Origin of the sequence: Campylobacter sp. (assembly GCF_030528245.1) — a bacterium.
Lineage (GTDB): Bacteria > Campylobacterota > Campylobacteria > Campylobacterales > Campylobacteraceae > Campylobacter_D.
In genome coordinates this window covers 1-56,615 of sequence record NZ_JAUMZG010000002.1, presented here as the reverse complement: position 1 = coordinate 56,615, position 56,615 = coordinate 1, and the positions used below count along the sequence as shown (strand labels likewise).

Sequence of the window (56,615 nt, the reverse complement as noted above, 5' to 3'; positions counted from 1 at the left end):
AATGTGAATTTCTAAACGGGGGATTATAAAAATGAAACGCTAATCAAAATAAAACAATGATTTAAATTTGTGTTGTAGCATGTGCGTTTGATTTTTTCGTTTGATAAGGGGGATGCGATGTTGAGGCATGTTTTGTTTTTTTTGTGTTGTGCTTTATTTTTGGGAGCTTGCTCGAGTCAAATCAGCGATGGGGTGGTTAAAAAATACGAAAATGGACTCAACGCGGAGTTTAAAAAGACGCTTTTGCAGATCGTGGATAATAAAAATGTTAGGGTGGAAGCGGATGATTTTGTCTGCAGGGCGGATGGGAAATTTGTGATTTGTGAGAATTTTACCTTCGCTTTGCTTGAGAAAAATCCTAGGGATGGTGCAAAGTTGGAGGAAATCGTGCGATCGCAGGGCTTTGTATTGCGCAGTAATCAGCTTTACTTAGGTGATAGGGAGGGTAATGTTAGTCTCAAGGATGCGGTGGATAATATGTTTGAAAACAACGAAAAAATACAGGTTAGCATCCGGATGAAATCGTTTAAAATCGGCGAAAAGCTGACAAGGGAAATCAAGGCAGCGCAGCGCTTTTTTGTCAAGGATGTGAAAATTGCTGAGCTTGTGCAGGAGTGGGTCAAGGATAGCTATGATTTGGAACTAAACTATGATGTCGCTCAAAACGAAAAAAATTACGATTGGACGATGAATTTTACATTCGGTAATGCCAAGGATAATCACATCAAGATCTCAAAAAGGGCCAGCGTGAGTAAGGATTTGTGGGCTATAGCCGGAGATGAGCTGCTTTTTGATACTGCTGTGCAAAATGTGTCGGAGCAAGGCCTTAAAAAATTTGTAGAGGATGATGATGAACGTGCGCTGAAAATTTTGCAGTTGATAAAACCTCAAAATCTTCAAATCGATACAAGCTTACAAACCAATGATGTTTTCAAGCCCTATCTTACGATGGCTAAGGGCTATCTGCAAACCCTCAAAAATAGACAAGAGATCGATGAGAAGCGAATTGTCCTCTTTGATAAGGTCGCCAATTTGATGGACAAAATGGATAAGAGTTCGATTTATAGGTCAAATTTGGAGCTTCTTTTTAAGGATGATTTTTCAGTGGCTGATTTTTCGGGAGTTGCCCCGGAAAATCCCATCAAAAAAATCATCCTCAATGGCGAGGATTTCAGCGAGATCTTACAAATGTCCTCCGAGCTTTGGTGACTGGAGTTGTTGAGCTATTTCTTTAAGAGTTGCCTATTGATTTATTATTTAAGAAATACAAAACATTAGCCCCCGCCACGCATGAAAACATCACCAAAGAGAGGGCTAGGGGGGTGTTGGCCTCAAGGGCGCCGACGAGGATGGCGCTTAGGCCTGCGAGGGCAAACTGTGCCGTGCCAAGCACCGCAGAGGCCGTGCCGCTGTGCTTTTGGAAACGTGCCATGGCAAGGGTGGTGGCGTTGGGCGCGATGAAGGCTAGCATGGCGATGCTGGTGAAAATTCCAAGCTCAAAAAGCCAGAAATTGGGATAAACAAGGGCACTGCAAAGCAGGATGGAGACTGACAATAGCATCAAAATCAGGGCACGGGAGAGGATTTTTTCGCTTGCGAAGTGGCGCACAAGGCGGGCGTTGATGTTAGCGCAGAAAATGAAGCCTAGGGCATTGATGCCAAAGAGTAGACCAAAGTGCTGCCCGCTCAGGCCAAAAAATTCTACAAAAACAAAGCTAGAGCCCGTGATATAGGCAAACATCGCCGCCAAAACCAAGGACATAGAAGAGACATAAATGAGGAATTTTTTGTCGCTAAGGATGAAAGCGTAGGCTTGCTTTGTCTTTTGGAGGGAGAATTTTTGACGACCGAGATGGGGAGCGGATTCTTTAAGCGCAAAAAGAATGAGCAAAAAAAGCAAAATTCCAAGTGCGAAGAGTGTGGCAAAAATGCTATGCCAAGAAAAATATTCTAGCAAAAGGCCTCCAAATGAAGGAGAAAGCATGGGGGCAAGGGCGCTAAAAACCATCATCAGGGCAAAAACGCCAGCCGCTTCTTTAAGCTCGAATAAATCATTGACAATAGCCCTAGCGATAACCACTCCAGCGCATCCCCCCAAAGCCTCAAAAAAACGCAGAGCGATGAAGGCGTAAATGCTATCAATTATCACGCAAAAAAGGCTTGAAACGATGAAGATAAAAATCCCCACAAGGGCGGGAATTTTACGCCCAAAAACATCGCTCAATGGTCCATAAATAAGCTGTCCTAAAGCAAAAGCTACAAAAAAACTTGCTAAAGAAAGTTGGGTTAAAAACTCGCTTGTTTCAAAGCTTTGTTTGACCTGTGAAAGAGCGGGGAGATACATATCGGTAGAAAGCGGGGCTATGCTCGACATTAAAGCTAAGATGAAAATAAGTCTAAATTTGGCAAAACCCTTAATTTTGGTGTGTTTTTGCATTAAAAGATCTCGCTAAAAAATTCACCAAATTCGGCATAAATTTGCTTATTTCTTTCCTCAATGTCCTTAAAACTCCAGTCCTTTTTAGAGCTTTTTGAAAGGGCTTTTACTTCGGCACAAAATGAAGCGGCATAATGCTCTTTTTTCTTAGTAAAAAATTCATTTGAAGCGACTATGTTAAGCTTTTTTTCTATAAGAATTTTATTGCCTATTTGTTCAACCAAGCCTTTAACCTCATCTTCTTCAAGCTTGTAGTAATTATCCTGCCATTTTTTAGGGAGTATATGCTCTATCTCTAAAAGATTAAAACTGAAATTTTTATTTGCACTATTCCACCAAAAAATTTGCTTTTCATCATAAATTAAGGCATAAAAAGCAAGAACATAACGCATATTTTTAGGGATAGTTTTTTGGGAAAAATCGATGAAATTTTCCAAACTTGGCATTTTTAAAACGGGTAAATTTAAAGATTTTTCAAAAATTTTCTCTCTTTTTTTGTTTTTTAAATTGATATTAGCCTTCATAAAGCCCCAAAAAAGCCCAGCTCCACCGCCCTTACCCCAAAATAAACCAAGCGCACAATAAGATGCAATTTGCGGTAAAATCATATCTAAAAGCTCTTTTAAGCTCTCTTTATTTTTATGTGCTTCGTAAAAACACATCGAAACAACCATACGCCATAATTTATTAGGAAATAGATTTAAAATCGCAAAATATTTTTTACCCTGCTCGTCTAAAAAATCATAAGGATTCGCCCAAAAATCGCCCAGTTTTTTGATAAATTCAAAGCTTTCTTTTTGGGTGAGTAAGTCCTCATTTGCTGCAAAATTGACATTTTTCTTTTTAGAATTTAATTTATCTTTTTTAGTCCAAAAATCAAGCACAGTAGGGATAACGGTGTCTAATTCCTCGTGTAAAGCTCTAATAATATGCTCATATTGCTCAAATAAAAAGCCTACATCTTCTTTTTTAAGATAATTTGAATCTTGAAGCAAACTTTCTAAATTCTGCCACTCTTTCGCAAAAAGGGGCTTTTCATCTTCTTTTTTATTTGCGTAAATAATGCCTTTTAAAATATCTGCCGTGCTAAGCGAAATGCCTCTATTATTAAGAGTATTAAAAATCCTTAAAGCCTTGTCCCTTTCGCTGCATTCTATGGGTAAAATTACGCAATCATCAAGCAAACATTCACAAAAGCCAAACCACTCCACAGGCTCATTAAGTGCCAAATCATCAATTTTTCTTTTAAAATAAAGATAATTTTTTTCGTATAAAGAAAGTTTTTTATCTTTTTCGTCTATTTTTATATCCTCTTTAAAAAGATTTTCTAATTTTTCATTATCCTTAGCTGTGGCAACCTCGCTTTTTAAATGCGTTTTATCGTAAAAAATTTCTCCGGTTCTTCTGTGCGTATCCCATAAGCAATCCGCCAAACTATCCTTTAATTTATCGACATTTTCTTTCTTTTGCCCTTTTGCCTTTTCATAAAAGGGCGCGAATGAGTAATAAAAGCGTGGTAGTGCGTTGCTGTCCGTCTATGATGTTTTGCACCTTATTTTCTGCGTAAATGACCATAGAGCCTAAAAAATACTCATCATCGTCTGTTTTATTTTTATAAAAATGATAAATATCGTCCCAAAGCTGCCCACACTCATCTTCTCCCCAAACATAATTTCTTTGATACATAGGGATAAGAAAGTGATTTTTAGAAAGATAATTCGCGATAGTATTTGCCTCTGCTCTTAATTCTGCCATTTTAGTCTCCTGTAATTTATATTATAAATTTTAGCAAAATAAAATTAAAATTATTTATGATACATTGCGTTTAAAAAGTTTAAATTTGCTTTATTTTTTAACACAAATTAGCTAAATTTTAAAAAATAAAATCAAGGTTAAAACATGCTGCCCTTTAGCGATGAAGAGCTTATAAATCCCGTGAAAAAAAGCTTGGATAAAAATTTACACATTTTAGAAAAAGATGGTGGTGGGCTTGAATTTTTAGGCGTTAAAAACGGCGTGGTTTATGTGCATTTGATCGGCGCTTGCAAGGGCTGTGCTTCCAGTGGGACGACTCTAAAATACGGGCTTGAAAAACAGCTTAAAATCGACATACATCCCGAAATCAGCTTGGTGAATTTAAACGGCGGGGCCGATGAGTTTGCAAAATTATAAAAAAATCGGCATTGAGCATTTTTATAAGGGCGATTTTCAAACCGCGAAGATGTATTTTTCTCTAGCCTATGAAAAGCGTAAAAATAAGCGTTTGCTCAATTTCATCAGCCTTTGCGATTTGGCGCTTAAAAATCCCCGAGAGGCCTCCTTGCTTTTTGAATTTTATTTGGACAATTACAAAATGCCCGATGTGGATAAAGATTTTGAGGGGATTTTAAATTCCTTTGAAAGCGAAAGCATCAGGGAGGAATTTGAGGGCGTTTTTGCGCTGAATTATCGCGATTTTTTAAAAAGCGAGGAAAATTTAGGTTTTCAAAAAAGCTTTGAAAATGTGATTTTAGGAACCAAACTCATCATTGACGATAGGGAAGATTTTTTGGATTTTTTAGAAAAACTACTCGAAAATGGCTACAAAGAAATGATTTTAAGCTACATAGAAAGTCTCTCGCCACATTTTTGGGACAATGACAGGTTCATCAAATTGCAAGAAAAACTCATGGGGTTTAAAAGTGAAGCTAAGGCTTAGCAACACTTTCATCACGGATGATTCTAGCGAGTGCGTGCAGGATTGCCTTTTTCTCAGCAGTGCGCAAAACGCTAAATTTGAAGCCGATGCCCTCAAAAATGGCGCAAAAATTATCAAGGCCCATACGGCCAAAAAGCTTTTAAACATTGATGAGGGCATTAAAATCATCGGCATCACAGGCACAAACGGCAAGACCACAACCGCCGCCGCGCTTTATTCCATCCTGCTAGATTTGGGCTTTAAATGCGCCCTTTGTGGCACTCGCGGCGCCTTCATCAACGACACGCAAATCGCAGCCAAGGGCCTCACCACCGAGCCCCTTTTGAGGACCCTGTCCTATTTGCAAAAGGCCAGCGAGGCAAAATGTGAATTTTTCGTGATGGAGGTCAGCTCTCACGCCCTCGTGCAAAATCGCATCGAGGGACTTAGTTTTGCGGCGAAAATTTTCACCAACCTCACCCAGGATCATTTGGATTTTCACGGCTCTTTTGAGAATTACCGCGCGGCCAAAGAAAGCTTTTTTGCCGATGATGCCATAAAATTCATCAATAAAGACGCCGCAGCTTTAAAATTCAATGTCAAAAATTCCTTCTCCTACGGCTTAGAAAATCCCGCCTTTTATCACGCCAAGGCCTATGCTTTGGAGGGGGGCATTGAGGCTTTGATCGCGGCGGGTGGGCAGAGCTTTCACATCTCTTCGCCGCTTTTAGGACTTTTCAATCTCTACAACCTCCTAGCCGCCGCGGCCTGTGTTTGTGAGCTGGTAAGACCGAATTTAAAGGATTTGGAGCGAGCGATTAGCGGTTTTGCTGGGGTTTGCGGCAGGGTTGAGAGGGTGGCTGAGGGGGTGATTGTTGACTTTGCGCACACTCCCGATGGCATAGAAAAAATTTTGGATGGCTTCAAGGCGAAAAAACTCATCGTGGTTTTTGGCGCGGGTGGGGACAGGGACAAAAGCAAAAGGGCCTTGATGGGTAGGGTGGTGGAGCATTATGCGAAACTTGCTATCATCACAAGCGATAATCCTCGCAGTGAGGATCCGGGCGCGATCATGAAAGAAATTCTAAGCGGTTTTGTCAAAAAGGATGCGCCCCTGCTGATAGAGGATAGAAAAATGGCTATTTTTAGGGCTTTAGAGATGAAAGAGAGGGACGATTTGGTGTTGATTTTGGGTAAGGGCGATGAGGATACTCAAGAAATTCAAGGTGTGAAGCATCCCTTCAGTGATAGGGAGGTCGTTTTGCAGTTTTACAAAGGAAGCGTTGATGTTTGAAAATATAGATTTTTCCAAGATGGGAGAGCTTTTAAATCAGGTGCAAGAAAAGGCAAAAAGCCTAGAGCTTGAGCTTGAGGGTAAGGAGTTTAGCGCCAAAAGTGGCGGGGGGCTTGTGAGTGTGAGTGCGAACGGCAAGGGCGAAATCATCGATGTTAGCATTGATGATTCTTTGCTTGAGGATAAGGAAAGTTTGCAAATTTTACTCATCGCAGCGATCAATGACGCGCTGGCCATGGTCGCGCAAAATAAAACCAGCTTAGCGGGTAATATTTTAAGCGGTTTGGGAGGTATGAAGTGAAAATTTTGGTCTTAATGGGCGCTTTTTTTTCCTTGCTTGTGGCGATTGAAAGGCCTAAATTTGAGGATTTTGCCGCAGGGTATGAGAGGAATAAGGCTAGCATTTTAAATTACGAGGGCATGCAGGCCTTTGCCTTGAGTGAGAATTTGCTAGCCGTTTTGAAAGAGCCCAACGCAAAGCTTAACAAATATGTCAAATACGACCCTTTTTTGAATTTATATTTGGTGCGGACGGATTTTTCCCTCATCCCCACGCCTATGGCCGATGAGGAGCAGCTCACGCGCAATGACTGGGTGGGCATTTGGGATCCTGAAAAACCCTACATCGGGCACATCAAATACCTAGCGCAAAATATCGACGAAAAGGATCAGCTTGATTTTAAAAGCAAGGTGGGGCTTTTGGGTGAGCCCTGCTGCGACATGCTAGGCATCGCCCTAAGCGATGGCTCCTTCATCGGCAATCGCTACCTCAAGCATTTTATGAAATACAACGATGTCTATTGGGGGGATATTGGCGTGGATTTTGTAGAGCGGGAGGGTAAAATTTATGTGAAGGCGGTGCGTAAAAATCCGCAATTTCTCATCAACGACGAGGTTACAAGCCTTGATGGCCAGCCCGTGCGCGACATTAGAAGGCTCAATGAAAGGGTGCTTTTCGCCGATAGGGGCAGCACGATTTACTTCAATGTCCTAAGGGACAATCAGGATGTCAATATCTCAAGCATCGTTTTTGAAAAAGACATCGGCCATTTCAATCTACCGAGCAATAAGCCCAAACCCGCCCCGACAAGCTTTAAAAGCAACCTAGGCCTGAGTGTGAATGCCGCCCTCTTGGTCACGCGCGTGGATGCGGGCTCCAGAGCCGGTGCGGCGGGCTTTATGGTGGGGGATAAAATTTTACGCGTCAATAACGAAGTGGTCAAAAATTTCAAGCAGCTTCAAGATCTTTTAGCCAAGGGCAATGACTTTCACATCCTCATCGAAAGAGCTGAAAACAAACTGCCCCTGCATAATTTTGGCAGCGGCCTAGACCTTCGCACCAGAGGCGATGGGAAATTCCACTTTTTTGTGAGGCTTACTAAGTGAGCCTGGCCCAGCTTTTTGCCACGCATTTGAGGCAAAATTTGCCCCAAGTCCAAAGCTTCCATCCCTTTTTCAACGAGGCCCTAGCTGCGATGCTTGAGGCGGGGGGGAAGCATTTTAGAGCGAGACTCTTCCTCACCCTCGTGCGATCCTACAAAAACCAAGCCCTAAGCGAGGCGCTGGATGCGGCTTTGGCTTTGGAATTCATCCACAGCTACTCCTTGATACACGATGATTTGCCCGCTATGGATGATGCGGATTTCAGGCGCGCAAGGCCCACGCTTCACAAGCGCTACGACGAGGCTACGGCGATTTTGGTCGGGGACGCTCTCAATACGGAGGCCTTTTTGCTCCTAAGCCGCATGAGGGTAAGCCCAGAGGTCAGGCTCAAGCTCATCGAAAGCCTAGCCTTCAACGCAGGGCTCAATGGCATGGTGCTGGGGCAGGCTTTGGATTGTCATTTTGAGGATCAAAAGCTCTCCTTGCAGGAGCTTGAATTTTTACACACGCATAAGACCGCTAGGCTCATCGCTGCCGCCCTAAAAATGGGTGCGCAATTTTGCGAGCTTGAGGAGGTGGAGAAATTTTACACGCTTGGCTTAAAGTTGGGGCTTGTTTTTCAAATCAATGACGATATCATTGATGCCACAAGCACCACAGAAGAAAGCGGCAAGCCGACAAAGGCCGATGCGCACAAGAATTCTTTTGTGAATTTGCTGGGGCTTGAGGGCGCAATGAAGAGCAAGGAAGAGCTTTTGAAAACTTGCGATTTTACGGGCTTTAAGGCCGATTTTGCGAAAGAGCTACAAATTTTGATTCAAGCACATTTATAGGGGTGAAAATGGACACGAAGATGCTACAAAAACAGGCCGATACCTTGAGATTTCTCAGCGCGGATATGGTGCAAAGAGCTCATTCAGGCCATCCCGGCGCACCCTTGGGTCTGGCTGATGTGATGGCGGTGCTCAGTTTGCATCTTGTGCATAATCCCAAAAATCCCACTTGGCTAAACCGCGATCGCCTTATTTTTTCAGGCGGGCACGCTTCAGCCCTGCTTTATAGCTTTTTGCATCTGAGCGGCTATGATTTGAGCTTGGAGGACTTGAAAAATTTCAGGCAGCTTCACTCCAAAACCCCAGGCCACCCCGAAATCACCACTCCCGGCGTGGAAATCGCCACCGGCCCTCTAGGACAAGGCGTGGCTAATGCGGTCGGCTTTGCGATGGCGGCAAAAAAGGCGCAAGATTTACTGGGTGAGGATGTGATTGGACACAAAATTTACTGCCTTTGCGGGGATGGGGATCTGCAGGAGGGCCTAAGTTATGAGGCCTGCTCTTTGGCAGGACTCCACGCTCTTAAAAATTTAATCCTCATTTACGATAGCAATGCGATTTCTATTGAGGGGGCGGTGAGCCTCGCTTTTAATGAGGATGTGGGGCAGCGTTTTGAGGCGCAGGGCTTTTTTGTCCAAAGCATTAACGGGCACGATTTTGAGGCGATTGACGCGGCCTTAAAGCAAGCACGCGCTAGCGCAAAGCCCAGCCTCATCATCGCTAAAACCATCATCGCCAAGGGTGCGGGTGCGCTCGAGGGCTCTCATCATAGCCACGGTGCGCCCTTGGGCGAGGATGTGATCGCAGGTGCGAAGGCGGCGGCGGGCTTTGATGCGAGCGAGTGCTTTGCCGTGCCAGAGGATGTGAGGCTGCGTTTTGGCGCGGCGGTGGAGCTTGGGGACTTGGAAGAGGCAAAATGGCGCAAGAGTCTGGAAAATTCCACCAAAAAGGAGCTTTTGGAGAGACTTTTGAGGCCTGATTTTTCTCAAATTCCCTTTCCAGATTTTAGCGGCAAGGACCTGGCCACACGGGATAGCAATGGCGAAATTTTAAATGTCCTAGCCCAAAATTTGGAGGGCTTTTTGGGAGGCAGCGCGGATTTAGCGCCCTCAAATAAGACCGAGCTTAAGGGACTTGGCGACTTTGCGGAGGGCAAGAACATCCATTTTGGCATCAGGGAGCATGCGATGGCAGCGATCAATAACGCCTTTGCGCGATACGGGCTTTTCCTGCCCTTTTCGGCGACTTTTTTCGTTTTTAGCGATTATTTAAAACCCGCCGCCAGACTGGCCGCGTTGATGAAGCTTAGGCATTTTTTCATCTTCACTCACGATAGCATAGGCGTGGGCGAGGATGGCCCGACCCACCAGCCCATCGAGCAGCTTAGTATGTTTAGAGCGATGCCCAATTTTTTAACTTTCCGCCCAGCGGACGGACGGGAAAATGTGGAGGCTTGGAAGCTGGCTTTGAATTCTGGTTGCCCTTGCGCCTTCGTGCTTTCAAGGCAAAAGCTCAAGGCCCTGAGTGCGCCCGTTTTTGGGAGTGTGAGCGAGGGCGCCTACCTGCTAAGGGAGGCAGAAAATCCTCAATTCACCCTTTTATCTAGCGGCAGCGAGGTGGCGCTTTGCTTGGAGGTGGCTTTAGAGCTAGCACGGCGCGGCATGGAGGCTAATGTCGTTTCCATGCCCTGCTTTGAGCTTTTTGAGGCACAAAGCACGGCGTATCAAAAAAGGCTTCTAAGGGGCGAGGTTATCGGCGTGGAGGCGGCCTGCTCCAAGGAGCTTTATCGATTTTGTCATAGGGTTTATGGCATGAGAAATTTTGGCGAAAGCGGCAAGGATGCGGCGGTGTTTGAGCATTTTGGCTTCAGCACTGAGGCCCTTTTAACCCTCATCCTCAATCCCCAATGAGTGCCGATTTTAGCTTTCAAAACGACACCTTTTTCATCGCGGGGGTTTGGGACAGGAGCAGCGTGGCGGGGCTTGATTTTAAGGGCTTTTTGCGACACGGCCGCGGGGTGAGTGGGGAGCTTGTTTTTGACTTTCGTGCCTTGAAATTCATCGACATGGCGGGAGTTGTCTTCTTTTTAGCCCTGCAAAACGACCTCGCCCTAGGATCCGTAAAGAGCAAGCGGATCAATTTGCCTGCCAATTTCCAAAAGCTTTTTGAACTTTGCGAAAAGCACTACCAACGGACCCAAAAGGAGATTCCAAAGCGTCTTAGTTTTTTTGAATTTTTTGAAAAATTTGGAGCCCTTGGTTTTGAATTTTTAAAAATTCTAAAACGCTTCATTAATTTTTCTGGCTTTTTTTTCCTCACCCTTTTTTTCACGCTCAAGCGCCCCCAAACCTTCCGCTTCGTCAGTTTTTTATACCACATAGAAAATTCCGCCCTCAAAGCCCTGCCCATCATCATTCTAACCGCCTTGCTTGTGGGCGTGGTGCTAGCCTATCAGGCGGCCTTTCAGCTTGCGCAATTTGGCGCGAATATCTTCATCGTGGATTTGGTGGGAATTTCAGCCACGAGAGAGCTGGCCCCCCTCATCGCCGCCATCGTCATCGCGGGGCGCAGTGCGAGCGCTTACACGGCGCAAATTGGCGTAATGAAGCTCACTGACGAAATCGCCGCGATGAATACCATGGGCTTTTCGACCTTCAATTTCATCATCATTCCCCGCGTTTTGGCCCTGATGATCGCGATGCCCCTCATCGTCGCGGTGAGTGATTTTGTCAGTATTTTGGGCGGGATGATTGTGGCGCAGGTGAGCTTGGATATTAATTTTGCTGAATTCATCCGGCGTTTTAAGGAATCGGTGGAGCTCAAGCACATTCTCATAGGGCTTGCGAAAGCGCCAGCTTTTGGCTTTTTAATTGCGATGATTGCGTGTTTTAGGGGGCTTGAGGCGAAAAACACCACGCAGAGTATCGGAACTTACACGACCAAAAGCGTTGTGAATGCGATCTTTTGGGTGATAGCCTTTGATGCGCTTTTTTCCGTCATTTTGACGCAGGCGGGGCTTTAGATGATCATCCGTGCGGAAAATATCGTGACCAAATTTGGCGACAAAGTCATTCACAACGGCGTGAGTTTTTCGGTGGGGGAAAATGAAATTTTCGGCATCCTAGGCGGCAGCGGCAGCGGCAAATCCGTGCTTTTGAAGCAGATGTTGCTTTTGGAGCATTTTGACGGGGGGGAGTATGAAATTTTGGGCTTCAAACTAAGAAACATCAGCGAGGAGGACGCTAGGCGGCTTCGTTTGCAGTGGGGGGTGGTTTTTCAGTTTGCGGCCCTGTTTAGTTTTTTTACCGTGTATGAAAATATCGCCATCGTTTTAAGGGAATACACGCGCCTTAGTGAAAATTCCATCAAGGAGCTCGTGATGATGAAGCTTAAAATGGCCGGGCTTGGTGAGGGCGTTTTGCGTCAGTATCCCAGTGAGCTAAGCGGGGGGATGCAAAAGAGAGTGGCGATCGCTAGGGCTCTGGCTTTGGATAGCAAGCTGCTTTTTTTGGACGAGCCGACCTCAGGGCTTGATCCGCACAGCAGCCGTGAATTTGACGAGCTGGTTTTGAGCCTCAAGCAGGTTTTTGACCTCAATGTCATTTTGGTCACGCACGATAAGGAAAGCATGAAAAATATTTTGGATCGCTTCATCATTTTGGAGGACAAAAGGGTGGGATTTAGCGGCACTTATGAGGAGCTGCGGGCGCAAAATGAGAGGCTTTTTAGGCGATTTATGGAGTGAGAATGGAAAATAGGGCGAGTTATTTTTTTGTGGGGGTTTTTGTTTTTGGTGTGTTTTTTGCGAGTCTGGGCTTTTTGCTTTGGCTTGGGGGCTGGTCTAAGGACGAAAGCTTTGATTATTATGAAATTCACACACAAGAGTCCGTTGCGGGACTGGGGCCCAAGGCGCCGGTGCGGCTTTTGGGTGTGGAGGTGGGCAGCGTGGAGGACATCAGCATCGATACGAAGGATGAACTTGAGGTTCGCATACGCATCAAGGTCAAAAAAGACACGCCCATACGGGAGGATACCTTTGCGACCTTGGAGCTTCAGGGCATCACGGGGCTTAAATTCATCCAGCTTCAGGGCGGTAGCGGGGAGTTAGAGCCGCTAGAAAGCGATGGGAGGGCTTATCCTGTGATCCAGTTTAGGGAGGGCTTTCTCGCCTCCATCGACAAGCAGAGCGAGAGGATTTTTTCTCTCATTGAAACGGCTGATGCAAAGAGCAAGGTCATTTTGAGCGATGAGAATTTACGAAATTTTGGGCTCTTGCTAGAAAATTTAGCCCAGCTGAGTCAAAATCTCAACGCGCATTCTAAGGATCTGAGTAAAAATTTGAACGAAGCGAGCAAGAACATCGCTTTGGCGGCGAAGAATTTGCAAGGAACTTTGCGCAGCATCGATGAGAGCAGCCTAGCCTTTAGGGAGCTTATGCAGGGGGTTTCAAAAAAACTCGAGGCTTATGAGGCGCTTAGGGAGGGCGCTTTGGAGAATTTGGAGCTTTTGAGGGGTCTACTTTTGGAGGGCAATAAGGCACTAAAGGATCTGCGAAAAAGTCCTTCGGATTTGATTTTTAAGGAGGGCAAACCCCAGCTTGGACCAGGAGAGGAATGATGCGAAAAATTTTGTGGATTGTGGTTTTTTTGATGGCAGGATGCAGCACGACTGTGGTGGATAGGGAGCAGTATCTCATTTTAAAATCGTTCAAAAATGATACGCCGCACGGCGAGGGGACGGGAAAGAGCATCAAAATCGCTAGGGCCACCCTGCCGCTTTATTTGAATTCTAGGGAGATCGTTTATGTGAGGGATGGGATTGCCAGGGCCTATGCGCATAGCTTTTGGGGAGATTTGCCGAGCGATTTTTACCGCCTTGTGCTTTTGGATAAATTGGAGCGCAGTGGGCTTTTTACGGCGGTGATAGAGCAGGGTGGTGTGGTGGATGCGGATTTGATTTTGTGCAAAGCAGGGTGGAGGAATTTGAGCAGGTTATTGGAGAGGATGGCGGGGCCTATGCGAAGATATCTGTGAATTTAACCCTACTGGATGCCAAGGGGGCAAAAGAGCTGGCGCATACGAGGCTTAGCGCGCAAAAACTGCTTGCAGATTGGGAAATCCACTCCCTGCAGGCCGCCTTTGAAAACGCCCTAAATGACATAGGATCGCAGGCGGTGCTCTGGCTGGATGAAAATTTAAATGCAAAGTAGGAACGCTTTTTGCTTTCTTTTTTCGTAGCAATACTGAAAGGAAGGCCATGAAAAACGAATTGGATGTGCTAAAACAGCATCTGGGTCAGGTGCAGGGCGTGAGCGAATTTAAGGCGAAGCAAATTGGCTCTCAAATCAACGATGCGAACGATTTTATCGGCGCCTTGCAGGTTTTGGACCTTGCGCTCAAAAAAATTCACAGGCATCTTAGCGAGAGGATGGATGATGATGGGGTGCAAAGGCGCGCTTTGGATGCTGGCTTGGTGCAGCTTATCAACAACTGCTCCTTCATGGGGACAGCGCTTTTTGATAATGTTTTTAATGTTCATGCGGGGGAGAGGCTTTTTGAATTTGAGATCATGAATCCGCTCTGGGTGCTGGAAAATGGCGGCTATGAGGGCGTTTTGGCCTATATCGAGGACAAAAGGGAAGAGATAAAGGCAAATTTGAGTGAGCTCAGCGGCGCGCTTTTGATGGAGGCGGATGCGGGCGCTCTCATGCTGGATTTGACGGTGGATTTTGCAAAATTTCTCCGGTAAATTTTGTTGCGATTTTTTCAAGGTGAAGGATGCTAGATGGCTATTTTTTTAACCCTCATTGCTGTGATGATCGTGGGGTATTATATTCTTAAAAAATACAATCCCATTTTTACTTTTTTGTTTTCGGGCCTGATGCTCTTGATCTTTGCATTTTATTTTTTCGGTGTGCCCATCCCAAAAGCTCCAGCGAGGGAGGCTTCAAGCCTTTTGGATGTGATCCTTGACAGCTTTGCCCTCATTACGGCAACCTTTAAAGCCCAACTTGCCGGCGTGGGGCTTATCATCATGAGTGTGGCGGGTTTTGCGGCCTATATGAAGCACATCAATGCCTCGGCAAAACTTGCCTTTTTGGCCAACAAACCGCTTGGCAAAGTGAAAAACAAATACCTCATTTTAAGCGGCACTTTTGTGGTGGGCATGGCTCTTAAAATGGTCATTTCAAGCTACGCGGGGCTTTTGCTTTTGCTTTTGGCCTGCATTTACCCGGTGCTGATCGCGCTTAAAATTCGCCCCATCACGGCCGTTAGCGTGCTTTCTTTGATCGCTCTTGATTATGGTCCTAAAGATGGAAATTCCATCAATATGGCCGACATGGTGGGGCAAAAAGATAATGTCGTGGGCCTGTTTTTAAATTATCAGCTTTGGGTCGTTTTGGCCTATGTGGCGGTGATCGCGGCTTTGATCCCCTTTTATTTTGCGTGGGTGGATAAAAAAGATGAGGCTAGGGGCGTGTTGATGGATGCGGCAGAAACTCCCAAGATCATCAACCCACAATGCCCGACCTTCTACATTCTTTTCCCTTGGCTGCCTTTGGTGTTTTTGTTTGCGGCGTATTTTCTGGGGATAAAGCTCGATGTGATTACGGCAAATTTTGCGAGCATCGCTTTGGTTTTTTGCGTGGAATTTGCAAGGCACAGGGACGCTAAGAGGCTTGGCGAGGACACGATCGTTATCTTAAGGGCTATGAGTGAAATTTTTGTAAGCGTGGTGAGCATCATCATCGCCGCTAGCGTTTTTGCCGAGGGCATCAAGGCCTTGGGCGGGGTTGGGATTTTGGCCGGTAGCGTGAGTGCCTTGGGTGAAGGAAAATTCGCCAGCCTCGCCGTGCTAGTTAGCATGGTGGTTTTAAGCTTCTTGGTCTATGGCTTTGCGATGATCATGGGAAGTGGCATAGCTGCCTTCAACGCCTTTGGCCGTTTGGCCCCCGACATCGCCACAAGGCTAGGCATCGCGCCCATCACGCTCGTTTTGCCCATTGAGATCGCTTCATGCTTGGGGCGTGCCGCCTCGCCTATTGCCGGCGGGATCATCGCTTTGGCGGGCTTTGCTAAGGTTTCTCCCATGGATATTATCAAACGCACCACGCCGCTTTTACTCATCGCCATGCTTGTGAATATCTTTGTGTCGTTTTATTTGTCGCGTCTTTAAATTCAGCCGCTCGTTTGTCAATTTATTGATCGTCTAGGGCTATTTTTGCGGCGTTTTTGGAGTGGATGATGCAGGTGTCAAAAAGCGGAATTTTCGTGTCGCTTGATTTGAGCAAAAGGCCGATTTCTGTACATCCTAGCACGATGGCCTCCGCGCCGATGAGCTGGAGTTTTTGGATGATTTGCAGGTATTTTTCCTTGGATTTTTCTTTGATTTGACCCTTGCAAAGCTCGCTGAAAATAATACCACTCACCTCCTGCATGTCCGCCTCGCTTGGAGTGAGTGTTTCTATGCCCTGCTCGCTCAAAATTTTGATGTAAAAATCCTCACTCATCGTAAATTTCGTGCCCAGCAGTCCTATTTTTTTAATCCCCGCCTCCTTTAGGGCAGCGGCCGTGCTGAGCGCGATGTGGAGGATGGGGATTTTGACCTGAGCTTGAATGGAGTCGTAAATTTTGTGCATCGTGTTGGTGGCGATGAGGAGGAAGTGCGCCCCCGCCGCCTCAAGCTTCCTTGCCGCCTCGCCCAAAATTCGCGCCGCCCCGTCCCAGTCCCCTCGCTCTTGCAGGGCGGCGATTTCTTCAAAATTTAGGCTATAAAGCACGATTTTAGCACTATTGAGTCCCCCGAGCTTTTTGGCGACCTCTTCGTTGATGCTCTTATAGTAGGTCGCTGTGCTCTCAAAGCTCATGCCGCCTATGATTCCTATGGTTTTCACGGCCATCCTTTGTAAATTTTTGCGCCATTTTATCCAAGCTTTTTAAATTGTGGCGTTTGAATTCCATTTGATTTCTCCCTTGCCGAGTTTTTTCAGCAGGGCATTGCTTTTAGAAAAATGCCCACAGCCCAAAAAACCCTTGCGCGCTAGGGGGCTTGGATGGGCGGCTTCTAGGACGAAATGTTTTTGCGTGTCGATGAGGGCTTTTTTACTCCTTGCGTGATTGCCCCACAGGAGGAAGATCAAACCCTCTTTCTCCAAACTGAGCCTTTTGATGATGGCATCGCTAAATTCCTGCCAACCCCAGTCGCTATGACTTGCGGGCTTGTTGGCTTCGACGCTGAGTGTGGAATTTAAGAGCAATATCCCCTGTTTTGCCCAGCTGCTAAGATCGCCATTTTTGTGTATTTCTATCCCCAAATCCTCGCGCAATTCTTTGTAAATATTCAAAAGACTGGGTGGGATTTTCACGCCACTTGGCACGGAAAAACTAAGGCCCATAGCCTGATGCGGCCCGTGGTAGGGGTCCTGACCCAAAAGGACGATTTTGAGCTCGTTGAGGGGGGTGAGATTGAAGGCATGGAAGGTGAGCTTGGCGGGGGGGTAGATGGTTTTGCCCTGTCTTAAAGCTTCAATATAGCGCTTTTTTATGCCCAAAAAATAGGGCTTTGTAAATTCTTCTTTCAAAAATTCTCGCCAATCGCTGTTGATTTTGATGCTTTGAGGATCGATGGTGATTTCTTGCATATCGTTTCCATAAAAATTAAATTCACGCATTCATTTTAGCATTTTGGGGGGAGAAAATTTCAACCATATTTATAATTTTTGCAATGAAGCTTATTATTTTCATGTTCGTATGAATGTTTAACTGTATGTAATTAACATAATCATGTTAATTGAATGGAAGAATTTTCAAATTTTTAATTGCCAAAGAAGTTAGAGCTATTTTTATGTCCAAATATCAAACATCTTTTGGGTGATATTTATCTCAAATCAAAATGGGAAGAATATTGAGAATCGCTTAAATTTTGATAAAAAATTAAAACAAATAGCGTTCGAGAAATTGCGATAATTTGGATGAGTAAAAATAACGAAAACTATACTTTTTGATCGAATAAACTTAACGAAATTAGAGCAAGTTATATTTATTTTGCCGATAATCTTAAAGGGCATTACTTTCCCCAGCATAGAAAGCTTTTTTACACATTACCTTACAAATCAATAGAAAATTTTAAGGCTAAAATCGATAATTTTAAATGATAAAATTTTCTAAGTTAGTTTATGTGTTTTGATGATATTTTAGAAGAGTTTGGGGCAAGATGGGTTGAAGTGGGTAAATTATGTTGCCCTATTAAAATCACTCATAAAAGAGTCCTTTAAGTTTATTTTATGGTATGAAAATTTGTTGTAAAATTTTTTGAGTTTTAATTTGAAAATCAACACATAAATCCCAACATCAATATTTGCACAACAATATGTTTAAATTTGAATTCATTTTAGTCGCTTAAGCTCAAGCACCTTTCAAAATCAACCTGTTGATTTTGTGGATACTATTTTTATTGACCACTTTTACTAACCACAATAGCACAGTTTAAAATAGTCTATATTTTTTCAGTCTTTGTAGCCTAATGAGACATTTTCGAATCATCATTAGCAATTGGGTGGTTTGCAACTACTTATCTATAGCTGTGGTTTGATCTGGATTGCTAGGAGAAGACATTCATTTTTCAGCCATGAGAAAAGTACTTTTTTATGTCCATCTTCGCACTTGTTCTATCTTTTGAAGGCCTAGTTTTTCATATTCTGTACCATTAAAAGCACATTCACTCATTTTAGTTCTAGTCAAAATCATCAGCAAGGATAAGGTTTTATAAAACAATGGGGATATTCAACAAAAATGCTTTTTAAGCATTTTTGTTGAGTGAAGAATACTATGGAGTTGGGCAGCCATCGTCTTTTAATTTTGAGATATTTTTAAATTTATTAAAGCTTATCGTTGAGGATATAGAGTTTGATTCATTTTTATAGCATAAAAACTTCTTTCTTAACAAAATCAAGTTTTTTAATTTCATAATGCACCTCGGTAATTTTTAAATTTTCTATTTTTTACCTATATTTTTGCCACAGCTTTAATTTCTCCAAAATGGTATTCATTATTTTTGGTATATCAAAATCCGTAAGTTCCGTAATTTTAGCTTATTTGTTATTTTAAGTTCAAAAATTGCTACTTTTTTGTTATTGTACCTAATAAATTTTAAGCGCTTGAGTCGCCGATTGTCATCCTAATTTATATTCTAGAGTACGCTATAATCAGTTCTTACAAATTCTCCATTGAATTGTTTTTGTATTTTTATATTGTAAAACGATCAAACATTATATATCTTCAATTTAGGTTAAAAATCAATACCAGAACACAAACTGTCGCTACTAAAAATTCGGAATTTTTGTTTATTTCAAGCAATATAATTTATTATTTTGAAGTTATCTAACCAAAGGCTCCGCTTAGATAGGCCTGGGTTTTTTCTTGCTTGGGGTTTTCAAAAAATTCCTTACTTTCGCCAAATTCCACAAGCTCGCCCAAGTGAAAAAACGCCGTGAAATCCGCCACTCTCTTGCCCTGTTGCATATTATGCGTAACCATAATCATAGAAAGATCATGCGAAAGCTCCTTCAAAAGCTCCTCAATAACGCTAGAAGAAATAGGATCAAGTGCCGAAGTGGGCTCATCAAGAAGCAAAAGCTTGGGACTGATGGCTAGGGCTCTTGCGATACAAAGGCGCTGCTGCTGTCCACCTGAGAGGGCGAGGGCGTTTTGCCTGAGCTTATCCTTCACCTCTTCAAAAAGCCCCACTTTTTGCAAACAATCCACAACCAAAGCCTCCTCTTCATCCTTAGAATTTATCATCCCGTGAAGCTTAGGGGCGTAGGAGATGTTATCATAAATGCTTTTGACAAAGACATTGGGTTGCTGGAAAACCATGCCAACATCCTTGCGCAGGGCGACCACATCTTGATTTTTCACATCCCTGCCCTCAATCTCCACAAGTCCGTCAATCTTTGCGATCTTGTCATTCATCCTATTAAAACAACGCAAAAAAGTCGACTTCCCGCATCCTGAAGCGCCAATGAGGGCGGTAATTTTATTTTTCTCCACAGGCATATTGATGTCAAAAAGGGCCTGCTTTTTGCCGTAGAATAAATTTAAATTTGTCGTTTTTGCTATCATCTGAGTTTTCCTTGAAAATATTTTCTCAAAAGCACGGCGGTAAGATTGAGCACCACTAAAAGCGCCAAAAGCACGATAATGCCAGCTGCCGTCCTCTCCAAAAAAGCCCGCTCTGGCATAGCCGACCAAGAATAAATTTGCGCAGGCAAAACGCTAGTCGGGGTGAAAATGCTGTTTGCCACATCGGGGATGAAGGCTATCATGCCAATAATCATCAAGGGCGCGGTCTCACCAATGGCCTGAGCTAGGGTCAAAATAGAGCCCGTGAGTATCATCGGCAGAGCGAGGGGGAGCATGATACCCCTTACCATTTGCACCTTCGTCATGCCCAGGGCGTAGGCGGCGTTTTTCATATTGATATCCACGCTTTTGAGGGCGGCCTTCGTGGAGACGATGATGATGGGTAGGCTCATGATCGCTAGGGTCAGTCCACCCACGAGGGCTGAAGAGCGGGGCATGCCGAAGAGATTGATAAAAACGCCAAGCCCCAAAAGTCCAAAGAGGATGCTGGGGATGCTAGCGAGGTTGTTGATGCACACTTCTATGAAATGCGTGAATAAATTTTGCGGGGCGAATTCCTCCAAATAAATCGCCGCGCAAACACCCACAGGCACACTCACTGCCATACACACAAGCATCACGAGCAAGGTGCCAACCACCGAGGCAAAGATGCCTGAATTTTCGGGCGATTTAGAGTCTCCATTGAGGAAGAAATTGACATTAAACTGCAATCTTATCTCATCGGTTTGGATGAGGCTATCCACCAAAGCCTTTTCGTCATCGCTGAGTCGGTTGTATTTTTTCTTCATATACTGATCCACTTCAGAATTTGCCAAAAGCCAAGTTTTTTCGGTGATCTGTCCCGTTCTAATCTTCCTCTGCTCCGCTCTTGAAAGGAGTGAAAAAGCAAGGACATTTCTATCCGCATCGGCCAAAATATAAGTTTGCTGAAAGGCCCCCAAACCAAGATAAGCCACACTTCCCAAGAAAATGCACAAAAAGGTGAGATTGATATAAAGTCCCATTTTGCAAAGTCTCATAAAGGATTTTGAGGCTTTTTTTCGCTGTTTGAAAAGCTTTTTCATAAATTTTTCCTTTTATGGAAGCGGTTGATGAGATAAACGCTAAACATATTAATGATGAGGGTGATGATGAATAAAACAAGCCCCAAAGAAAAGGCGCTCAGGGTCAGCGAGCTGTCAAAGGCCTGATCGCCGCTTAGAGCTTCTACGATTTTCACGGTTACGGTGGTCATGTCTTCAAGGAAATTCAGCGTCAAATTCGGCCTCAAGGAAGCCGCCATCACCACGATCATCGTCTCTCCTAGGGCCCTTGAAAGTCCAAGCAAACAAGCCGCCACTATGCCAGGTACCGCCTCGGGTAAGATCACGGCAAAAACGACCTCTCGCTTCGTCATGCCTAGGGCGTAGGCGCCATTGATGCGCTTTTCACTCACCGCCTCGATGCAATCTTGCGATAAGGACGCCACTATCGGCACTATCATAATGCCCATGATAAAGCCCGCCCCCAAGGCGCTTTGAAAGCTAGCCTCAATGCCAAAAAGGGCAAAAAACCACACGATGAAAGGCGCGACCACAATCGCAGCAAAAAATCCAAAAACCACGGTGGGAATTCCAGCGATGATTTCCAAGATAGGCTTGAGGTAGTTTTTAGATTTTTTACCGGCAAAAACGCCCAAATACACAGCACACATCACGCCCAAAGGCAGGGCCGTGAGCATGGCGATGAGAGAAATGTAAAAGGTCCCCCAAAACAAAGAGAGCGCACCAAAAACACCTTCTTTACTCGTGCCATCGGCATTTCTAAAGGCCGCATCCGCCGCCCACTGGGACGAAAACAAAAATGTGCTCAGGCTTTCTTTTTGAAAAAATCTCAAAGCCTCGACCAAAATGGTAAGCATAATGGCAAAGCTCACCACTACGCTTACGAAGGCACACAGAAAGAGTATAAATTTGATAATTTTTTCTCTAAACAAAATGCGTCCTTAAAAAACCTTACCCGCTTTAACCAACTCATCGGTTAGAATTTTCTTATTTTTGATGTGTTTTTGAAAATCTTTCAAGGTCTTATCATCCAAAGGAACAAGTCCTATTTTTTGAAGCTCGCCGCCATTTTTAGCCAAATCGTTACTCATGTAAAGCTCGGCAAATTCAAAGGCCTCTTTAGGATTTTTCTTGGCATTGATGTAGATGTAAAGGCTTCTAGCAAGCTCATATTTGCCCGCAGCGATGTTTTCTTCATTAGCCTTGATGCCATCGATATCTGCAGCCGTGATTTTATCGGCATTGCTTACCAAAAAACTATAGCCAAATAAACCAAAGGCATCTTTATCCACCGTCAATTTTGAAACGATAAGGTTGTCATTTTCACCACTTGGGATGTAGTTTCCATCTTGACGAATGGTCTTATAACCCTTATCGCCATATATTTTTAGTTTTTTAGACACATCGACCATCACAAGTTCCTCCACAGTATCTCGCGTACCTGAGCTAGCAGGGGGTCCATAAATAGAAATTTTGCGATTTGGGAGATTTTTGTTGATCTGATTCCAGTTTGTGTAAGGATTAGGCACGAGTTTGCCATCTTGAGGAATTTCCTTAGCTAGGGCTAAAAAAAGCTCTTCTTTGCTAATGTTAAGAGGAGTATTGGTTTTATTTTGCGCCAAAACGATACCATCATAGCCTATCATAACGCCCACGATGTCCGTTACGCCATTTTTTTTGCAAGTGTCAAATTCGCTAGATTTTATCGGTCTTGAAGCGTTAGAAATATCTGTAGCGCCCTCGCAAAAAACCTTAAAGCCCCCGCCCGTTCCCAAACTTTCAACGATAGGCGTTTTGATGTTTTTCACCGTAGCATACTCCTCAGCCACAAAAGAGCTAAACGGATAAACCGTAGATGAGCCAGCAAGTCTAAGATCCGCCGCGCTTAAAGCACCTGCTAGAGCCAAGCTCACGATGCTAGAAACTAAAATTTTTTTCATTGTTTTCTCCTTAAGAACTAAAATATCTGCGAAATTTAAAAAAAAATGGAAACATTTTAGAAACAAGGCATGGTTCAAAATTGAGTTTTGTGGGAGAAAATTTACGGATAAAGCCACGAAAATTCGCCTTTCGTAGCTTTAGAATTTGTTAATTTTTGACGAAATTCAAAGAAATGGAATTGACGCAGTGGCGCGTATTTTTGGGGGTAAAGCCCTCTCCCAAAAAAACATGCCCCAAATGCCCATCACAACTTGCGCATAAAATTTCAGTGCGAACCCCGTCCTTATCCGGAGCCCTTTTGACCGCATCCTCGATCGCATCATCAAAGCTAGGCCATCCACAGCCTGATTTGAATTTGTCCTCCGAGCGGTAAAGCGCGGCGGAGCATTGTTTGCAGCAGTAAATGCCCTCTTCGTAAAAATCGTTATATTCCCCACTGAATGCAGGCTCCGTGCCCTTGTGTAAAATCACCCTTTTTTCTTCTTCATTGAGCGCTTTCATGGTTTCTCCTTAAAATTCTAAAATCACATTATAACGCAATCAGGCTATAATCTTAAAAATCTTGGAGTTCCTCATGCGATGCGAATTTTTCAGCAGCCTAGAATGCGTTTTGTATGAAAAAACAATGGAGGCTAAGTTTGAAAAATTTGAGCATTTTTACGAGAATTTCAAGGGGGGAGGGTTCTTTTTCAATGCCGATCATCCCAGCATTTTCAGGCCAAATTCCCATGAAAAAATCCGCCTCCTGCACCCCACGCGGCTTAGGCGCCCTAAATTTGCAAACAGCCACAAGGCTCTAGCCAAGCTCATCCACTCCATAGCCCACATTGAATTTAGCGCCATCAATCTCGCCCTTGATGCCTGCTACCGCTTTAAAAATCTGCCCCTTGCCTTTTACGAGGACTGGCTGGAGGTGGCCTGTGATGAGATGCGGCATTTCAAGCTTTTGAATTTGGCCCTGAAAGAATTGGGCTTTGAGTATGGCTCCTTCCCTGCGCACGATAATTTCGAGGAGGCTTTGAGGGCGACTAAGGATTCGTTGAAATTTAGAATGGGCGTGGTGCATAGGGGTCTGGAAGCTAAGGGGCTGGATGCGAATCCTTTCATCGTAAAAAAGCTTCAAAGCTCCCCCCATCCCATCAGGCCACTTTTGGAGGAAATTTTAGGCACCATACTCAGGGATGAAATCAGGCATGTTCAAAAGGGCGATTTGTGGTGGAAATTTGCCAAAGATGAGCGGGAGGATTTCATAACCCTGTGCGAAAAGTTCAAAAAATTCAACCTTGCAGGAAAAAAACTCAACACAAAGGCAAGGCTCGCGGCGGGTTTTGAGGCGGGGGAATTGGAGCAAATTGCTAAATTTTATTCTTTTTGCGCGGGAGAAAAAGGGTGAAAAGGAAGCGCAAAATCCCATACAAAACGTAAAAACTAGCCGACAAAACCACGCTTTCTAAGGGGTAGAGATACAAAAATGAAAAGGCTATCATCAAAAATATCAAGACCTTTAAAACACTGGAGCGGTTGAAATTTATCTTTTTGAAGCTTGGATAGCGGATGTTACTCACCATCAAAATTCCCAAGATGGCCTGCAAAATCACGATGGCAAGGCCATAGGGCTTTAAAAAATCGTAGCTAAGATAAGCGTAAGTGTAAATCGCACTCACCACCGCTGCTGTGGGTATGGGAAGCCCGATAAAAACGGAGGGCTCGTAAGTGCCTGTGGTTACATTAAAGCGTGCCAAGCGGATCGCGCCAAAGACGACAAAAAAAGCCGCAATCAAAGAACCCAATTTCCCAAAATACACTCCCAAACTCGCATAAAAAAGCATGGCAGGGGCCACGCCAAAGGCCACCAAGTCCGCTAGTGAGTCAAATTCCACGCCGAATTTGGAAGTGGTGTTGGTCAGTCTTGCCACCCGTCCATCAAGCCCATCGCAAAGCAAAGAGAGGATGATGTAGAGCAGTGCCTTTTCGTAGTCGCTGTTGAGGGATGCGATGATGGAAATCACGCCCAAAAAAGCCGAGGCGGCGGTGAAAAGATTAGGCAGAATGTAGATGAGCTGAGGCTTGTTTGTCATCCCAAATCCTACGCAAAATATCCTAGCAAAGAGCCTGCCTTGATCGTATCGTTGAGACCAACATGCACTCTAGCATCCCTTGGCAAAAACAAACTCACCGAGCCGTTGAGCGAAAAGCCCAGCTCATCACCGCAGCTTAGGGCTTGGTTTAGCGGGGCGAATTTGAGCTTTCTGTCCATGGAGCCAGCGTGAATTTGCAGGATGAATTTTTGACCCGAGGCGGAGGATTGGAGCGTGATTTTTTCATTCATTGTTTTGGCCGCTTCTAGCCGATCGCATAGAAAAAGTCCGTGCGTGAGCTGTGAATTTTCGATCCGCATCTTGGTGGGTGCTATCAAAACCCCACAATCGTAAAGAGCGTTTTTGATACGCAGCACGACACAGGCGCCTAAATCCTTGTGGGTGGTGTTTTCTATTTGAGTGATCTTGCCGCTAAGGGGCGATAAAATCGCTTTTTCATCGCTGCAGGGCGGGGCGTTTTTTGTTTTTCTAAAAAGGAAGGCGAGGAGTAAAAATAGGATGAAAAGCATCCAAGAAAATTCTGCAAAGAACCAAAATGCGAGAAACACAAAGAGGCTCAAAAAAACGACAAAATAGCCCTCTTTTGCTAAAAATTTACTCATTGGCCCTCTTTTTTGACCTCAGGCAAGGCTTGCAGTCGGCTTGGCATTTGATTTTCCTCCTCGTAATGCTGGATGATCTCCCTCACCCTAGCCCCCTCAATCGTCTCCTCCTCATACAGGGCGCTCACCATCGTTTCTATCGCGCCCCTATACTCGCTCAAGGTAGCCTTCACCTCCTTATAGCGCTCGTCTAAGGTTTCTTTCACATAATTGTCCAAAGACTCCGCCATTTTTTCGGAATAATCCTTAATACTCTGCCCCCCTGTCAAAAAGGTATTTCTCTGCTTTTCAAGCACCATAAGTCCGGCAATTTCGCTCATACCATACATCGAAATCATCGCCTTAATGATGTCCGTGGCGCGCTCAAGATCATTACTAGCACCCGTTGAAATTTCACCGATGAAAACCTCCTCTGCCGCGCGACCTCCCAAAAGCACATCTACTTCTGCGATGAGCTCGTGCTTTTGCATCAAAAATTTATTTTCCTCAGGTGTATTTAAGGTATAGCCCAAAGCTGCAAGCCCTCTGGGTATCACAGAAACCTTACTCACGCGTTTGGCACCCTTTGTGGTTTCGGCTATCAAAGCGTGTCCGCACTCGTGGTAGGTAACGATTTTTTTCTCCTTATCGTTGATGCGGCGCGATTTTTTCTCAAGCCCCGCAATAGCCCTCTCAACCGCCTCCACGAGGTCGTTTTGCTCGACATATTTTTTAGAATCACGCCCGGCTAAAAGCGCTGCCTCGTTGATGATATTAGCCAAATCCGCCCCCGCCAAGCCTGCCGTGAGCCTTGCGATGTCCTCAACCTTCACCTTTGGCGAAATTTTAACATCCTTCATATGCACTTTTAAAATATCACATCTGCCCTTAAAATCGGGCTTATCCACCAGAACCTGCCTGTCAAATCTACCCGGTCGCAAAAGGGCCGCATCCAAAACCTCAGGCCTATTCGTAGCTGCTAAAACGATGACGGGAGAGCTCTCTGTGCCAAAACCGTCCATCTCGGCTAGGAGCTGGTTGAGCGTCTGCTCCCTCTCATCATTCCCTCCCATAATGCCATTGGCCGCGCGGCTTTTTCCAATCGCATCAATCTCATCGATGAAAACGATGGCTGGGGCTTCTTTTTTAGCATTTTCAAACAGGTCCCTAACGCGCGAGGCGCCCACACCAACGAACATTTCAATGAAGGACGAACCCGAAACGCTAAAAAAAGGCACATCGGCCTCACCCGCCACGGCCTTAGCCAAAAGCGTTTTCCCCGTGCCCGGAGGTCCCACGAGCAGGAGTCCTTTTGGAATTTTTGCGCCCAGCTTGATGTAACGCTCGGGAAACTTAAGAAAATCGACAAGCTCCTTAACCTCCTCTTTAGCCTCCTCAACCCCTGCCACATCGCCAAATTTAATTTTTGGTTTTTCGGAATTTACAAGCTTTTTGGAGCTGCCTATACCCAAAATAGAACTTCCCATATTTTTTTGCATACGACTGGCTAAAAACATCCAAATTCCAAAAAAAATAAAAACGGGCAAAACCCAAGAAAATAGCAAATCGGTGAGCCAGTTGCCCTCTGTGTAAGCACCGTAGGCGATATTTTTGCTATCAAGCAAGGCGATCAAATCGGGATCATTGACCTTTTTGGCACTATAAACGGTATTGTGAGAAGTGGAAACGGCTTTGATGGTGCTTTGCCCTATGCTGACTTGGTTGATTTGACCGCTTTCGATGAGCTTTTTAAGCTCAGAATAAGCGATAGTTTTACTCGACTCACTGCCGTTCAAATTCCCAGTAAAAGAGCTACCTCCGTCAAAAAAGCTTTTAAAAATGACCACCATAACAACAGCAAAAATAGCAAAAATCAAAATAGGATTTTTGTTGAAAAAATTATTATTTTGTGGATTTCCTGTGGGTTTATTATTGGGGTTATTCATCATTTTCCTTTCTTATAAACTAAGCTACACCACTCGTTCATCTTCATCGCATCAACAAGCTGCATATCTTTGAATTTATCTTTCACTCTAATTTCGTATTTATTTAAAATCCCAGAAAGGATGAGTATAGCATTTTCGTTTAAATGATTTTTTATGTCCCCTTCCAAAACCAAAATCACATCGGCGATAATATTAGCAACCAAAAAATCATATTTTCGCGTCGCCCCATCCAAAGACCCAAGCCAAGAGGCTTCAAAGGATACGGCATTGATTTTTGCATTGGATCTTGCGCTTTGAAGAGCAAGCTCATCGGTATCACAAATGTCGACCTTAGCGCCCAATTTCGCCAAAACGATGGCTAAAATTCCACTCCCACAGCCCAAATCTAAAGCCCTAACGCCCTTTTTGGCAAATTTTTGCAAAAAGCGGATGCAAGAATGAGTCGTCTCGTGATGGCCTGAGCCAAAAGCCAGGGCGGGATCGATTTGGACATTAATGCGACCTTCCTTTTTTTCCTGCCAAGCTGTGTGGATATAAATTTGATCGATCGCGATGGGCTGGATGGATTTTTCATACTCCTGTATCCAATTTTTGTTTTCTTTTTTATCGAGGATGATATTTAGATTGAAATTTTGTTTCGTTATTTTTGAGAGTTTGTCGCAAAAAATTTCCAAAGCCCAAGCCACATCGTCCAATTTCTCACTAGAGCGGATGTAAAGCCCACCGTCCCTTTCTTCAACGGCACAAATCCCCAAATCAAAAATAAGCTCAAGAAGCGGTTGTTTATATGGCTCCTGCACTTTAAAAAACAATTCATAATAGAATTTTTTCATATCAAATGCCAGCTTATTCAGCTGGAACATCACTGCCTACGCCCAAAACATCCTCGAGTTTTTCTTTTAAAACCTGCGGCGTGAAAGGCTTGACGATATAATTATTCACTCCCGCCTTGAGTGCTGTGATGACTTCGGCCTTTCCGCCCTCTGTGGTTACCATGATAATGGGCATATCCTCATACTTTTTCTCAGCTCTAACTTTTTTCACAAGGTCAAGTCCGTTCATTTCAGGCATATTCCAGTCGGTGATCAAAATCTTCACATCCTCATTTTTTTCAAGCAGATCCCAGGCCTCGACCCCATGCTCAGCCTCCAAGACATCATTATGTCCCAGCCTTGTCAAAGTGTTTTTAATAATCCTTCTCATCGTAGAGCTATCATCAACAACCAGTAATTTCACAGCATTTCCTTTCAAAATTTCTAAATTTTTGGCGTTTTGCCTTCATGTGCCCCAACATCGAGCTAAAAATTTAAAGCCAGATTTTAGCACATTTAACTTTCATTTTTGTTTAATCTGCCTCCAAAATATTATTATTTTTATATTTTACAGCAAACAAATAGATACTAAGCCCCACGAGCAGCAAATTCACTCCGCCAATCAAATAAATCACGTACACCATTTGCGATAAATCCCCCACAGTGAGCTTGAAAACAAGCATCAAGGCCTCAATCGCCAAAGCGATAATGATGCTTCCCAAAAACCTCACCATAGTCCTTTGCAGCCCATTGGTTTCTTTTTTCGTCCTTCCCAGAACCTCCTCCTCGACGATGGTTTTGGCCAAATCAAAAATGGACAAGGCTAAGGTGATGGCTATCGTGCTTTCAAAAATTTTATGGATGTCAAAGGCATTGTCGTGAAGTAGCCCCAAAATCCCTCTATGCAGCAAAAAGCAGGTTATAACAAAAAGCACCAAGGCAAAACAAAAATAAACCAAACGACCAAATTGCAAGAAGGCGAATTCAAATTTCCCCGCCTGTATGAGCTTTAAAATATCCTTAAGCTTGACATCGACGCAAACCACAAAAAGCAGGTTGTTTTTATCATCATAAATGGGCATGGAAGCCGTAACGCACAATTCGTTGTTAAAAGAAGAAGGATAAGGATCGCTCAAAATGCAGCGCTTGAGCTTCACAGCCCTGTAAAAATAGGCCTTAGAGCTTCTATCCTCACCCGCGCCTTGCTCATATTTTTTATCCAAAGTGATGGCATTTTCCACCTGCATGCCCGAAGGATCAAGGATATACAAAGCATCAAAAACTGAAACATCGTGAGCGATTTTATCTAAAGCCTCCTTGATGCTCTCAATGTGAATATCGGGCAATTTGTCGGGCAAATTTTTGAGCAAAATATAGCTCATATAGGCCCTAGCCTTGTAGCGATTGTCCTCAAAAATTTGTATATCTTTAATAAACATTAAACTCCCTCCTTGTTGTGCTTAAATTCAGGCACTAGCTCCTGCAAAATCACAGCGATCTCCTCCGCATCATCGCACATTCTAAGCCTTTGAATTTGAGCCTCTAGCCCAGCCAGGTCCAAGCCCTCGCTCCTTCCAGCGACAAAGATGCTCTCATATTGCGTTTTCGCATCACTTTCATCGATTAAAAGCTCCTCAAAAAGCTTCTCCCCGCGCCGCAAACCCGTGATCTTGATCTCCAAATCCTCCCGCCCAGAAAGCAGGAGCATTTTCTTAGCCAAATCCACAATCCTCACAGGCTCACCCATATCCAAAACAAAAAGCTCCCCGCCCCTTGCGATGGCTCCCGCTTGTAAAACAAGCTGCACCGCCTCATCCACAAGCATAAAATAGCGCACAATATCAGGATGCGTCAGCGTGAGGGGCATCCCAGCCTCAATCTGAGCCTTAAATTTAGGTATCACGCTCCCGCTAGAGCCTAGCACATTGCCAAAACGCACGCAGGCGACCTCAAATTCCTCGCTAGAAATTCCCAAGGTATAAAGCTCACAAACCCGCTTCGTGCATCCCATAATGCTTGTAGGGCGCACCGCCTTATCCGTGCTGATCATCACAAATTTCCTAACCCCATTTTCCTTCGCGCAGTCGCTCAAAACCTTCGTGCCCACTATGTTATTCAGCACCGCGGCGTGTGGATTTTGCTCACAAAGTGGCACATGCTTATAGGCCGCGGCGTGTAAAATCAAATCGGGCTTGAATTTTTTCAAAAGCTCATCAAGTCCCTTAGCGTCCAAAATGCTCATCAAAACGGGGGTAATTTTTTCTTGATGTGAGCTTAAAGCCTCGTTGATTTTGTAAAGATTAAATTCGCTGTGATCGACCATGATAAGATGCTTCGCGCCAAATTTCACGCACTGCTTGCAAAGCTCCCCACCTATGCTCCCACCCGCGCCACTGACAAGGACGACCCTGTCCTTGAGAAAATCCACCACCGCCGCACTATCCAAATCCTTAGGCTTTCGGGCTAGCAGATCCTCGATGCTGATGTTTCGCGTCTCATTGTGGGTGAAGGAAAAAAGCTTCACATCGCTGATGCCATAGCCCACAAGCTCGTCAAAAAGGGCTTTTAGCTCATCTTGCTCAAGCTTTAAGGCGATGATGGCCGTTTTGACACCCTCGCTCACATAGCTTGGGATTTTAGCCTTCTCTCCCACGATAAATTTATCGCAATATGTCCCGATGAGCTCGTGCCTATTATCCACCACCGCGACAGGAAAAAGCCCCAAACTGCCCTCCTTGGCGCCCTTTAGCAGGTGCAGGGCCTTAGAGGTCGCGCCCACGACTATGCAGGGCTTTTCTTCGTCCTTGAGCTTGGAGGGTCTGAAATCGACAAGCATTCTTTTAGAAATTCTAAGAGAACCGATGAAAAGGTAAGAAAGCACGAAATCAATGCCCACCACGCTTCTTGGAAAGGGGTTGAAAAAATGCGGATAAAAATAAAAAATTCCTAAAAAAATGAGCGCCGAAAGGGCCAGGGCTAAGAAAATCTTCCGCGCCTCATTGAGGGAGAAAAAGCGCCACGCCACCTTATAAATGCGGAACAAAAACAAAAGAAAAATTTTCAAAAGCAAAAGGATCGCGCCCGCCTTCACCATACCCTGATAGAATTCTTTAGGAATTTCTCCGCTAAATCTCAAAGAAAAGGCCAAAAAAATACAAAGGCCAAACAAAAGGCTATCGCAAAGGAGGAAAAAAACCAACCTCCTACTTTTGGATAAATTCAAACCCATCTCTCAACCCTCTAGGCTCTTTGAGATCAGCCTTGAAATTTCTCCCACATCCTCGCGCGTCATAGCCGTGCCGCTTGGCAGACAAATGCCCTTTTGGAAAAAAAGCTCACTGTTGCCGTTGAGATAGACCCTCTCACCCTCAAAAACCCCCTGCAAATGCATGGCCTTCCACAGAGGGCGCGTTTCGATCCGCTCCCTTTGTAAATCCTCAATGAGCTTTGAAATTTTAGGATGCAGGGCTAAATTTTTCCGCCCACAGCTCGCGCGCTCTTTTTTGCCAGAAAGCTCCCCCGCCTCAAAATCTACCAGCGCAGTGCTAAGCCACCTATTACTCCTAGAATTTTCAAGCTCGTCCAAAAAGGTCAATTTCCCCGCCAAAAATTCCCTATACCAAGCGTAAATTTCACGCTTTTTAAGCACCCTCTGCTCCAAAACCTCCATCTGCGCCACGCCGATAGCGCCCAAAACATTACTCAAGCGGTAGTTGTAGCCATAATCCAAATGCTCATAATGCAGGCAGTCCTCCCGCGCTTGCGTGCTGTAAAAACGCGCCCTATCCATCAGCGCCTTGTCCCTCCCCACGAGCATCCCCCCGCCTGAGGTGGTGATGATTTTGTTGCCGTTGAAAGAATACACGCCAAAGTCCCCAAAGCTCCCCAGCGCCCTCCCCCCATAAAGGCTGCCCAGCGCCTCTGCCGCATCCTCGATCAAAACAACGCCCCTCTCCTTGCAAAGCCTAGCGATTGCCTCAATCCTAGCCGCATTGCCATAAAGATGCGTCAAAACCAAGGCCTTGGGCTTGTTTTCTTCAAGAGCCCATTCCAGCAGAGACACATCGATATTAAAGGTCTCATCGCAGTCGATGAAAACGGGCCTCGCGCCCAAGTAATAAATCGGCGCCACGCTAGCGATGAAGGTGAAAGAAGAGGCCAAAACCACATCCCCTCGTCCCACTCCAGCCACTCTCAAGGCTAGGTGCAGGGCCGCCGAGCCAGAATTCAGGGCCAAAACATGCTCACAGCCGCTATAATCCCTCACACTCTGCTCGAAGCGATTGACAAATTCGCCCAAGGGCGCGATGTAGTTGCTCTCAAAGACTTGCTCGATGTATTGGAGCTCATTGCCGCTCATGTGCGGAGGGGAGAGAAAAAACCTCATTTTCGATCCTTTTTTGAAACTATCGCCTTGAAAATTCTAGCCAAAATAACTTACCAAAAACCAAACGCACGCCCTCACACCCTCACAGCAGGCACTCCCACGAAAACGCCGCCACTTTGCACGCTTTTGGTCAAAACCCCCCCCGCTCCCAAGGTGCTCCCATCCGCTAGGCTTAAATTCGGCAGGACGCTGGAATTCATCCCCAAAAAGCACCCCCGTCCCAGCCTGACATTGCCCGCGCATTTTGCCCCCACGCTGATGTGACTAAACTCTCCCACCACGCACTCATGCTCCACCACGCAAGCTGTGTTTAAGATCACCCCCCGCTCTATCAGGGCCGCGGCATTGACCACCACATAGGGCAGGGCGAGAATTCCCGCATCCTCGGCCAAAATCACAGAGGGCGCGATCATCGCACTGGGATGGATGAGATTGACCACGCGCCAGCCCTCCGCCCTCACCCGCTCATAGACCCTCGCACGAGCCGCATTTGCGCCGATGCTGATGAAGATATCCGCCCGCTCAAGCGCGGGGCTAAATTCCAAGCCCTTCCCCTCCGCATCATCGATAAAAAGGCACTCCTCATAACCCACAGCCCTAGCCACATCCGCGCACACAAGCCCATGCCCGCTAAAACCGTAGAGATAAATTTTTTTAGTTCTTGCCATTGAATTTCTCCGTGGTCGCCTGTCCATCCTTGCTCACGCCGCTTCGTTTGAGGACTTTGAGGGCGGTTAAAAGCATGATTTTCACATCCAAAGCGAAGGAAAGATTTTCCACATAAAACAAGTCCAGCTCAAATTTCCTCTCCCAAGAAATCGCATTGCGCCCATTAACCTGCGCCCAGCCCGTGATGCCCGGCCGCACCTCGTGGCGGCGCTTTTGGCGCGCGTTGTAGAGGCTTAGATACTCCACCAAAAGCGGCCTGGGTCCCACAAAGCTCATATCGCCCCTTAGGACATTGAAAAGCTGTGGCAGCTCATCGAGGCTAAGGCTCCTCACAAGCCTACCCACAGGCTTTAGGCGCTTTTCATCGGGGAGTAAATTTCCCTGCGCATCCCTTTCATCGCTCATCGTTTTGAATTTGTAAATTTTAAAAATTTTCTCCCCCCGCCCGGGTCTTTCTTGGGTGAAAAAAGCACTGCCCTGGGCCAGCTTTAAAAACAGAGCCAAAAGCACGATCACGGGAGAAAAAAGCACCAAAAGCACCGATGCCAAAAGCAAATCCAGACCCCTTTTTATGAAATTTTTATACACCGCACACCTCATCATAAAGAGCGAGATAACGCCCGGCAATTTTGTTTTCATCGTAATTGAGCGCGTCTTTGAAAGCGTTTTGGGCTAAATTCGCCCTCAGCCTTTCATCGTCCAAGAGCAGGGCGATTTTCGCGGCCAAATCCTCCGCATCGCCCGTGCGCGCCCAGAGGCCATCAAAGCCGTTACTCACGGCCTCCACACAGCCCTCGCAATCACTCACCACGCAGGCCCTCCCGCAGGCTTTGGCCTCCAAAACGCTCACAGGAAAGCCCTCCTTGTAGCTTGGAAGCACGAAGATGTCGCAAAGCCTAAGCAGGGCAGGGATGTCCCCGCGCACCCCCAAATAGCACACGCAGCCTGAGGTCAAAAAGCCCAAATCCGCGCAGCTTGGATTCTCATCGCGCCCGCCCACGAGGATGAAATTCGCCCGCTCTTTCAAAAGCGTGGCCGCAGCGTAAAATTCTCGCACGCCCTTGTGCCACAGGGCTCTAGAAACCATCAAGACGATGGGTCTTGGGGGGAGGTGGTGCTCCTTTAAAAAATGCGCCAAAACGCTCTCCTCCGCCCTGCTAGGATAGAATTTTTTCAAGTCGATGCCTACGGATTTGATGAGGACGCTTTTTCCCTCCGCTAGGCCTAAATTTTTCATAAATTCGGCATTGCTAGCGCTTACGAAGATGATTTTATCGGCTATTTTGAAGGTGATTTTGTATAAAAAATTAATGGCGTAGCGCACAAGAAGGCTTTTGAAACTATCATCAATGTAAAAAGAGCCCAAGCCCTCAACCAAAGCAAATTTGCGTGGAATTTTTGCTAAAAATGCAGCGAAAATGCCCAGAGTGTTGCTTTTATGTGCGCTTGTTTGCAGGAGGTCTAGGTGGAGGGCTTTGAGGATTTTTGCTAAATCGAGGGCATTGGCTAGGACGATGAAGGGATTGAGGCTGGCGCGCTTTAGCTCGTAAAAAACCAGCTCACAATCAAGCTCTTCTAGCCTCACACTGTAATCATCGCGCGGCACTAAGACCACCACCGCATCGCCCCTAGCCCTCAAAGCCCGAATGATGGGCGCTCTAAAATGATAGATGCTTGAGCCCGCGTGGCTTAAAAACCCCACCCTCATAATTTCAACCTGAAAATTTTCACTTCTTTGCTGTCGATGACTGGCTCATAAAGCCTAGCATCAAATTTGCCAAAGAAAAACATCTGCACAAAAGTGCTCTCAAACATCGCTTTGTCCATTAAAATAAACTGCACATTGGGGATATTATTGTCCTTGATGTGGAAAAGATAGTATTTGCCACCCTTGTCGATTTCTATCATTTTGTAGTATTTTTGATAAACGGAGTCAAATTCCACCAAAGCATTGAGAGTGTAAGTTTTGCCGCCGATGCTAAAGCTTCTAAAATCACCACTCAAACGCACTCCATTGCTCAAAATAATCTCCCCATTTTGCTCCCCCAAATAATAAGCCGTGCTCAAAACAAAGTCATCCTTAAGCGCGCCCGTGTCCAAATCAATGTGAGAAAAGCTAGCCACCGTGCCAAAAATCGCCGCCATGCGTGCTGGCATATAGAGATAAATTTCCCTCGTTTTGGGCGTATGAAGCTTAAAATCCTCCTTGGATAAAGAAGCAAGAAAAAGTTCCACAGAGCTTTGATTGTAGTCCTTCATCATGGCCTGCAAAAGGTCCTCGTAGGGGGTGTGGAAGCTTTTTTCTGTGTATTCGACGCTAAGGCGTGCCATATTGGCCGCGGCGCGAGGGTTTTGACTGAGGACGAAGGAGGGGAAAAAATTATCCTTGCCCAGATGCTTGCCCCCATCGGCTAGGGTTTTGACATCGGCATAATAGCGAATGGGATAGCCATAATCCCACCACGCGATGACATAATCCTCGCGGGAGGTGAGGGCTTTGAGATTGTCCAAAATCGCTGCTTCGTTGTAGCTAAAGACGGTGGGGGCGCGGTAATTGTAAATGTGCTTGAGGTTGAAAGATAGGGAAAAAATCAAAACGAAGGGCACATAAAAGCCGGTGATGAGTCTTAAATTTTTCCTGCGCCGCAAAAGTTCGCAAAACAAGGGCGCAAAAAGCGCTACTATGAGCAAGGAAAAGAGCGAGGCATTGTCCCAAAAATAGCTCGGGAAAGATTTATCGGGCCTTAAATTTAGGGCCTGAAATTCCCACAAGTCCCCAAGGTAAAAACCCAAGGCCAACAGCACGATGAAAACAGGCAAGAGGGCGTAAAACAGCACTCTTAGGGTGTTGAGCTCCTTTGAATTTTTGACGCGAAATTTTTGCAAAAAATTTAAAATCCTAAGGCTCAAGTATCCAAACCCCAAAGCCATCACAGGCACGGCATAAATCGTAAATCTAAGCCCTCCCTTAAGCGCCAAAAAGCCAAGCACCAGCATGGGCAGGGCTAGGATCATCACTCTGTGGCGACGGACGAGGAGGAGGAGTCCTAGCAGGGAGGCCAAAAACACAGGCTCACTCCCGCTGATCCTCTGCATGAAGGTGCTCAAGTCAATGCTCTCGGCCTCTTGGATGGTTTGACTGACATTAAAATACGCAAAGCCTTGTGCCAAAGAAGCGCTCGCATCGTCTCTAAAAATGTAAAATTTCAGTTGGTAAAGTATGGGATCAATCCCCCCGCTCAACCCCAAAAAAAGCACGATCGCCGCAGACAAAATTCCCATCAGCCTGAAGCTAAAATAGTGATTTTTCAAGACAAAGAGGGCGAAAAGCAAGACGAGTATCGCGCTTTGGTAAAACCAGGGGATGTTGGAAAGCATCAGGGCGCTTAAAAGCACGGCTTGATAGCAAATTTTATCCCTGCGATGAAAGATGAGGGTGTGGAGCAGAAAAAGCCCCATAAAGGCGACATTGAGCGTGTAGGATGAGGGATACCACCACAGATAAAGTCCCACGAAGCTAGGCAGCGCGATGAGGGAGAGGGGGTCTTGCCTCAAAATGAGTCGCACCATGAAATACAAAACAAACATCGGCAAAACGATGGCTAGCATGTCCGTATCGTAATAGCCAGCCATCGTGCGGTTGTAGTAGCTTTTGGCGATGCTGGCCAAAAGGGCGGCAAAAAAGCCCATGAGAATTTGATTGAATTCCTTAGCGATTAAAATCAGCGGCACAACAATGAGCGAGGAAAAAAACACGCTCATGTAAAGGATAATGCTCTCAAAGCTAAAGGGCAGGATGCGATAAAGCCATGCTGTCAAAACCGAAAGCGAGGCATTGTAAAAACTGAGATCGTTAGCCTGATGAAAGCCCGCAAGCCTGTCTCTAGCGCCCTCTGCGAAGGTGTAGCCGTCATTGGAAATGATCATGAGCTGGTTGTTGAAAAAATATTCATTGAAATCACCCGCCCACCAAACCCAATACAGGCGGCACAAAACACTGAAGCCAAAGGCGATGAAAATGAGCGTTTTCATTGCTCGGCCTTGAGATATTTTAAGGCCGTTTTTGCGATTTTCATTTTGTCAAAGTCCAAGGCCCGCCCTCGTGCCTTTTTTTGATAGGCCCTCCTTAGCGCCTCATCCTCAAGTAAAACCCTCAGCCCCTCAAACATAGCATCCTCATCGCCTACCTCCACCAAAAGCCCAAATTCATCCCTGCCAAAAAGCTCCCGCGCGCCGCTTTTATGATCAGAGCTCACCACCGCGCAGCCACAGGCCAAAGCCTCGATTAGCACATTGGAAAAGCCCTCAAAAACCGAAGCGAAGGCGAAAAATTCACACCGCGCCATGAATTTGTAAGGATTGGCATCAAAGCCCAAAAGCAAAACCTTCCCCTCCAAACCCAGCGCGCCAATCAAGGCCAAAAGCTCGTCCTTTAGCCCCCCCTCGCCCAAAATCACAAGCTTCAAATTCGTTTTGAGTCGCGCGAAGGCACGGATGAGAAGCTTGTGATTTTTCCCCGCATCCAGCCGCCCCACACTGAGGATGAATTTTTCCTGCAGGGCTATGGGCTCGGTCGCCTTTTTTTCAATGCCCTCAATGTCGATGGCATTGTGCAAAAGCCTGCATCGATCCGCTGGGATCTTAAAATTCTCCACCAAGTCCTGCAAATTCCCCGCAGAATTAGGCAAAATCAAATCCGCCCTAGCATAGAGGGCACTAATGAGGGCTTTGTTGATGAGGTCAGTGGGTCCAAAGCCCTGATACATCACGCTTGGAGTGGTGCATTCATTGATCACAAGGCGGGTTTTTGCGCCGAAAATTCTAGCCATCAGGGCGATGTAGTTGGGACGATTCAAAAAGACAAATTCCACATCAATTCCCAGCCTTTCGCACAGCTTTTTGTAGCGAATGGCCAAAAAGGGCAGCTTGAAAAATTTCATCAAAGCGCCCTCATCAGGGCTTGATTTTTCCAAAAAATGCACCGCACAATCCTCAAGCTCGTAAGAAATTTTCTCACTCATCAAAATGAGATGCACCTCAAAGTGCAGCTTCAAAAGGGGCAGCAGGGTCGCCACCACCCGCTCAGCCCCGCCGCTTCCTAAAGAATAAATAAAAATCGCTAGTTTTTGCATAGGGCTACCCTTATTTTTGATAAAAATTTCACGAAAGAGCAGGGCAGAGGACTGAGGCAAAGCAGGACTATGGCGGGGAGATTGGGACGGGTTTTTAAGCTTTTATAAAGGCAAAAAAGCATTGCCTTGTGCGCCCTGGCGAATTTCGCATAATAGGCCGCCATCTTGTAATGACTCGCGCACACCCTTTTATAGTCCCCATCCCCGCTTTTTTCAAGCTCCTCTTCTAAAATTTCAGCCAGCCTCAAATAGCCAAGATAAACACGAAAGGCATTTTTCTCCGCTCCCAAAGTTACGCTATCCTCCCTAAAAACGCGATAAATGCGCAAAGCCTTGTGGATGTAAAAGGTCCTTTGCGCGTATAAATGCACCCAAAGCGTGGCCTCATTGCCATAAAATTCCTCATCAAAGCGCTCGTTTTGCAGCAGGGATTTTTTAAAAACGCTAAAAAATTCCCCGTGAAATTTCTGCAGCAAAAAGTCCTTTTTACAAAGCTCCCCATCCTCCTGTAGCCCCCTACCACTAAGCTCTCCCCTCACCCCATCGCGCTCAATGACGCAATTAGCCATCACATGCGCATAGCCCTCCTCAGCCTTTCGCATCAGCGTGCTCAAGGCCCCAGCCAAAAGCGCATCATCATCGTCCAAAAAGGCTACAAATTCGCCGCCAGCGTGATCTAGGCCATTGTTTTTATTACCATTGGGTCCCTGCTTGTAGCGGGAATTTAGGACATATTTCACCCGCGCATCCCTGCGCTCTAGCTCACGCGCCAGCTCGTCCGTTTCATCGCCTGAGTTGTCATCACTGATGATGATTTCATAGTCCGCAAAGTCCTGCGCCAAGATGCTCTCCACCGCACCCCGAAGCAGCAGGGGCCTCCTAAAAGTCGGCACGATGATGGAAAGCTTAGGCATCCCGCACCTCCTCCATCAGCCCAAGCCACTGCTTTTTAATGCCGTTTATTTCAAAATCTCCCTGCCTTTTTTTGGCATTTTGCACGAGCTTTTGCCTCAAATTTTCATCCCCCAAAACGCGCGTCAAGGCCTCCGCCAAAGCCCTCTCATCATCCACCCCCACCAAAAGCCCATCCTTTTCATCTTCGATCAAATCCGCCGCGCCGTCGTGATAGCGGCTTGAAATTCTGCACACCTCAAAATACAAACTCTCAATCAAAACCGTCGGCAGCCCCTCCACAAAGGAGCAAAGGCAAAGCACCCTCGCGCTCTCATAAAGCGCGGCAATGTCCTCAACCCTCCCCAAAAAACGCACGGGGATGTTTGAATTTTTCGCCAAAATTTCAAGCCCCTCCCTCAGCGCACCCTCCCCCGCGATGAGGAATTCACAACCCCGCCGCAAATTCTCATCCAAAAGCGACACAGCCCTTAAAAACATCGCGGGATTTTTGTTTTCATCCAAGCGCCCGATAAAAAGCACGGAATTTTTCTTTTCAAAATTTTCTTTTCGCTCCAAAGCACTGAAATGACAAGGATTATAAAGCAAGCGCACCCTCCCCACAAAGCCCTCATAATAAGCCTTATCACTGCTCCCAAGCACGGTCAGCGCCGCCGCGTGAGGATAGCTAAGACGCCTCAAAAGCCTCCAAATTTGAGGCTTCAAATAGGCCTCATTGCTATGCTCGCTGATGATGAGTGGGGTTTTAAGGCCGATTTTGGCGGCAATGCAAGCGATATTGGTCGTGTCCAAAAAAGAGACAAAAACCTCCGCCGCCGCCTCCTTCAAGGCCTTGCGCAGGGCAAAAAATTTCTTAAAACGACTGGCGATTTTGTGGTAAAGGCTATCAAAACGAAACTGCGGCAGGGTTTTAAGCCCCACTCTAGCATCCAGCGGGTAAAAAGAAGGCTCGGGGTGGAATTTGATGATGCGCACCTCATGATCCTCGCAAAGTGCGTTGGCTAGGGTTACGAGCACACGCTCGGCCCCGCCTGAATTTAGGGTCGCGATGATGAAGGTGATTTTCACCGTGCCTCCTCCCTCACGCAACCCTCGCTCACCCTGTAAATTTTGTCGCATTTTTCTATGGTTGAGAGGCGGTGGGCGATGATGATGAGGGTTTTATCGCGAGAAATTTTATAAATTTCTTCCATGATCTTCGCCTCGCTTTCGCTGTCCAAAGCCGAAGTCGCCTCGTCAAGCACGAGAATTTCAGGCTCAGAATAAAGCACTCTGGCGATGGCGATGCGCTGCTTTTGCCCCCCGCTAAGCCTAGCACCCCCATCGCCAACCCTGCTCTCAAGCCCCTCCTCCAAGCTCTCGATGAAGCCCTGTAAATTTGCCTGACGCACGACACGCTCGAGCCTTGCTGCATCAAGTGCGTCCCCGAAGGCGATATTGTTGGCGATGCTGTCGTTGAAAAGGTAAATTTGCTGGGGGATGTAGCCGATTTTTTGGCGGTAGCGTTTTAAATTCTTTGCGCTCAAGGGCACGCCGTCGATGAGAATTTGCCCCTGCTGTGGCTTGAGAAGCGAGAGGATGAGATCGACCAAGGTGCTCTTGCCAGCGCCGCTCTCACCCACGAGGGCGATTTTCTCGCCCTTTTTGAGGCGAAAATCAAGCCCAGAAAAAAGCGCCTTTTTCCCCTCGTAAGCAAAGCTTAAATTTTTGAGAGCAATTTCATTTTGAAAGGTGATTTTACCATCGTTTAAGCGCTCTTCCTCCTGCCCAAGCGCCCCGTAAATGATGTCCAAAGAGGAGCGATGGTAGATCAAATCGTGATAGCTTGTGATGATGCGATTGGCGCTTGGCATCAGTCGGTAGAGGGCTAGGACGAAGATGGATATGGTGGAGAGGATGTTGGAAATGTCGCTTTCGTCCTTCAAAATCAAAAAAACCACGATGAAAACCAGCACGGAAAAACCCACCGCCTCAAGGTAAATTCTGGGGATGGCGGCTAGGCTTTCGTTGGTGATATTCGCGCGTGAAAAGGCCTCGCTCTGCCTTTCAAAAAGCCTCACAATCCCGCCCTCTTTGCCCCTTAGCTTGATGAGTTTGAAATTGTTTAAATTCGTGTTGAGGATTTCAAAAAAGCTCCGCATCGCGCTCTCCCTTTTCAGTCCGGCTCTTTTGATGCTAGGGCCTAGAATTTTTACCAAAACTAGGGCGTTAAAAAGCATAAAAAGGCTCAAAAAAAGCGTGATTTTATAGCTGATGAAAAGCATGAGTACGTAGAGTAAAAGCACGACAAAAAGCTCGCTCATCATCAGTAAAAAGGAGGCGAGCATGGTGGTGAGGTTGAAGACCTCGCCTGTGGTGGCTTTGAGGATTTCGGAGTGGGTTTTTCGGGTGAAATTTTCGTAGGGAAGGCGCAAGAATTTTGCAAAAATTTTAGAAGAAAGCTTGTGGTATCTGCCCTTTGCAAAGCGCGCTAAGAGGTTGAAATAATAGCCATTGAGCAGGGCACGCAGGAGGTAGAAAAAAATCAAAACCCCCCCAAAATAGGCCACGATTTCATAGGCGGGGCGGTTTAAAATTTGCCTGAGGGAATTTAAGGGTTCGATTTTTTCAAAATAAGAAAAATCACTCGCCAAGGCCACAAAGGGCATGATGAGCGAGATCGCGAAGGTCTCGATGAAAGAAATCAGCACCGAAAAGCCTAGCAAAAAAAACAAAAAGCGCTTATCTTCACGATCGAGCACAAAAAAAAGCTTTTTCAGCACTGCTTCTCCCAAGCGTAGGCGGATTTGCAGATGAGCTCTAGATCGTCAAATTTAGGCCTCCAGCTCGTTTTTTCACGGATTTTACGCGCATCCGCAATCAACACAGAAGGATCCCCAGCACGGCGCGGGGCTAGCTCCACGGCAAAGTCCACCCCGCTTACCCTCTTCATCGCCGCGATGACCTCCTTGACCGAAAAGCCATGCCCGTAGCCGACATTAAAGACCGTGCTCTGACCATCCTCTAGATAGGACAGGGCCGCCAAATGCGCGCTTGAGATGTCATCCACATGGATGAAATCCCTCACGCAAGTGCCGTCCTTCGTGTCGTAATCGTCGCCAAAAATATAAAGCTTATCCCGTTTTCCTGCGGCGCACTCTGCGGCGACCTTGATGAGCAGGGTGGCCTTGGGGTAGCGTTGGCCGAGCTTGAAGTCCATGCAAGCACCTGCGACATTGAAATAGCGCAAAATGCAATGCTTGAATTCGGGCACTGCGCGGCTAGCATCGCGCAAAACCTCCTCGCTCATCAGCTTGGAGCGGCCGTAGGGATTGATGGGCAAAAGGGGGCTTTCTTCACTCACCACAGGGCTTTGGGGCTCGCCGTAGGTGGCTGCCGTGGAGGAAAAGATGAACCGATTCACATCATTTTCTAGGCAGGCCTCGATCAAATTCGTGGTGTTGGCGGTATTATTTTGATAGTATTTTAACGGGTTTTGCACACTTTCAAAGACCTCAATGCTCGCCGCAAAATGCACCACCGCGTCGAATTTTTCCCTCGCAAAAAGCGCTTTCACTGCCCTAAAATCACTCAAATCCTGCTGGAAAAATGCAAAGTCCCCAAGGCTTCTCAAGTCCTCAAGGGCTATTTTGGAGCCCTTGCTGAGATTATCCAAAACGCAAAGCTCGTGCGGGGTGTTTAAAAACTGCCGCAGGGTATGCGAGCCGATATAGCCCGCCCCGCCGCTGATTAGAATTTTCATTGCCCTTCCTTGAAAAAAGATGATTTGGCGCTATTTTATTGTAGTTTTTTAAACGCTTGATTTTGAAATTTCTTCCTCACAAACCCTAATAAAAACCTCCTTGTAAGCCCTGTGAGCCTTTTTTTCACCCAGATACTCCCGCACCCGATGCAAATACTGCGCATAATCCGCATCACTTAAATTTCCCTTAATCAGCTCATATCTCAAAAAAAGCAAGTAGGTGTTGAGGGCGTCGCTTTCGCAGTATTCGTGGATTTTTTCCAGCTTGTTTTGGTAAAAAAGCCCCAGCACGGCATCCCCGCAAATTTCATACTTCCCCGGTAGTCCCACCATCGCACAAAGGCTATCAAGCCGCAGTCCGCCCCTACCCGCACCCAAGACCTCCAGCAAATCGCAATGCTTCAGCTCTGAAAAGCGCGTTTTGTAGTTGTTCCATTTGTCCGTAGTGTCTAGGTAGGTCTGGGCCCTGATCTTGTGCTTGAGCGCCCTTAAAATCAGCAAGGGACAGTCGTAATTTTTCCCGTTGAAGCTCACCAATTTGGGCTGCGTTTTATCCACAAAGGCGAAAAAATTCCTCAGCATCTGCGCCTCGTCCTCGCCGTCGATTTTATTGACCTTGATGAAGCGACCAAAGCTATCGGCTATCACCGCGCAAATGCTTACGATTTGATGGTAGGGCAGGGGTAAAAACTCACTCCCACTCTGCTCCTTTTGCCACTCCAGTGCCCGAAGGCTCACCGCCTCATCACTCCCCTCAAAGCCCAAAGTACGCCGTATCAAAGCCGCATCCGGCACCGCCTCGCAGTCAAAAACGCAAATATAGCCCTCGTTTTTCATCCCGTTTAACCTTTTTCATTTGATTGGGCTAAAATTCTAGCCAAAAATTTTTATCATTAGGTTGCCATGAAGATAGCCATCGTTCGCCTCTCAGCACTGGGGGACATCATCCAAAGCGCCATTGTTTTGCAGTTCATTAAGGCCTTCAAGTCGGACATTGAAATTCATTGGTTTGTGGATGAAAAATTTAAAGAAATTTTAAGCGATCACAGGCACATCGACAGGATCTACGCCCTGCCCCTGAAAGAAAAAAAACTCCTCCCCGCCCTCACAATCCTTCTTGAGGCGAGGAAAAACAACTACGACGCTGTGCTTGACCTGCAGGGACTCATCAAGTCCGCCCTTGTGAGCCGCATTTTGAGTTATAACACCTTCGGCTTTGACAAAAACAGCCTCAGGGAAAGCCTCGCGCATAATTTTTACAACCAAAAACTCAGCATCAGCTACAACGAAAATGTCTTTGTGCGCTACCTCAGCCTCGCTGCTTTCGCCCTCAACGCCCCCTTTGAGCCGCGCGAAATCCACTTCAAACGACCCCTCTTCGTAGCCAATCCCACCCTCAAAGAAGAGCTTCAAAGGCGATTGAATTTAAATTTTGAGCACAAAAACATCCTCATCCACACAGGCTCTAGCGTGGAAAATAAAATCTACCCCCAAACCCGCCTGGCCATTTTGTGCAAACTCCTCATCGCTTACGATGCGCAAATTCGCATCTTCCTCGCCTGGGGCAGCGAGGGGGAGAAAAAATTCGCCCAGGAGCTTATGGAGCTTGGTAAAATGGACCAAGATCGCCTCGTTCTCCTGCCACGCCTCAGCCTGCAAGAGCTCATCGCCCTCACCAAAATGATGCGCCTCATCATCGGCAATGACAGCGGGCCCACCCACCTAGCCTTTGCGATGAATAAGCCCTCCATTACGATTTTTGGGGCGAGCTGGGACAAGAGAGTGTGCCTTTTGGGGCCTCAAAACAAAAGCATCAACGCGGGGAAAAAATTCAACAAAAATAAAAATTTCAAATTCGACAAGAGTGATTTTTGCATCCGCAGGATCGACGAGGAGGAAATTTTCGCTTTGGCTAAGGATCTGCTGGATGAGGGATAAAATTTATCTTGCGCTTTACTATGTTTTGAAGTGTCTGGTTACCCTGCTGCCGCGCTTTGCGCTCAAGCTCCTCGCTCAAATTGTCGCCAAAATCGTCTTTTTGTGCGATCAAAAACACCGCAAAATCATCGACACCAATCTTAAAATTTGCTTCCCCGATCACTCCCCCGCCCAAAGAAAGCACATCGCTCAAAAAATTTACGCCAATTTTGCCCATTTTGGCATCGACTGCCTGCAAAATCAAAACACCACCCCCGCAAAAATCCTCGCCAAAGCCCATTTTGACGAGCCGCACATCCTAGCCGCCGCCCTAGAAAGCAGTCGCCCCCTCATCCTCACCACCGCGCACTATGGCAACTGGGAGCTAGCACCCCTAGCCTTTGCGGCGAGGTTTGCCCCCATCTCCATAGTCGGCAGGAGGCTTGACAGCAAGGCTATGGATAAAATTCTAAGCCAAAACCGCACGCAATTTGACATCGAGCTCATCGATAAAAAAGGTGGACTTAAAAAAATGCTCAAAGCCCTGAAAAACGGACGCACGCTTGGGATTTTGACCGATCAGGATTGCGCGGACAATGAGGCGATGCGACTGGAATTTTTTGGAAAAGAGGTCAATTTTTTACTCGGCGCTAGCGTCTTGGCGAAAAAAACGGGCGCCCTCCTCATCCCCTGCTTTGTCTATCAGGGGCAAAAGGGCTTTCACATCCGCTGCTTTGAGGCGGTGGACGGGATAGAGCGCTCGCTTTTAGAGCTCACCCAGCATCAGGCAAAAAGCTGCGAGGAAATGATCAAATTTAAGCCCGATGAGTATTTTTTCTTTCACAAACGCTTTCGCAGTTTTAGCGCTAAAATTTATGAGGAGGGCTGATGGATTTGCAAAAAATCAGCGCCATCATCATCGTCAAAAACGCCCAAAATACCCTGGCCGCGTGTTTAAATTCCCTCAAAGAATTCGGTCAAATCGTGCTTTTGGATAATGAAAGCACGGACAAGACCCTCACCATCGCTAAGGATTTTCAAAAAACCTTCCCCGCCCTTCGCATCGAAAGCAGCCCCTTTATTGGCTTTGGCGCGCTTAAAAATAAGGCTTTGAGCTATGCTAGCCATGCGTGGATTTTTAGCATTGATGCGGATGAAGTGCTCGAATTTAGCGCCCTGAGAGAGCTAGAAAATTTAGAGCCGCAGCCCCACTGGGTGCTGTATTTGCCGCGCAAAAATCTCTACCGCGGGGAGTGGATTAAGGCTTGTGGGTGGCATCCGGACTTTGTGGGGAGAATTTTTAATAAAAATTTCACAAAATTTAACGACAACCTCGTCCATGAAAGCCTCATTTTACCGCCAGGGGCGCAAAAAATTCACCTCCGATCCGCCTTGCGCCACCACGCTTATGAGGGCATCGATGGGCTGCTTGAGAAATGTCAACGCTACTCAGAGCTTTACGCCCGGCAAAACCCAGCCAAAAAGGGCTCCATGCTAAGAGCCATAGGGGGGGGGGGGGGTTTAAATTCATGCGGGATTATTTTTTAAAAAGGGGCGTGGTTTACGGGTCCAGGGGCGTTGTGATAGCCTTTTGCAATGCTTTGGGTGCCTTTTTTAAATACGCCAAACTTTATGAACTGAGACAAAATTTCAAAGAAAAATCCCCTCCCGCTAGCCTCATCATCACCACCTACAATAGCCCCGCCTATCTTAAAGCCGTGCTTGAAAGCGTGGAGAGGCTTGAATCTTTACCCCTTGAGGTCATCATTGCAGATGATGGCAGCGGCGCACAGACAGCGACCCTAATCAGCGAATTTCAAAAATCCTTCCCCTGCCCCCTCAAGCACATTTGGCAAGAAGATAAAGGCTTTAGAGCGGCAAAAAGCAGGAACAACGCCGTCAAAGAGGCAAGGGGCACATACATCATCCTCATCGATGGGGATATGGTTTTGGAGCCCGGCTTCATCAAGGAGCACTTGAAATTTGCGCGGCGGGGGCTTTTGCTGCAGGGCTCAAGGATACTTTTGGATGCGGGACGCACCGCGTCTTTGCTGGGGGCAAATCTGGGAGCAAATTGCACGAGTGGGGGGCCTTTTCGCGGAAAAAAATTCCCTCTTTTGTCCCGCCTCGTTTATAACTTGAGCGCCAAAAGAGCGGATTTTTTTGAAAAAAAAGACCTCATCAAGGGCATCAAAAGCTGCAATATGAGCTTTTTTAAGGAGGATTTTGACGCGGTGGAGGGCTTTAATGAAAATTTTGAAGGCTGGGGCAGGGAGGATAGCGAATTTGTCGCGCGCTTTTTATTTAACGGCGGGGAGTTGAGGCGGCTAAAATTCAGCGCCCTAGCGTGGCATCTTCACCACGAGGAAAACGACAGAGCCGCCCTGCCCTGCAATCACGAGCTTTATTTACGCACCCTGAAGGAGAAAAAAATTTCGTGGCGTTGAATCTGCGCTAAGATCTCGCTCCCTCAAACCCTGCCCCAAGCCCCCCACTAGCCCCCGCACTCACCCCGCACTGGGTCCCAGAAATTTCACGGCAAATACTGCGGCCTTCAATCATCGCCATCTCAACAAGTGCCTAAATTTCGCAAATTCTTAAACGCTTGCGGAGGAGGTTGGGGGGTGAATTTGGCGCGCTCAAGGTGATTTGATGCGGAGGAAATAGATGGCGTAAAAATCTTTAAAATTTTGCTAAGATTTGATCATTTCATAAAATTTTAAGGAAGGCCATGAAAATTTTTATCAAGCTCCCCACTTGGCTGGGCGATGCTGTGATGGCGAGTGCGGCTTTGAGGGCGCTATTTTCGCATTTTAGGGGGGCGCAATTTGTGCTTTATGGCTCCTTTGTGGCCTTGGAGCTTTTTAGGGAGTGTGAAAATGTGCACCCTGTTTTTGAGCGAAAAAAGGGGCGTTTTGGGCATTTTTTGAAATTGCGACAGGAATGGGGGGAGTTTGATCATGCTTTTTTCTTTCGCGGGGCCCTGTCCGCTAGGATTCAAAAGCTCCTATTGCGATCCAAACGTAAGGCACTTTTTGACAAAAATCAAAACAAAAACGCCCATCAGGTCTTAAAATACCTGCATTTTGTGGAAGACGCTCTTTGTTTGCCCCCGCAAGATGCGGAGCTTTTCCTCCCCATCAAAGCCTTCGGCGCGCTTGGGGGTGAGGCGAGGCGTTTGCTTTGTGAAAAATTTGAACTTGATGGTGGCAAAAAATGGCTGGGTATCAGTGCGGGGGCGAAATACGGCTCGGCAAAGTGCTGGGATAGGGAGCATTTTGCGCGGGTGGCTTTGGAGCTTGGTGCGGAGTATGAGGTGCTGATTTTTGGGGTGGCTAGCGAGGGTGAAATTTGTGATTTCATCGCTGATACGCTTGCAAAAAACGGAGTGCGTGGAGTGAATTTGTGCGCGAAAACGAGCATCAAGGAGCTCTGCCATCTCATCTCCAATCTCAGCCTTTTGCTCGCAAACGACAGCGGCAACATGCACATCGCAAGCGTTTATAAAATCAAAACCCTAGCCCTCTTTGGCCCTACCAAATGGACACAATCTGCGCCCTGGCAAAACGAAAACGCCAAAATCCTCCATCTCAACCTAGCCTGCATGCCCTGCATGAAGCGCACCTGCCCCCTAAAGCACCACAAATGCATGCGGGATTTAAGCCCCGAAATGGCCCTTGAAGCGGTGAGGGATTTTTGAGATCATCTCAAGCCTTTTAATCGAAAATATTAAAATTTTTTTCGCAATATCAACCCCGTTTTTTTTGAAATTCCCGCATGAATTCGCAGAGCGTTTGAACCTGCTCCAGAGTGATCGCATTGTAAATACTCGCACGAATCCCGCCCAAAATCCTATGCCCCTTAAGCCCTATCATCCCCGCATTTTCTGCTTCTTTCACAAAAAGGCTCTCCAGATCTCCTCGCGCCATCCTAAAACTCACATTCATTAGGGACCTATCCTCCGCCCTCGCATGCCCTCTGTAAAAGCCCCCACTTTCATCGATGCATCGGTATAAAAGAGCGGCTTTTTGCTCGTTGAGAGCGTTAATTTTATCCAATCCTCCTAGGGACAAAAGCCACCGCATCTGCTTGGCAAACACATAAATAGCAAAGCTCGGCGGGGTGTTAAAAAGCGAGTCGTTGTCAGCAAAAACGGCATATTTTAGCATGCTGGGGATGTTTTTAGCGCGGCTGCGCTCTAGCATATCCTTGCGGATGAAAATAGTCGCCATCCCCGCCACTCCAGCATTTTTCTGCACGCCACCGTAAAAAAGCCCGATGTTGGAAAAATCCACCCTGCGGGAGAAAAAATCGCTCGAAGCATCCACGATTAAGGGCGCTTTCGTTTGAGGATAGTGCCTATACTGCGTGCCGTAAATGGTATTATTGGAGCAAATGTAGGCATAATCGCAGGCATCATCAAAGCCCACCTCAGGGATGAGGCTAAAATTCTCCGCCTCGCTACTGGCGACGACTTTGACATTGACGCCTAAAATTTGGGCTTCCTTGATAGCTTTTTGGGTCCAAACTCCCGTGTTTGCATACTCACAAACCCCACCTTGCGCCAAATTCATCGGTATCATCGCAAACTGCAAGCTCGCCCCGCCCTGCAAAAAAAGCACCTCATACGCATCATCCAGCCCGTAAAGCTCCTTGGCCCCTTGCATCGCACTAAAATGTAGCTCTTCAAAAACGCTCGTGCGGTGTGAAATTTCCACGATCGAATAGCCCTTGCCCTGATAGTCCAAAAGCTCCTCTTGCACCTCTTTCAAAAGCTCTAAAGGTAGGGCGCTAGGACCTGCGCTGAAATTGATTTTTCTCATCATGGCTCCTCATAAAATTTTGGCTTTTTTCTGTGAAAATTGCGAAATCAAAAGCACCTCATCGCCGCTTTTTAGGCTTTCAAGACTGGTGATTTTATCATTTTTTTGCAAAGAAATAAGGCCCCTGCTCCGCTCAAAAAAGCTTTCATGCTGAAGGTAGGCATTGTGCATTTTTTCCAAATTCAAGCGGGCAAAATTGAGTCGATTTTTCATCAAAATTTGCAATTGTTTTTGCAAGGATTTCAAATACTCTAATTTTTGCGCGATCACCAAGGGCAAAGAATTGGCTTGGAAAAATTTTTGCAGGGCTAAAAGCTCATTTTGACAATGCGAAATTTTATTTCGCAAGCAGATTTTCAGTTTCTCCTCCAAAAAATCCAAATTCTGCTCCAAATCAAGCCTTGAAGGCAGCAAAATATCAATAGCCGCGCTGGGTGTGGGCGCCCTGCTATCGGCTACAAAATCGCTAATGACATAGTCAATCTCATGCCCCACGGCTGAAATGATGGGCGTTTTGGCCGAAAAAATTTCTCGCGCCAAAGGCTCGTTATTAAAGCAAAACAAATCCTCCCTACTCCCCCCACCCCTTGCGATGATGAGGGCATCTAAGGCGAAAGCATCGGCCTTTTTGAGGGCTTGGATGAGAGAATTTGGGGCATCTTTACCCTGGGTGAGGGCGTTGAAAAGATAAAATTTCGCTAAAAAATTCCCCTTTTGCTGGATGATTTTGAGCATATCCTCCAGTGCGGCGGAGGTGTAGGAGGTGATGATGCCAACTTTCTGCGGGAATTTTGGCAAGGATTTTTTGCAGGAGGGATCAAACAAACCCTCCCCCTCCAAACGCTCTTTAAGGGCTAAAAATCGCGCTTCAAGCTCACCAAAGCCGTCCTTTTTCATCGTCTTGGCGATGAATTGATAGCGCCCACTTTCTGCGTAGAGGCTGACATTGCCACTCAGCTCCACAAAATCGCCCACACCGGGCCTAAAGTCAAGCTTGGAATTTGCTCCCTTAAACATCACGCAAGCTATGCTGGAGCGCTCATCTTTAAGCTCAAAATACCAATGTCCTGAGCCGTGCATTGTGATTTTTGAAAGCTCACCACTTAAGGGGACATCCTCAAAATGCGCCTCAAGGAGGGATTTTGCCTTGAAATTCAATTCCGTAACAGTCATTTTCACTCCGCTATATGTGTAAATTTGTTACATAAATTATTAAATTTTGCTTATTTTCTCTACACTTTTATTTTTGTTACCCGCCAATTATATCATTTCATACTGATCATCACAAACCTAAGGATACATTATGAAACTAAAAATTTTCATCCTCAGCGCGATCTTGCTCCTTGGTCAAGCGCTAGCCAAAGAACCCCAAAAGCCCGAGTGCATCGCCCCAGCAAAGCCGGGTGGAGGCTTTGATCTGACCTGTAAGCTCGCTCAAGTCAGCCTCAATCAAACGGGCATAGTATCCAAGCCCATAAGGACGACCTACATGCCAGGGGGCGTGGGCGTTACGGCCTATAACACCATGAACACCTCCAAGTCAAAAGACCCCAATGCCATCGTCGCCTTTTCAAGCGGGACCCTGCTAAACATCGCTACGGGAAAGCACGGCAAATACGATGAAAACGATGTCAAATGGCTTGCCGCTGTGGGCGTGGATTATGGAGCGATCGCTGTGAGGGATGATTCGCCCTATCAAAATTTGCAGGATTTGCTTGAGGCCCTCAAAAACGACCCTAAGGCCGTGAGTTTCGGCGCTGGCGGCTCTGTGGGGGGACAGGACTGGATGCAAACCGCACTCCTGGCAAAGGCCGCTGGAGTGGATATTTCTAATGTCCGCTATGTCGCCTTCGAGGGGGGTGGGGACGCCCTCACTTCACTTCTTGGCAATCACATCAGTGCCGTGTCTTTGGGCATGGCTGAGAGCTTGCCGCATTTGGAGGCTGGCAAAATAAGAGTTTTGGCCGTGTTTTCCGATGAGCGCCTAAAAACGCAAGGCAAGGCGAAAGATGTCCCGACCGCAAGGGAGCAGGGCTATGATGTGGTGTGGCGCACGATTCGTGGCTTTTACATGGCTCCAAAGGCTCCCAAAGAGGCTTATGAGTGGTGGCTGCAAGCCTTCAATAAGCTTTATCAAAGCGAAGAATTTAAGCAACAAAGGGAGTTAAGAGGCCTTTTTGAATTCAATAAATCGGGCGAGGAATTTGAGGCTATCGTCAAGGAGCAAACCGACATTTTCAGGCAATTGGCCAAAGAATACAAGCTCATAAAGTAGCCCGATGCTAAGCCTTAGAATTTTTTCCATTTTTTTATTCGCGCTCGGTGCGTTTTTGCTTTACATTGCTTGGCAGATCACCACCGAGTATAGTTACGAGCCCCTAGGGCCGCGCCCCTTTCCCTTAGTCAGCTTGTTTTTATGGATGCTCTGCTGCATTCTGCTTTTATTTTTCGCAGGGAAAAGTCAAATCCACTGGGGCGATTTGAGGCTTTGGAAAAAATTCGTCATTCTCAGCCTGAGCCTCTTTGCCTTTGCGTTTTTGTTTGAAATTCTGGGCTTTGTTTTATCCGCTAGCCTTCTTGTCTTTGTTTTGTCCCTGCTTTTTGGCGCAAGAATGCCCCAAGCCCTCATTTTCGCTCTGTTTTGCGGATGGGGGTTTTATTATTTTTTTGAAAATCTTTTGCAAATCACCCTGCCCTTAGGGCTTATTTTTGATTGAGATCGCACGATGGAGCTTTTGATGTCCCTAGCGCAGGGCTTTGAAGTAGCCCTAAGCCCTAGCAATCTCACCATCGCCCTCATAGGCTCTCTCATCGGCACCATGGTCGGCATGCTGCCCGGCCTTGGTCCCATCAATGGCGTCGCCATACTCCTGCCCCTAGCCTTCGCCCTGAATTTGCCCGTAGAATCGGCCCTCATCCTGCTGGCGACGGTCTATATGGGCTGTGAGTATGGCGGGAGGATTTCCTCCATCCTGCTTGGGATTCCGGGCGATGCTGCGGCCGTTATGACAATCTTAGACGGATACCCCCTAGCCCAAAAAGGACAAGCGGGAAAGGCGCTTTGCATCTCGGCTCTTAGCTCTTTCATCGGCTCTTTCATCGCGATTTGCGGGATCATTTTATTCGCCCCCCTGCTTGCGGACTGGGCCTTAAATTTCGGCCCGGCTGAATACTTCGCCCTCATCATTTTCGCCCTTGCGACCCTAGGCTCCGTGATGTCGCAAAAGCCTATCCGTTCGTTCCTCGCTGCCCTCATTGGACTTTTTTTGACCACCATAGGCATCGACGCCAACACGGGCGTTTATCGCTTCAGCTTTGACAATCCCCACCTCTACGATGGAATTTCCTTCATCGTCCTCATCATAGGGCTTTTTTCCATCAGTGAAATTTTCCTCATGCTTGAAAACACGCACGCCAACAAAAAAATCATCCAAAAAACGGGCAAGTTGCTCATCAGTTTTGGAGAATTTTTCCACGCCTTTTTGACCATAGTGCGCTCTGGAGTTGTGGGGTTTTTCGTGGGGGTTTTGCCAGGGGCCGGGGCCACCATAGCCAGCGCGATAAGCTACATGAGTGAAAAAAAATTAGCCGGCAAGGCAGCCCGCTTTGGCGAGGGAGATTTGAGGGGAGTGGCCGCTCCAGAAGCCGCAAACAACGCCTCAGCCTGCGGCTCTTTCATCCCCATGCTCACCTTGGGACTACCGGGCTCAGGCACCACGGCCGTGATGATGGGCGCCCTGACGCTTTACAACATCAACCCCGGCCCGGCCATGTTTAGCGAGCAAACCGACCTCGTCTGGGGACTCATCGCCGCCCTCCTCATCGCTAATGTCCTGCTTTTGATCCTCAACATCCCGCTCATTTCGCTCTTTGTCAGGATCTTAAGCATCCCCCACTGGATGCTAGCGCCCATCATCGCAATCCTCTCCACCATTGGAATTTACTCCATCAACAGCACTACTTGGGACTTGGTGATGATCTTCATCATTGGAATTTGCGGATTCGTTTTGAGAAAATTAGAATTCCCCCTCGCGCCCTTGATTTTGGGCTTTGTTTTGGGAGAGCACTTGGAGGTCAATTTACGCAGAGCCCTGTCCATCAGCAGCGGGGACCTGAGTATATTGTGGCAGGGAAGCATCGCTCAGATCCTGCTAGCGGGGGCCTTTTTGATGATCTTGCTCCCGCCCCTCATCAAGAAATTCAAACCTTTCGCGCGATGAACATCGAGCTCACGCCGAAGCTAAAGCTTTTGAATTCCAAAATTTCAAAGCCCGCCCCCTCAAGCTCACCCATCAACCCCTCCGCGCTTAAAAATCCCTCAATGGAGGCGGGTAGATAGGCATAGGCGCTTTTGTTTTTGCTGATTATCCCCCCCAAAATCGGCAAAATTTTCACCAAGTAAAAATCCCTCACCCTCCCCATGAGGCCGCCGCTTTTTCTTTGGGTGAACTCCAACACGAGCAAAAATCCCCCGCTCTTAAGCACCCGCACAAACTCCTGCAAGGCCTGCGCCCTTTTGACGACATTGCGGATGCCATAGCTTATGCTGATGATATCGATCCTCGCATCTTCAAGGGGCAAAAGCTCCGCGCCTGCCTGAATGAAGGGCACATTTTTGAATTTATTTTTCGCTATCTCAAGCATGGCGCTACTGGGATCGATGCCCCTGATGGAGTGGATTTTTCGCCCTGCATTTTTCGCACCCTGCTGCCAAAAGCCTATCATATCGCCCGTGCCACAAGCCACATCGACTATGCTCAAATCCTCCCCCTCACACAGCTCAAGCACCCTAGCACAAGCCTTCTTACGCCAACTCACATCCGCGCCAAGGCTTAAAATTCGATTCGCCCTGTCGTAGGTCGGGGCGATTTGGTTGAACATTTCTATGATTTTTTCTTGTTTTTGCATGGTTATCCCTTGTTTGCTTTTAGATTGCGACTATTTTTGCTTAGAAGTTTTAAGAATTTTTTCCTTTTTTTGATGAGCGTTTCAAAAATTTTATCCTCCAGTATGCGTGAGAGTTTATCAAGGCTTTTCATTTCAAAGAGGGGGCAAAAACACTCCAAAAAAATGCCAAGCTCCAGGCTTTTGCTTAAAAATTCTTTGTAGGAAAAATTTTTGACCAAGAATTTTTTAAATAAAACGATTTTTTTTCGAATTTTAAGGGCTGCGACCTCTTTTAAAACCGCATCCCTTCGCCTTTCATTTTTGTAAAAATCCCCCTCCCTTAAAACAAATTCAAAATCCCTTAGAAATTTATCAAGCTCGTTAAAATTTTTCTTCGCTCCTTGCTTCAAAAAAAAATGGAAATTTTTGAGCAAAAAATTGCCAGTTTGCGCGTCGAAAAAATCCTTAAAATCCAACAAAAGAATATAAATTTTTCGCATGTTTGAGTTGAATTGATCCAGATCTTCTTTTTGCTGGTAGTGCTGCATCCTCTTTAAAAGAAAAAACAAAAGCACGCGCAAACCATCAAAAGCCAGGATGCCTTTAGGAAAATAAAGCGTGAAATTTTGATTTTTCTCTATGATTTTAAAGCAAGTCGCAAGATCCCAATTCACAAAAGCCTCAAAATCAAAAATTCAGCGGCATTTTGGGCAGCTTTTCACATAGGAGCAAACAAAAAAATGCTCGATAAAGTAGCCAAGCCTCTTTTCAAGCTTTTTTTGATATTCATCCATCCCAATCTCCTCAAAACCCTTATCCTCTATGCTTCCACATTTTGAGCAGATGATGTGCATATGCTCCCTATCATAAATATCATAGCAAGATTTTTCATTGGCCACATTGATCACCACCACCAAACCCTGTTTTTGCAGAGTGTTGAGATTTTTATACACCGTGGCCAAAGCGATGGAAGGGTAGTCTTTTTTAATCTCCGCATAAAGCTCATCGATGGTAGGATGCTCGTGTCTTTTGAGAATTTTTAGCATACAAAGTCGCTGCGGAGTGGCTTTCAAGCCCTGTTCATTAAGCATTTTCATAAGATCCATCAAACCACCTCATCTTCAAACTCGTTTAAATTTTGTTGATACGACTCAAGCCTAACGGGGATATTTTTGAATTTCTTGCTCGATTTTACGATGCAAACTGGCCGCATCCAGCCCCAGATGCGCCTCCACTTCCGCCAAAGAGCCCTGTTCGATAAATTCATCCTCAAATTCAAAGCTCACCACCCTCACATCCCAACCCAAACGCGCCGCAGCATCCCTCAAAATGCAGCCCACACCACCCCTCTTCGCCGTCGGGGAAAAGACAAACCAAAGCCGCGTCTTTTTCGCCAGCTCACTCAAAAGCTCCTCATCCAAGGGCTTGATGAAGATCAAATCGATCAAATGCGCAAAGTCCTCCCCAAAGCCATCGCGCACAGCCTTTGCCACGCCCACACCCTGCCCGTAACCCAAAAAGGCGATTTCGCTCTGCGCGGCAGCGAGAATTTGCGCCTTAGCCACAGCAATTTCACAGGGGGCAAATTCATCATTGAGTAAAAAATTCCCCCGCGGGTAGCGAAAGGCTAGGGGGCCTTGATGAGTGAGGGCGTAATTCATAATGCCCTCCAGCATCGCCGCATCCCTTGGCGCACAAAGGGTGAAATTGGGTACAGCGCTCAAATAGGACACATCAAAAGCCCCCTGATGCGTCTCGCCATCCTCCCCCACAATGCCCGCTCTGTCGATGGCAAAGATGACATTTAAATTCATAATCGCACAGTCGTGAATCACCTGATCATAAGCCCTCTGCAAAAAGGTGCTATAAATCGCGATGAAGGGTCTAAAGCCCTCCTTTGCCATCGCCGCCATCGAAGTAACGGCGTGCTGCTCGGCTATGGCGACATCAAAAAAACGC

The 56,615-nt window shown here is 46.3% G+C and carries 56 protein-coding genes and 1 pseudogene; 23 read left to right on the top strand and 34 right to left on the bottom strand.

Annotated features, from left to right (window positions below; all coding sequences use genetic code 11):
• The first annotated feature begins 117 nt into the window (after nt 1–117).
• The gene (locus Q4A73_RS00855) at nt 118–1,209 is read left to right on the top strand and encodes a JlpA family lipoprotein adhesin (protein WP_303205544.1); all 1,092 of its coding nucleotides are present in this window, start codon (nt 118–120) and stop codon (nt 1,207–1,209) included.
• Between the two features lie 22 nt (nt 1,210–1,231).
• Here Q4A73_RS00855 and Q4A73_RS00850 read toward each other — a convergent pair whose 3' ends face one another.
• From Q4A73_RS00850 to Q4A73_RS00840, 3 genes are read right to left on the bottom strand one after another with little or no spacing between them, the layout of a single operon-like run.
• Nucleotides 1,232–2,437, bottom strand: a complete 1,206-nt coding sequence (locus Q4A73_RS00850; protein ID WP_303205543.1) for a multidrug effflux MFS transporter — start codon at nt 2,435–2,437, stop codon at nt 1,232–1,234.
• On the bottom strand, nt 2,437–3,870 hold the full coding sequence (locus tag Q4A73_RS00845) for an HNH endonuclease family protein (RefSeq protein WP_303205542.1): 1,434 nt from the start codon (nt 3,868–3,870) through the stop codon (nt 2,437–2,439). Before Q4A73_RS00845 ends, Q4A73_RS00850 begins: the two co-directional genes overlap by 1 nt.
• A 49-nt stretch (nt 3,871–3,919) precedes the next feature.
• Nucleotides 3,920–4,192: a DUF262 domain-containing protein gene (locus Q4A73_RS00840; RefSeq protein WP_303205541.1), complete on the bottom strand. Its 273-nt coding sequence runs from the start codon at nt 4,190–4,192 to the stop codon at nt 3,920–3,922.
• 144 nt (nt 4,193–4,336) lie between these two features.
• Between Q4A73_RS00840 and Q4A73_RS00835 the strand changes: the two genes are divergently transcribed.
• Genes Q4A73_RS00835 through dcuC form a run of 14 tightly spaced genes read left to right on the top strand, consistent with a single transcriptional unit; the run spans nt 4,337 to nt 15,800 of the window.
• Nucleotides 4,337–4,609, top strand: coding sequence for a NifU family protein (locus Q4A73_RS00835; protein ID WP_303205540.1), 273 nt, complete (start codon nt 4,337–4,339; stop codon nt 4,607–4,609).
• Complete coding sequence (locus tag Q4A73_RS00830) at nt 4,596–5,135, top strand: histidine kinase (RefSeq protein WP_303205579.1); 540 nt, start codon at nt 4,596–4,598, stop codon at nt 5,133–5,135. The genes Q4A73_RS00835 and Q4A73_RS00830 overlap by 14 nt, the downstream gene beginning before the upstream one ends.
• Nucleotides 5,119–6,408, top strand: coding sequence for a UDP-N-acetylmuramoyl-L-alanyl-D-glutamate--2,6-diaminopimelate ligase (locus tag Q4A73_RS00825; RefSeq protein ID WP_303205539.1), 1,290 nt, complete (start codon nt 5,119–5,121; stop codon nt 6,406–6,408). Before Q4A73_RS00830 ends, Q4A73_RS00825 begins: the two co-directional genes overlap by 17 nt.
• Complete coding sequence (locus Q4A73_RS00820) at nt 6,401–6,709, top strand: YbaB/EbfC family nucleoid-associated protein (protein WP_303205538.1); 309 nt, start codon at nt 6,401–6,403, stop codon at nt 6,707–6,709. The genes Q4A73_RS00825 and Q4A73_RS00820 overlap by 8 nt, the downstream gene beginning before the upstream one ends.
• Complete coding sequence (locus Q4A73_RS00815; RefSeq protein ID WP_303205537.1) at nt 6,706–7,794, top strand: PDZ domain-containing protein; 1,089 nt, start codon at nt 6,706–6,708, stop codon at nt 7,792–7,794. Before Q4A73_RS00820 ends, Q4A73_RS00815 begins: the two co-directional genes overlap by 4 nt.
• Nucleotides 7,791–8,624: a polyprenyl synthetase family protein gene (locus Q4A73_RS00810; RefSeq protein ID WP_303205536.1), complete on the top strand. Its 834-nt coding sequence runs from the start codon at nt 7,791–7,793 to the stop codon at nt 8,622–8,624. The genes Q4A73_RS00815 and Q4A73_RS00810 overlap by 4 nt, the downstream gene beginning before the upstream one ends.
• 8 nt (nt 8,625–8,632) lie before the next feature.
• The gene (tkt, locus tag Q4A73_RS00805) at nt 8,633–10,534 is read left to right on the top strand and encodes a transketolase (protein WP_303205535.1); all 1,902 of its coding nucleotides are present in this window, start codon (nt 8,633–8,635) and stop codon (nt 10,532–10,534) included.
• Nucleotides 10,531–11,646, top strand: coding sequence for an ABC transporter permease (locus Q4A73_RS00800; RefSeq protein ID WP_303205534.1), 1,116 nt, complete (start codon nt 10,531–10,533; stop codon nt 11,644–11,646). Before tkt ends, Q4A73_RS00800 begins: the two co-directional genes overlap by 4 nt.
• On the top strand, nt 11,647–12,369 hold the full coding sequence (locus tag Q4A73_RS00795; protein ID WP_303205533.1) for an ATP-binding cassette domain-containing protein: 723 nt from the start codon (nt 11,647–11,649) through the stop codon (nt 12,367–12,369).
• A gap of 2 nt (nt 12,370–12,371) precedes the next feature.
• A complete protein-coding gene (locus Q4A73_RS00790) occupies nt 12,372–13,241 on the top strand; it encodes an MlaD family protein (RefSeq protein ID WP_303205532.1) in 870 nt (289 codons plus the stop codon).
• Entirely contained in the window at nt 13,241–13,657 is a 417-nt protein-coding gene (locus Q4A73_RS00785) for an ABC-type transport auxiliary lipoprotein family protein (RefSeq protein WP_303205531.1), read from the top strand. Before Q4A73_RS00790 ends, Q4A73_RS00785 begins: the two co-directional genes overlap by 1 nt.
• Complete coding sequence (locus tag Q4A73_RS00780) at nt 13,654–13,833, top strand: hypothetical protein (RefSeq protein WP_303205530.1); 180 nt, start codon at nt 13,654–13,656, stop codon at nt 13,831–13,833. Before Q4A73_RS00785 ends, Q4A73_RS00780 begins: the two co-directional genes overlap by 4 nt.
• A 47-nt stretch (nt 13,834–13,880) precedes the next feature.
• Nucleotides 13,881–14,372, top strand: coding sequence for a flagellar FLiS export co-chaperone (locus Q4A73_RS00775; RefSeq protein ID WP_303205529.1), 492 nt, complete (start codon nt 13,881–13,883; stop codon nt 14,370–14,372).
• A gap of 36 nt (nt 14,373–14,408) precedes the next feature.
• Entirely contained in the window at nt 14,409–15,800 is a 1,392-nt protein-coding gene (gene dcuC / locus Q4A73_RS00770; RefSeq protein WP_303205528.1) for a C4-dicarboxylate transporter DcuC, read from the top strand.
• 22 nt (nt 15,801–15,822) lie between these two features.
• On the opposite strand, the gene Q4A73_RS00765 is transcribed toward dcuC, so the two are convergent.
• The 7 genes from Q4A73_RS00765 to Q4A73_RS00735 form a co-directional block, all read right to left on the bottom strand.
• The gene (locus Q4A73_RS00765) at nt 15,823–16,518 is read right to left on the bottom strand and encodes an aspartate/glutamate racemase family protein (RefSeq protein ID WP_303205527.1); all 696 of its coding nucleotides are present in this window, start codon (nt 16,516–16,518) and stop codon (nt 15,823–15,825) included.
• A 42-nt stretch (nt 16,519–16,560) separates the two neighbouring features.
• Complete coding sequence (gene ung / locus Q4A73_RS00760; RefSeq protein WP_303205526.1) at nt 16,561–17,265, bottom strand: uracil-DNA glycosylase; 705 nt, start codon at nt 17,263–17,265, stop codon at nt 16,561–16,563.
• A 1,738-nt stretch (nt 17,266–19,003) separates the two neighbouring features.
• Nucleotides 19,004–19,744, bottom strand: a complete 741-nt coding sequence (pstB, locus tag Q4A73_RS00755) for a phosphate ABC transporter ATP-binding protein PstB (protein ID WP_303205525.1) — start codon at nt 19,742–19,744, stop codon at nt 19,004–19,006.
• The gene (gene pstA, locus Q4A73_RS00750) at nt 19,741–20,829 is read right to left on the bottom strand and encodes a phosphate ABC transporter permease PstA (RefSeq protein WP_303205524.1); all 1,089 of its coding nucleotides are present in this window, start codon (nt 20,827–20,829) and stop codon (nt 19,741–19,743) included. Before pstA ends, pstB begins: the two co-directional genes overlap by 4 nt.
• Nucleotides 20,826–21,740: a phosphate ABC transporter permease subunit PstC gene (gene pstC / locus Q4A73_RS00745; RefSeq protein WP_303205523.1), complete on the bottom strand. Its 915-nt coding sequence runs from the start codon at nt 21,738–21,740 to the stop codon at nt 20,826–20,828. Before pstC ends, pstA begins: the two co-directional genes overlap by 4 nt.
• Nucleotides 21,741–21,749: 9 nt before the next feature.
• Nucleotides 21,750–22,748, bottom strand: coding sequence for a substrate-binding domain-containing protein (locus Q4A73_RS00740; protein WP_303205522.1), 999 nt, complete (start codon nt 22,746–22,748; stop codon nt 21,750–21,752).
• Nucleotides 22,749–22,896: 148 nt separating this feature from the next.
• Nucleotides 22,897–23,250 (bottom strand): methionine-R-sulfoxide reductase, encoded by a 354-nt coding sequence (locus Q4A73_RS00735; RefSeq protein WP_303205521.1) that lies wholly within the window; start codon nt 23,248–23,250, stop codon nt 22,897–22,899.
• 73 nt (nt 23,251–23,323) lie between these two features.
• On the opposite strand from Q4A73_RS00735, the gene Q4A73_RS00730 reads away from it, so the two are divergent.
• Nucleotides 23,324–24,142, top strand: coding sequence for a ferritin-like domain-containing protein (locus Q4A73_RS00730; protein WP_303205520.1), 819 nt, complete (start codon nt 23,324–23,326; stop codon nt 24,140–24,142).
• On the opposite strand, the gene pssA is transcribed toward Q4A73_RS00730, so the two are convergent.
• The 18 genes from pssA to Q4A73_RS00640 form a co-directional block, all read right to left on the bottom strand.
• Nucleotides 24,105–24,827, bottom strand: a complete 723-nt coding sequence (pssA, locus tag Q4A73_RS00725; protein ID WP_303205519.1) for a CDP-diacylglycerol--serine O-phosphatidyltransferase — start codon at nt 24,825–24,827, stop codon at nt 24,105–24,107. The genes Q4A73_RS00730 and pssA overlap by 38 nt on opposite strands.
• Before the next feature lie 8 nt (nt 24,828–24,835).
• Nucleotides 24,836–25,450, bottom strand: a complete 615-nt coding sequence (locus Q4A73_RS00720; RefSeq protein ID WP_303205518.1) for a phosphatidylserine decarboxylase — start codon at nt 25,448–25,450, stop codon at nt 24,836–24,838.
• Nucleotides 25,447–27,375, bottom strand: coding sequence for an ATP-dependent zinc metalloprotease FtsH (gene ftsH, locus Q4A73_RS00715; protein WP_303205517.1), 1,929 nt, complete (start codon nt 27,373–27,375; stop codon nt 25,447–25,449). Before ftsH ends, Q4A73_RS00720 begins: the two co-directional genes overlap by 4 nt.
• Entirely contained in the window at nt 27,375–28,208 is an 834-nt protein-coding gene (locus Q4A73_RS00710; protein WP_303205516.1) for a 50S ribosomal protein L11 methyltransferase, read from the bottom strand. Before Q4A73_RS00710 ends, ftsH begins: the two co-directional genes overlap by 1 nt.
• A gap of 13 nt (nt 28,209–28,221) precedes the next feature.
• Entirely contained in the window at nt 28,222–28,611 is a 390-nt protein-coding gene (locus Q4A73_RS00705; RefSeq protein WP_303205515.1) for a chemotaxis response regulator CheY, read from the bottom strand.
• Nucleotides 28,612–28,720: 109 nt separating this feature from the next.
• On the bottom strand, nt 28,721–29,626 hold the full coding sequence (locus tag Q4A73_RS00700) for a PDC sensor domain-containing protein (protein ID WP_303205514.1): 906 nt from the start codon (nt 29,624–29,626) through the stop codon (nt 28,721–28,723).
• Complete coding sequence (gene pglF, locus Q4A73_RS00695; protein ID WP_303205578.1) at nt 29,626–31,410, bottom strand: UDP-N-acetylglucosamine 4,6-dehydratase (configuration-retaining); 1,785 nt, start codon at nt 31,408–31,410, stop codon at nt 29,626–29,628. Before pglF ends, Q4A73_RS00700 begins: the two co-directional genes overlap by 1 nt.
• A gap of 9 nt (nt 31,411–31,419) precedes the next feature.
• Entirely contained in the window at nt 31,420–32,574 is a 1,155-nt protein-coding gene (locus tag Q4A73_RS00690) for an aminotransferase class V-fold PLP-dependent enzyme (protein ID WP_303205513.1), read from the bottom strand.
• Nucleotides 32,575–32,648: 74 nt separating this feature from the next.
• On the bottom strand, nt 32,649–33,242 hold the full coding sequence (locus Q4A73_RS00685) for an acetyltransferase (protein ID WP_303205512.1): 594 nt from the start codon (nt 33,240–33,242) through the stop codon (nt 32,649–32,651).
• A complete protein-coding gene (locus Q4A73_RS00680) occupies nt 33,229–33,831 on the bottom strand; it encodes a sugar transferase (protein ID WP_303205511.1) in 603 nt (200 codons plus the stop codon). Before Q4A73_RS00680 ends, Q4A73_RS00685 begins: the two co-directional genes overlap by 14 nt.
• Nucleotides 33,824–34,951: a glycosyltransferase family 4 protein gene (locus Q4A73_RS00675; protein WP_303205510.1), complete on the bottom strand. Its 1,128-nt coding sequence runs from the start codon at nt 34,949–34,951 to the stop codon at nt 33,824–33,826. Before Q4A73_RS00675 ends, Q4A73_RS00680 begins: the two co-directional genes overlap by 8 nt.
• Entirely contained in the window at nt 34,948–37,275 is a 2,328-nt protein-coding gene (locus tag Q4A73_RS00670) for an STT3 domain-containing protein (protein WP_303205509.1), read from the bottom strand. Before Q4A73_RS00670 ends, Q4A73_RS00675 begins: the two co-directional genes overlap by 4 nt.
• Nucleotides 37,272–38,375, bottom strand: coding sequence for a glycosyltransferase (locus tag Q4A73_RS00665; protein WP_303205508.1), 1,104 nt, complete (start codon nt 38,373–38,375; stop codon nt 37,272–37,274). The genes Q4A73_RS00670 and Q4A73_RS00665 overlap by 4 nt, the downstream gene beginning before the upstream one ends.
• On the bottom strand, nt 38,363–39,289 hold the full coding sequence (locus Q4A73_RS00660) for a glycosyltransferase family 2 protein (protein WP_303205507.1): 927 nt from the start codon (nt 39,287–39,289) through the stop codon (nt 38,363–38,365). The genes Q4A73_RS00665 and Q4A73_RS00660 overlap by 13 nt, the downstream gene beginning before the upstream one ends.
• Nucleotides 39,282–40,355 carry a glycosyltransferase gene (locus tag Q4A73_RS00655; protein ID WP_303205506.1) on the bottom strand — a complete coding sequence of 358 codons (1,074 nt, stop codon included), beginning with the start codon at nt 40,353–40,355 and terminating at the stop codon, nt 39,282–39,284. The genes Q4A73_RS00660 and Q4A73_RS00655 overlap by 8 nt, the downstream gene beginning before the upstream one ends.
• Nucleotides 40,352–42,049, bottom strand: coding sequence for an ATP-binding cassette domain-containing protein (locus Q4A73_RS00650; protein WP_303205505.1), 1,698 nt, complete (start codon nt 42,047–42,049; stop codon nt 40,352–40,354). The genes Q4A73_RS00655 and Q4A73_RS00650 overlap by 4 nt, the downstream gene beginning before the upstream one ends.
• On the bottom strand, nt 42,043–43,029 hold the full coding sequence (gene galE / locus Q4A73_RS00645) for a UDP-glucose 4-epimerase GalE (RefSeq protein WP_303205504.1): 987 nt from the start codon (nt 43,027–43,029) through the stop codon (nt 42,043–42,045). Before galE ends, Q4A73_RS00650 begins: the two co-directional genes overlap by 7 nt.
• Nucleotides 43,030–43,077: 48 nt before the next feature.
• The gene (locus Q4A73_RS00640; protein ID WP_303205503.1) at nt 43,078–43,866 is read right to left on the bottom strand and encodes a 3'-5' exonuclease; all 789 of its coding nucleotides are present in this window, start codon (nt 43,864–43,866) and stop codon (nt 43,078–43,080) included.
• 66 nt (nt 43,867–43,932) lie between these two features.
• Here Q4A73_RS00640 and waaC point away from each other — a divergent pair, with 66 nt between their 5' ends.
• The 4 genes and pseudogenes from waaC to Q4A73_RS00620 all read left to right on the top strand — a co-directional run bounded on the left by waaC (nt 43,933) and on the right by Q4A73_RS00620 (nt 48,646).
• On the top strand, nt 43,933–44,967 hold the full coding sequence (gene waaC, locus Q4A73_RS00635; RefSeq protein ID WP_303205502.1) for a lipopolysaccharide heptosyltransferase I: 1,035 nt from the start codon (nt 43,933–43,935) through the stop codon (nt 44,965–44,967).
• Nucleotides 44,957–45,835 carry a lipid A biosynthesis lauroyl acyltransferase gene (locus Q4A73_RS00630; RefSeq protein ID WP_303205501.1) on the top strand — a complete coding sequence of 293 codons (879 nt, stop codon included), beginning with the start codon at nt 44,957–44,959 and terminating at the stop codon, nt 45,833–45,835. The genes waaC and Q4A73_RS00630 overlap by 11 nt, the downstream gene beginning before the upstream one ends.
• Nucleotides 45,835–47,393, top strand: a pseudogene (locus Q4A73_RS00625) (glycosyltransferase). The gene Q4A73_RS00630 and the pseudogene Q4A73_RS00625 overlap by 1 nt, the downstream one beginning before the upstream one ends.
• Before the next feature lie 284 nt (nt 47,394–47,677).
• A complete protein-coding gene (locus Q4A73_RS00620) occupies nt 47,678–48,646 on the top strand; it encodes a glycosyltransferase family 9 protein (protein WP_303205500.1) in 969 nt (322 codons plus the stop codon).
• A gap of 49 nt (nt 48,647–48,695) precedes the next feature.
• Here Q4A73_RS00620 and serC read toward each other — a convergent pair whose 3' ends face one another.
• Together serC and xseA are read right to left on the bottom strand one after the other, a co-directional pair.
• Complete coding sequence (serC, locus tag Q4A73_RS00615) at nt 48,696–49,769, bottom strand: phosphoserine transaminase (RefSeq protein ID WP_303205499.1); 1,074 nt, start codon at nt 49,767–49,769, stop codon at nt 48,696–48,698.
• 9 nt (nt 49,770–49,778) lie between these two features.
• A complete protein-coding gene (gene xseA, locus Q4A73_RS00610) occupies nt 49,779–50,942 on the bottom strand; it encodes an exodeoxyribonuclease VII large subunit (RefSeq protein ID WP_303205498.1) in 1,164 nt (387 codons plus the stop codon).
• Nucleotides 50,943–51,072: 130 nt separating this feature from the next.
• On the opposite strand from xseA, the gene Q4A73_RS00605 reads away from it, so the two are divergent.
• Genes Q4A73_RS00605 through Q4A73_RS00595 form a run of 3 tightly spaced genes read left to right on the top strand, consistent with a single transcriptional unit; the run spans nt 51,073 to nt 53,989 of the window.
• Nucleotides 51,073–52,044: a tripartite tricarboxylate transporter substrate binding protein gene (locus Q4A73_RS00605; RefSeq protein ID WP_303205497.1), complete on the top strand. Its 972-nt coding sequence runs from the start codon at nt 51,073–51,075 to the stop codon at nt 52,042–52,044.
• A 4-nt stretch (nt 52,045–52,048) separates the two neighbouring features.
• Nucleotides 52,049–52,486: a tripartite tricarboxylate transporter TctB family protein gene (locus Q4A73_RS00600; protein WP_303205496.1), complete on the top strand. Its 438-nt coding sequence runs from the start codon at nt 52,049–52,051 to the stop codon at nt 52,484–52,486.
• Nucleotides 52,487–52,495: 9 nt separating this feature from the next.
• The gene (locus tag Q4A73_RS00595) at nt 52,496–53,989 is read left to right on the top strand and encodes a tripartite tricarboxylate transporter permease (protein ID WP_303205495.1); all 1,494 of its coding nucleotides are present in this window, start codon (nt 52,496–52,498) and stop codon (nt 53,987–53,989) included.
• Here Q4A73_RS00595 and ubiE read toward each other — a convergent pair.
• From ubiE to Q4A73_RS00575, 4 genes are all read right to left on the bottom strand, one after another.
• Nucleotides 53,970–54,677 carry a bifunctional demethylmenaquinone methyltransferase/2-methoxy-6-polyprenyl-1,4-benzoquinol methylase UbiE gene (gene ubiE, locus Q4A73_RS00590; protein ID WP_303205494.1) on the bottom strand — a complete coding sequence of 236 codons (708 nt, stop codon included), beginning with the start codon at nt 54,675–54,677 and terminating at the stop codon, nt 53,970–53,972. The genes Q4A73_RS00595 and ubiE overlap by 20 nt on opposite strands.
• 2 nt (nt 54,678–54,679) lie before the next feature.
• Nucleotides 54,680–55,330 (bottom strand): hypothetical protein, encoded by a 651-nt coding sequence (locus tag Q4A73_RS00585; protein ID WP_303205493.1) that lies wholly within the window; start codon nt 55,328–55,330, stop codon nt 54,680–54,682.
• Nucleotides 55,331–55,351: 21 nt separating this feature from the next.
• Nucleotides 55,352–55,762 (bottom strand): peroxide-responsive transcriptional repressor PerR, encoded by a 411-nt coding sequence (perR, locus tag Q4A73_RS00580; RefSeq protein WP_303205492.1) that lies wholly within the window; start codon nt 55,760–55,762, stop codon nt 55,352–55,354.
• A gap of 51 nt (nt 55,763–55,813) precedes the next feature.
• The coding region (locus Q4A73_RS00575; protein WP_303205491.1) for a transketolase C-terminal domain-containing protein at nt 55,814–56,615 on the bottom strand (802 nt) is incomplete at its 5' end.

What these genes read in the sequence shown, in the direction of transcription:
- Q4A73_RS00855 (WP_303205544.1), top strand. Translation starts at nt 118, where the DNA reads ATGTTGAGGCATGTTTTGTTTTTTTTGTGTTGTGCTTTATTTTTGGGA.
- Q4A73_RS00850 (WP_303205543.1), bottom strand. Translation starts at nt 2,437, where the DNA reads ATGCAAAAACACACCAAAATTAAGGGTTTTGCCAAATTTAGACTTATT.
- Q4A73_RS00840 (WP_303205541.1), bottom strand. Translation starts at nt 4,192, where the DNA reads ATGGCAGAATTAAGAGCAGAGGCAAATACTATCGCGAATTATCTTTCT.
- Q4A73_RS00835 (WP_303205540.1), top strand. Translation starts at nt 4,337, where the DNA reads ATGCTGCCCTTTAGCGATGAAGAGCTTATAAATCCCGTGAAAAAAAGC.
- Q4A73_RS00820 (WP_303205538.1), top strand. Translation starts at nt 6,401, where the DNA reads ATGTTTGAAAATATAGATTTTTCCAAGATGGGAGAGCTTTTAAATCAG.
- tkt (WP_303205535.1), top strand. Translation starts at nt 8,633, where the DNA reads ATGGACACGAAGATGCTACAAAAACAGGCCGATACCTTGAGATTTCTC.
- Q4A73_RS00800 (WP_303205534.1), top strand. Translation starts at nt 10,531, where the DNA reads ATGAGTGCCGATTTTAGCTTTCAAAACGACACCTTTTTCATCGCGGGG.
- Q4A73_RS00795 (WP_303205533.1), top strand. Translation starts at nt 11,647, where the DNA reads ATGATCATCCGTGCGGAAAATATCGTGACCAAATTTGGCGACAAAGTC.
- Q4A73_RS00790 (WP_303205532.1), top strand. Translation starts at nt 12,372, where the DNA reads ATGGAAAATAGGGCGAGTTATTTTTTTGTGGGGGTTTTTGTTTTTGGT.
- Q4A73_RS00785 (WP_303205531.1), top strand. Translation starts at nt 13,241, where the DNA reads ATGCGAAAAATTTTGTGGATTGTGGTTTTTTTGATGGCAGGATGCAGC.
- Q4A73_RS00775 (WP_303205529.1), top strand. Translation starts at nt 13,881, where the DNA reads ATGAAAAACGAATTGGATGTGCTAAAACAGCATCTGGGTCAGGTGCAG.
- dcuC (WP_303205528.1), top strand. Translation starts at nt 14,409, where the DNA reads ATGGCTATTTTTTTAACCCTCATTGCTGTGATGATCGTGGGGTATTAT.
- ung (WP_303205526.1), bottom strand. Translation starts at nt 17,265, where the DNA reads ATGCAAGAAATCACCATCGATCCTCAAAGCATCAAAATCAACAGCGAT.
- pstB (WP_303205525.1), bottom strand. Translation starts at nt 19,744, where the DNA reads ATGATAGCAAAAACGACAAATTTAAATTTATTCTACGGCAAAAAGCAG.
- pstA (WP_303205524.1), bottom strand. Translation starts at nt 20,829, where the DNA reads ATGAAAAAGCTTTTCAAACAGCGAAAAAAAGCCTCAAAATCCTTTATG.
- Q4A73_RS00740 (WP_303205522.1), bottom strand. Translation starts at nt 22,748, where the DNA reads ATGAAAAAAATTTTAGTTTCTAGCATCGTGAGCTTGGCTCTAGCAGGT.
- Q4A73_RS00735 (WP_303205521.1), bottom strand. Translation starts at nt 23,250, where the DNA reads ATGAAAGCGCTCAATGAAGAAGAAAAAAGGGTGATTTTACACAAGGGC.
- Q4A73_RS00730 (WP_303205520.1), top strand. Translation starts at nt 23,324, where the DNA reads ATGCGATGCGAATTTTTCAGCAGCCTAGAATGCGTTTTGTATGAAAAA.
- pssA (WP_303205519.1), bottom strand. Translation starts at nt 24,827, where the DNA reads ATGACAAACAAGCCTCAGCTCATCTACATTCTGCCTAATCTTTTCACC.
- Q4A73_RS00720 (WP_303205518.1), bottom strand. Translation starts at nt 25,450, where the DNA reads ATGAGTAAATTTTTAGCAAAAGAGGGCTATTTTGTCGTTTTTTTGAGC.
- ftsH (WP_303205517.1), bottom strand. Translation starts at nt 27,375, where the DNA reads ATGAATAACCCCAATAATAAACCCACAGGAAATCCACAAAATAATAAT.
- Q4A73_RS00710 (WP_303205516.1), bottom strand. Translation starts at nt 28,208, where the DNA reads ATGAAAAAATTCTATTATGAATTGTTTTTTAAAGTGCAGGAGCCATAT.
- Q4A73_RS00700 (WP_303205514.1), bottom strand. Translation starts at nt 29,626, where the DNA reads ATGTTTATTAAAGATATACAAATTTTTGAGGACAATCGCTACAAGGCT.
- Q4A73_RS00690 (WP_303205513.1), bottom strand. Translation starts at nt 32,574, where the DNA reads ATGAGGTTTTTTCTCTCCCCTCCGCACATGAGCGGCAATGAGCTCCAA.
- Q4A73_RS00685 (WP_303205512.1), bottom strand. Translation starts at nt 33,242, where the DNA reads ATGGCAAGAACTAAAAAAATTTATCTCTACGGTTTTAGCGGGCATGGG.
- Q4A73_RS00675 (WP_303205510.1), bottom strand. Translation starts at nt 34,951, where the DNA reads ATGAGGGTGGGGTTTTTAAGCCACGCGGGCTCAAGCATCTATCATTTT.
- Q4A73_RS00670 (WP_303205509.1), bottom strand. Translation starts at nt 37,275, where the DNA reads ATGAAAACGCTCATTTTCATCGCCTTTGGCTTCAGTGTTTTGTGCCGC.
- Q4A73_RS00665 (WP_303205508.1), bottom strand. Translation starts at nt 38,375, where the DNA reads ATGCAAAAACTAGCGATTTTTATTTATTCTTTAGGAAGCGGCGGGGCT.
- Q4A73_RS00660 (WP_303205507.1), bottom strand. Translation starts at nt 39,289, where the DNA reads ATGCCTAAGCTTTCCATCATCGTGCCGACTTTTAGGAGGCCCCTGCTG.
- galE (WP_303205504.1), bottom strand. Translation starts at nt 43,029, where the DNA reads ATGAAAATTCTAATCAGCGGCGGGGCGGGCTATATCGGCTCGCATACC.
- Q4A73_RS00640 (WP_303205503.1), bottom strand. Translation starts at nt 43,866, where the DNA reads ATGAAAAACGAGGGCTATATTTGCGTTTTTGACTGCGAGGCGGTGCCG.
- waaC (WP_303205502.1), top strand. Translation starts at nt 43,933, where the DNA reads ATGAAGATAGCCATCGTTCGCCTCTCAGCACTGGGGGACATCATCCAA.
- Q4A73_RS00630 (WP_303205501.1), top strand. Translation starts at nt 44,957, where the DNA reads ATGAGGGATAAAATTTATCTTGCGCTTTACTATGTTTTGAAGTGTCTG.
- Q4A73_RS00620 (WP_303205500.1), top strand. Translation starts at nt 47,678, where the DNA reads ATGAAAATTTTTATCAAGCTCCCCACTTGGCTGGGCGATGCTGTGATG.
- serC (WP_303205499.1), bottom strand. Translation starts at nt 49,769, where the DNA reads ATGAGAAAAATCAATTTCAGCGCAGGTCCTAGCGCCCTACCTTTAGAG.
- xseA (WP_303205498.1), bottom strand. Translation starts at nt 50,942, where the DNA reads ATGACTGTTACGGAATTGAATTTCAAGGCAAAATCCCTCCTTGAGGCG.
- Q4A73_RS00605 (WP_303205497.1), top strand. Translation starts at nt 51,073, where the DNA reads ATGAAACTAAAAATTTTCATCCTCAGCGCGATCTTGCTCCTTGGTCAA.
- Q4A73_RS00600 (WP_303205496.1), top strand. Translation starts at nt 52,049, where the DNA reads ATGCTAAGCCTTAGAATTTTTTCCATTTTTTTATTCGCGCTCGGTGCG.
- Q4A73_RS00595 (WP_303205495.1), top strand. Translation starts at nt 52,496, where the DNA reads ATGGAGCTTTTGATGTCCCTAGCGCAGGGCTTTGAAGTAGCCCTAAGC.
- ubiE (WP_303205494.1), bottom strand. Translation starts at nt 54,677, where the DNA reads ATGCAAAAACAAGAAAAAATCATAGAAATGTTCAACCAAATCGCCCCG.
- perR (WP_303205492.1), bottom strand. Translation starts at nt 55,762, where the DNA reads ATGGATCTTATGAAAATGCTTAATGAACAGGGCTTGAAAGCCACTCCG.